Here is a 57671-nt window from a genome sequence, read left to right on the forward strand (position 1 = left end):
AACTTCCGCAAAGACGAAGACGGCGCCGTAACTGTTGACTGGGTTGTTCTGACCGCCGCTGTCGTTGGTCTGGCCGCCGTGGCATACACCCAGATTGGCAACGGCACAAAGAAAATCTCTGACGCCGTAGGCTCGACCCTGAGCTCCTCGGCCTCGAACGTCGCCAGCGAAATTCCGCTGACCCCGAAGGGCAGCACCACCACCACCGGCGGCTAATAACACCGCAGTCTAACCCGAGAATTTCCGAAATGGGGCCTTGCCTGTTCAGGCATGGCCCCATTTCTTTTGCAGCAACTCCAAAACCGGCGCTTTCATGATGAACAGAATCAGAAAACTCATTAAGGACGAAGAAGGGGCGGTAACTGTTGACTGGGTCATATTGACCGCCGCGATCGTAGGCATCGGTGCCAGCGTTTACGCTTACTTTGGCCAGCCCGTCAAAGAACTGGATGCCAGATCCGGCGCAGCCTTGGGCACTGTCGATGTCGCTGACGAGATTAGCGTAAATTTCGATACGCCCGATTCCTGATCAGCGCGACCTTTGATTGTCTGAAAAACTACGGAGGCAAAATAATTCAAATATTGTCCCCTTTTTCGACACAATCTACCTTTATCCAAAACTGATCTTTGTCGTAGTTATTGCGGCGACCAAAACGAAATAGAAAAAAACGAGGGGACGCGAATGCGTTTGGTATTTGGACTTGTCCTGATTGCCGGGGTGGCTTTGGCCGGAGGCGCGGTCTACATGGCCCGCGACTACATTGCTCAGTACCAGGACCAGCTCGCCCGTGAACGCCAGGCCACACAGGATGCGCTGGCAAATGTCAAATCGGTGCCAACCGTCGGAGTCATCGTTTCCAATCGGGCCATGAAATACGGCGAGCCTCTGGCCATAGACGACGTCCGGATCGTGAACTGGCCCGAAGACGCGATTCCTGAAGGCAGCTTTGTGGACATGGCTGTTTTGTTCCCGGAAGACGCCAAAGGGGATCGATTCGTTCTTAGAGCGATGGAAAAGGACGAGGCGCTTATGCAAGTCAAGGTCACCAATCCCGGCCAGACAGCAGGCCTCATTTCCCGTATTGAAAAAGGTAAACGCGCATTTGCCATCCGCGTCGACGTTGCATCAGGCGTTTCCGGCTTTCTTCGCCCAGGCGACAGCGTGGATGTGTATTGGACCGGTTCTGTCAGTCGAGAATTCGAGGGCGGCGGCGGTGAAATCACCCGCCTGATCCAAACCAGCATCGAGCTGATAGCAGTGGACCAGATCGCCGGATCCGACCTGGCAGGCGCAACGATCGCACGTACCGTGACCGTTGCCGCGACCCCGGAACAGATCGCGGCATTGGCGCAAGCGCAAAACACTGGTCGCTTGTCTTTGGCTCTGGTTGGCGTGCAAGATGACACGGTTGCAACTGCGGTTGAAGTGGACCAGCGCAAATTGCTGAACCTCAAGGAAACGGCCCCTGCTCCGGTGCAGGTCGAAGAACGCAAGTGCTACACCAACATCCGGCGCGGCGCCGAAACTGTCCAGAGCGAGATCCCTTGCACAAACTGATGTTAAATCAGAGATTTACGACCTCAAGCCGCGCCATGTGCGCGGCTTGTTTCGTTTTGGATGTTGCCCATTGTCCACATAAGGAAAATTCCGGAAACCATTGATTATTGCAATAAATTCGTAATTCGCGCAGTGTTAATCTGCATAGGGCAATAGACCCAAAAAACGAGGCGTGATCGGAGAGGCAGGTCACATGAAAATACGTTCTTGGATCAGCGCGACCCTGCTGGGGTTGGCGCTAATAGTTGGTCCGGTCGGCCAAACGGCCTGGGCTGAAACATTGCGCGTGGTGAAGAATGGCACAGCGGAAACGCTGAACGTTCCGATGAACCGCGCGATTGTCGTGGAAAGCGAAGAACCGTTCGCCGAGCTCAGCATTGCCAATGCCGGCATCGCTGACATCTCGTCGCTTTCGGATCGCACAATTTATGTGTTGGGCAAGACACCGGGCCTGACCACGCTGACCCTGTTTGACGGCGCGGGCAACCTGCTGGCAAATGTTCGGGTCCGTGTTTCTCCGGATGTGTCCGAGTTCAAAGAGCGGCTGCGGCAGATCCTGCCGGCTGAGCCGATCGAGGTTCGGACCGCCAATGACGGCATCGTGTTGTCGGGTGTGGTTTCCAGCAGTGCGAAACTGGAGCGTGCACTGGAACTGGCCGAACGCTACGCGCCTGATCGGGTTTCGAATCTGATGTCGGTCGGTGGCGTACAGCAGGTGATGCTGAAAGTACGCTTTGCTGAAATGAACCGCTCGGTGGCCAAAAGCCTAACCGCCTCGCTTGGTTTTGGCGGCGGTGACGTGACTGGCGGTTTCAATACCCTGAACACCGCAGCTGCGCTGAACAATGCCTTGAACAACAACATCCCTCTGGTTCAGACCAATACAGGTGCCATCCTTTTCGGGTTTGGGGCCGGATCGACGCAGGTTCGCCTGCTGCTTGAGGCTCTGGAAGCCAAGGGGCTTGCCCGCAGCCTTGCAGAACCCAATCTTTCCGCCCTGTCGGGTCAGGAAGCGACCTTCCTTGCCGGTGGTGAAGTTCCCATTCCGGTGCCGCAGGAATTCGGCGTGATTGCCATTGAATACAAGTCGTTCGGTGTCGAGATCGACTTTATCCCGCGTGTTGTTGATGGCGATTTGATCAATCTTGAACTGGCAACTTCAGTCTCGAGCATAGACAACAACTCGAACTTCACAATTCAGGGCGATACGGTTCCCAGCTTTATCACCCGTCAAACCAGCACCACGATCGAGCTGCGCGACGGTGAGAGCTTTGCGATTGCCGGCCTGATTCAGGATGACTTCACGGACCTGAGCAGCCAGCTTCCATGGATCGGTGATGTTCCGGTTCTGGGTGCATTGTTCCGCAGCGCGGAATACCAGCGCCAGCAAAGTGAGCTGGTCATCATCATCACCGCGCATCTGGTATCCCCGACACGTGGCGAGGCACTGGCTTTGCCGACAGATCGGGTCAAGCCGCCCAGCGAGTTTGATCTGTTCGTGAACGGCCGAGTCGGTCGCACAACGCGCCCGGGTGCCGGCGCAGCCTCGGAAGTGGCCGAACAGGACTTTGGCAGCTCCTACGGCTACGTTCTGGATTGATAGGAGGATAGACCAATGCAGAAGTGGATCATCACACTGGGTCTTTCGGTCGCTGTCGCCGCATGTACGCGTGAGGCCGGTTACGAAGTCGACCAAGGCGCGTTCGGGAATGCGACGCTCAACAACCTCCAGGTCATGAATGGTGAGTTGACCTACGCACAGATTCTCGGTCAGCGATTCGCGGCCGAGGTTCCGACGCAGATCAACTTTGCCTTCGATAGTGCGCAGCTGGATGAAACGGCTCAGCGGATTCTGTTGCGGCAGGCCTCGTGGATCAAACAATTCCCCGAAGCACGGTTCCGCGTGTACGGCCATACCGACGCAGTTGGTTCGACGTCGTATAACAAAGCATTGGGCCAGCGGCGCGCCGATGCAGCCGTTGCGTTCCTGACGCGGCAGGGCATCTCGCGCTCCCGCCTTGAAGCCGTCGTGTCATTTGGCAAATCGCGACCTCTCATCGACACTCCGGACAGGGACCGCCGCAACCGCCGTACTGTGACCGAAGTGTCCGGCTTTGTGGATCGCAATCCGCTCATTTTGGACGGGAAGTACGCGGAAGTCATCTATCGCGAGTACGTTGCAAGCGCGACCTACGCAAGCCAACTGAGTAAAGACACTGCCCTAGGTGACACCAGCGAGTAACAATAAACCGGAACTGGGCGGCATCGTCGCCCAGTTCCCTACAATTGGTTCTTTTGCGCCCAAATCTTGCCTAAGTTCCAAGCCAAATTTTCAACAATTAGGTGACTTGCGGCCGATCCTGGCCGCACTGGGGCAAGAGCGAACCAGACGGGTCTTCAAGCCCACTGTGTTTGCCTGCTCCCGCGACGAGGATTGTGTTAATGACGAGCGCATCGCCACAAGACGATAAAAATGGCATTCTGGCCTGCACCATCAGCCGTGACGTCCAGAACTTCGACCTTTTGATTGAGGACATGGAAGCAGCACTGGGGGAACGCTGGGGCGACTTGGGCTTTGCCGAAGCTCTGGCCTTTTTCAGCCAACCTGACGCTGATTCTCTGGAGTTTGTCGCTCTGGCAATTGATGGCGAAGATGAAGACAACCTGTCGCTGATGGGCGAAATCATCACCCGCGCCAAGGAAAAGAAGATCAAGGTGGTTCTGATCGCCGAAGATGTCACACCGGCATCCCTGCATCAGCTGCTGCGCAAGGGTGCGGATGAGTTCGTCCCCTACCCCCTGCCCGAGGGCGAGCTGCAGGAAGCGATCGCCCGAATGAACCAACCCGATCCGGTTGTCGTTCACGAGACGGCATCGCCGTTGACCCAGGGCGAATCAAAAGAAGGCGCGCTGTTCGTCGTGCACGGTCTGGCCGGAGGCGTCGGTTCCACCACGATGGCGGTCAACCTGGCCTGGGAACTGGCCACTGTTTCCGACAAAGAAGAACCGTCGGTCTGTCTCCTCGATCTGGATCTGCAGTTTGGCACAGTATCCACCTATCTGGACCTGCCCCGCCGCGAAACCGTCTTTGAAATGCTGTCCGACACAGCCTCGATGGATGAGGAAGTGTTCGCTCAGGCGCTGCAAACCTACGAGGAAAAGCTTCAGGTCCTCACCGCGCCGTCAGACATGGTGCCGCTGGACCTGATCACCCCGGAAGATATCCAGCGGGTTATCGACACAGCCCGCCGCCACTTTGATTATGTGATCGTGGATATGCCATCGACGCTTGTTCACTGGTCGGAAACCGTTCTTCAGGCCGCACACGTGTATTTCGCGTTGATTGAACTGGATATGCGCTCTGCCCAGAACGCACTGCGTCTGAAACGCGCCCTTCAGGCTGAGGAATTGCCGTTCGAAAAACTGCGTTTCGCCCTTAACCGGGCTCCGAAATTCACCGATCTGAACGGCAAGAGCCGGGTAAAGCGGATGGGGGAAAGCCTAGGCATCTCTATCGATCTGCAACTGCCCGATGGTGGCAAGCCTGTCATGCAAAGCGGTGACCACGGACAACCGCTGGCTAATGCCGCTGCCAAGAACCCGCTGCGCCGCGAAATCGCGAAACTTGCGAAATCGCTTCACAGCCTGGGCAGCAACAACGCTGAAGCTGCATAACTCAGTTTGAAAGGGAACGAGCCGCCGTGTTTTCAAGATACAAGAAACAGCCCGAAGCGCAGCCGGTTCAAACCCCGGCCGCAACACCGGAACCGGCAGTTCAAAAAGCGCCTTCTGCCAATGCGGTCGCCCGGCGCCCCGTGCAGAAGAAAGCGGCCGAGCCTGTGGCGGCGGATCGTGATCGCAAACGCAAAGAGCGTCTTGGTGAAATCAAGATCGAATTGCACCGAGAATTGCTGGAAAACCTGAACCTCGCCGCGCTAGAAAATGCCGGTGAAGCGGAGTTGCGCGCAGAAATCAGCGCGATTGCCAGCGAAGTTCTGGAATCGCGCAATATCGTCCTGAACCGCGAGGATCGCACGCAGCTGAACAAAGAGCTGTATGACGAGGTAACGGGCCTGGGTCCGCTTGAGACCTTGCTGCAGGACGACACGGTCAACGATATTCTGGTCAACGGTCCACAACAGATCTTTGTGGAACGCGATGGCCGATTGGAAATCAGCGACATTACCTTCAAAGACGAAAAACACCTGATGCGGATCATCGACAAGATCGTGTCCGCTGTGGGTCGCCGCGTCGACGAATCCAACCCCTACGTTGACGCCCGTCTGGCTGATGGTTCACGTTTCAACGCGATGGTTCCGCCGATTGCGGTGGATGGCTCTCTGGTATCGATTCGTAAGTTCAAGAAAGACAAGCTGGGCATCGACGATCTGGTCAATTTCGGTGCGTTTACGGAAGAAATGGCCGCCTATCTTCAGGCGGCTGTGTCGACCCGCCTGAACATCATCGTTTCGGGTGGTACGGGTTCCGGTAAAACAACCACTTTGAACGCCCTGTCCAGCTTCATCGACGACGCCGAGCGCATCCTCACGATTGAGGACACGGCGGAACTTCAGCTGCAACAGACCCATGTGGGCCGGATGGAAAGCCGCCCGCCAAACGTCGAAGGCAAGGGTGAGGTCAGCCCCCGCGACTGTCTGAAAAACGCTCTGCGTATGCGTCCAGACCGCATCATCGTGGGTGAGACGCGTGGCGCCGAGGTGATCGACATGCTGCAGGCCATGAACACCGGCCACGACGGTTCGATGACCACGATCCACGCCAACTCGGCGCGCGATGGTATCTCTCGTCTGGAAAACATGATCGCGATGGCGGGCATTGAAATGCCGATCAAGGCCGTCCGCAGCCAGATATCAAGCGCTGTGAACCTGATCGTACAGGCCAGCCGTCTTCAGGACGGCTCGCGCCGGATGACCTCGATCACCGAGATCACGGGTATGGAAGGTGACGTGATCTCGATGCAGGAAATCTTCAAGTTCCAGCGCGTTGGCCTGACACCGGACAACAAGATCATCGGCCATTTCACGGCAACAGGCGTGCGCAGCCACTATTCCGAGCGCTTCCGCCTGTGGGGCTTTGATCTGCCCACTTCGATCTATGAACCCACGACTGTGTAGGAGACCTGGATATGCAACTGCCTGTTGAGGCTCTCATATATGTCGTGATCTTCATCGCGGTGTTCTTTCTGGTCGAAGGCATCTATCTGGTGGCCTTCGGGAAATCCATCAGTCTGAACAGCAAGGTCAACCGCCGTCTTGACATGCTCGACAAAGGTGTCGGGCGGGAACAGGTTCTGGAACAGCTGCGCAAGGAAATGCAGCAGCATATGAAGACGCAGAGCATCCCGCTCTATTCGCTGCTGGCCGACAAGGCGCAAAAGGCCGCGATCGCCTTCACCCCGCGACAACTAATCATGATCATGATCCTGCTGTCCGGCTTTGCCTTCGTAGGCCTGAGCATCGGCACCGCGACGGATATGGTTCTTCGGGTCGCTCTGTCGGTATTTATCGGGGTTGGAGGCGTTTACACCTGGGTAAACCGCAAGGCGAAAAAACGCATGTCCCTGATGGAAGAGCAACTGCCGGACGCGGTTGAACTGATGGTCCGTTCGCTGCGTGTGGGTAACCCGTTCATTTCATCCGTCCAGATCGTTGCGAGTGAGGTGCAGGATCCGTTGGGCACGGAGTTTGGCATCATTGCTGATGAATGCGCCTATGGCCGTGACGTAGGCGAGGCCCTGAAAGAAATGGCCCAGCGGCTGGGTATGCAGGACCTCAGCTTTTTGTCGGTGGCCGTCGGGATTCAGCAACAGTCGGGTGGCAACCTGGCCGAAATCCTGGCCGGTCTGGCCAAGGTGATCCGCGCCCGTTTCCGCCTGTTCCGCCGCGTCAAGGCGATCACTGCCGAGGCGCAATGGTCCGGCAAGTTTCTGTCCGGCTTCCCGGTCTTCTGCCTGCTGTTCATTCTGGTGAGCGACCCCGGATACTATGACGACGTGATCGATCACCCCCTGTTCATCCCTCTCTGTTTCTTTGTCGGCATCATGCTGACACTGAACCTGATCGTGATGCGCGTTCTTACCAATATTAAGGTCTGAGGGCATAGCAATGGAATTCCTGACCCCAATCAATGACCTGATCAAACAATATCTGGGCGAGTTCGGACCGCTGATCATTATCGGCGTTCTGGGGCTTGTCATGATCGTGATCGCCGTTTCTCTGATGCTGAACCAGCCAGAGGACCCGCTGAAAAAGCTGCAGAAATCAACCGCCGCCCCAAAGGCGGGAAAAAAGTCAAAAAAGGACAGGCTCCGCAACACCAGCCGCAACGAGCAGCTGCAGAAATTCGCCACCTTCCTTGAACCGCAGAACGAGGAAGAACTGTCGGCGATGCAGCTCAAGTTGCGTCAGGCCGGATATCACTCGAAAGATGCGGTGCGGTTCTTCCATTTTGCACAGTTTGCCCTGGGCATTGTTGGTATTTTGGTCGGTGTGATGTTGGTGACAGTACTGTCAGGCGGGCAGGAATTCACCGGAAGCCAGATGGCAATCCGCGTTCTGCTTCCAGCAGCCGCCGGGTATTTCCTGCCGCGCTATTGGATCACCCGGCGCGTCGAGGAACGGAAAGAGGCGATCACAGCAGGGTTCCCCGATACGCTTGACCTTATGCTGGTCTGCGTCGAGGCCGGTCAGTCTCTGGACCAAGCCATCGTGCGCGTCGCCCGCGAGATGAGCACCTCGTACCCGGAAATCGCACAGGAATTCGAGGTGGTCGCCCACGAAATGAAAGCCGGTAAGGACAAGGACACGGTGCTGCGCGATTTTGGAACCCGTTGCGGCGTTCAGGATGTCAGCTCATTTGTGACCGTCATGATCCAATCGGCAACTTTTGGTACGTCCATTGCCGAAGCACTGCGGGTTTATGCCAGCGAGATGCGTGACAAACGCGTGATGCGGGCCGAAGAGGCTGCGAACAAGTTGCCAACCAAGATGACACTTGCCACAATGATGCTGACGGTGCCGCCTTTGCTGGTCATTCTGGTCGGGCCTTCGGCAAAAGGAATCGCAGATTTTGCAAACGGTGGCGGCTGATAACAGCATGACATCCAGCTTCAGGCGTATCCGGTCCGGGATGCGCCACACATTTAGGGCCGCCATGGTGATCGCCATGGTGGCCTCTTGTACGGATATGGGCACGGGAAATGATCTAGATGCCCCGGGTATTGACCCAAATGGCCAGGGCGTGGACGAAATCACAGTTGGAAACCGGTTGATGGCTTCCGGAGAATACGAACTTGCGTTGGATTCCTTTACACGCGCCGCGCTGGATCAGGGGATGACAGCGCAGATATTGACCTCGATGGGAACTGCCAATCTGGGACTCATGCGCCTGGGGCAGGCCGAAGACCTGTTGCGCCGTGCCGTGAAAAAAGCCCCCGACTGGTCTGTTGCGTGGAATAATCTCGGCGTTTTGCTGGTCGAGACGGGTGAATACCCCGAGGCCGCACAAGTCTTCAAACGTGCCTATGCTCTGGACAATGGCGAAAGTGACGCAATCCGCGACAATCTTCGCTTAGCGCTCGCAAAAATGGAAAATCCTGTTAATAATACGGCGGAAGAACAAGAATATACGCTGGAGCGGCAAGGCGACGGGCAATACACGCTGCGCAAGCTCCCATAACACAGGCAAGAGCAGTAAGGGACGCAAAAATGCGCCGACATTTCTTGATTGCGCCAATGGCCATGTGCGGGTTGATTTTGTCTGCCTGTGAAAGGGAAACCGAGGAAGAAAAAGTCGAGCGCACCTATCAGGAAGTCAACGTCATTGACGAAACCAACCTGAGCGAGGTGCTTCTGACCGCGGCGGACCCGAATGAGGCAGTCACCTACTTCCAGGGCGCAGCAGCCAAAAACCCCGACAGGATCGACCTGCAGCGCGGATTGGCGATTTCTCTATCCCGCGCGAAACGCACGACAGAGGCTACCGCCGCCTGGAAAAAAGTGACGACCATGAAGGGCGCCGCGAATGTCGACAGGGTCGAATATGCCGACGCCCTTGTGCGTGCGGGTAACTGGAGCCAGGCCCGGACCGTTCTAGATTCCGTGCCGCCGACATATGAAACCTTCAAACGCTATCGCCTCGAGGCGGTGGTGGCGGACTCCAAGAAGGATTGGAAACGCGCCGATCATTTCTATGAAACCGCAGTCGGCCTGACCACGCGCCCCGGCGGGGTAATGAACAACTGGGGCTATTCCAAACTGACACGCGGCCAATATGCCGAAGCCGAACGCCTGTTCACCGAGGCGATCCAACAGGACAAGAGCCTGTTCACAGCTAAGAACAATCTGGTTCTGGCCCGGGCCGCACAGCGCAACTACAGTTTGCCGGTTGTCCCGATGACTCAGGTTGAGCGCGCCATGCTGTTGAACACAATGGGGATTTCAGCGGTTAAACAAGGGGATGTGGCCACGGCCAAGAACCTCTTCCGCGAAGCCATCGCCACGCACCCTCAGCATTATGACGAGGCCGTTCGCTCGCTCCGCGCGCTCGAGGATGCCTGATTGATGAACATTCCCGCGAATGCGGCGCTGTGGTTTCTGCCCTTCGTTCTACCGATCTGCCTCTACGTGACTTTCACAGACTTGAGCACCATGAAGATCCGGAATCAGGCGGTGTACGTGCTGTTTGCGGTGTTTGTCATTGGCGGCCTGTTCGTTCTGCCACCATGGTCGACCACGTGGTCAACTGCCACCTTGGGTCCATGGTCGATCTCGCTGCCCCCGTATATCTGGCATTTGCTGCATGTCGTACCGGCGCTGGCCATTGGCATCCTGTTCTACGTGTTGCGCCAACTGGGGGCTGGGGACGCCAAGTTTCTGGCCGCAGCCTCGCCCTTTGTCTGGCCCGGCGACTATTTCCTGGTGGTCCTTATTCTGACGACGATGAATGTGGCGGCTTTGGTCACACACCGGCTGGCGCGCTCCACGGCGCTGCGGAGCTTCGCACCGGATTGGAAAAGCTGGAGCAGGACCAAGCATATACCGATGGGCCTTTCTTTGGGCGGCAGCCTTGCCCTCTATCTGATTCTCGGCACTGTTTACGGCTCGTAAACTATCATTAAGCCGCCTTGTCCGTGCCTTGGTACTGACACAAAGCCGCGCCAGATTTTCCCCTAGCGGCCCTTTTCGGGGCCTTTGGCGCGAAAACTGGATAGACGGGCAACGCTCATGAATATGCAGACGACCTCGGTAATGGCCCCCCCTGCCCCCAAGGGTTTGGGCGAAATGAAGCTGCCCATCGTCATGATGCGCGACATCCTGTTGAAAACGATCTTCCGCAAAAATGTGGACACCGTTACCGAGATTTCCCAGGCAGTCTGTCTGCCAGGTTCCGTAACGCAGGAATTGATCGACATGGCCCGTGAGCAAAAGCTGATCGAAGCCACCGGTACCCTGAACGCCAACAGCGGTAACGAAATGGGCTATCAGTTGACCGATGCCGGCAAGGCCCGCGCATTGGACGCGCTAAGCCAGTCGGAATATTTCGGTGCCATGCCCGTGCCGCTGGGTGTCTATCGCGAACAGGTCAAGCGCCAGTCGATCCGCAACATTCAGGTGACCCGAGACCAGTTGACGGGCGCGATGGGCCATCTGGTTTTGCCTGACAGCCTGCTGGACCATCTCGGCCCCGCAGTCAGCGCTGGTCGCTCGATCCTTATGTATGGCCCACCGGGCAACGGGAAATCCTCGATCTCGAACGGGATCAAGGATGCGCTGGGGGATAATGTCTATGTGCCCTATGCCATCGAGTATGCCGGTCAGGTGATCACCGTCTATGACCCGATCGTGCATACCGCAGTCGAGCAGGAACCCGATGATCCCAACAGCCTGCGCCGCCGCAAGAGATTCGACACGCGCTATGTTCAGTGCGAACGCCCGACCGTTGTGACGGGTGGTGAACTGTCGTTGAGCATGCTGGATCTGGTCTACAACCCCACCGCGCGGACCTATCAGGCACCCTTGCAGCTGAAATCGACAGGCGGCATCTTCATCGTGGACGACCTTGGACGTCAGCAGGAACCGCCGCAGGCGCTGATCAACCGTTGGATTGTTCCCTTAGAAGAGAAAAAGGATATCCTCGGCCTGCAATCGGGTGAAAAGTTCGAGGTGCCCTTCGACACGCTGGTCATCTTCTCGACCAACTTCCACCCCAACGAAATCTTCGACCAAGCGGCCCTGCGTCGGATCTTCTTCAAGATCAAGATTGACGGTCCGAACCAAGAAAACTTCCTGAAAATCTTTGCCATGGTGGCCCGCAAACGCGGTATGCCGCTGGATGAGGCGGCTCTGGTGCATTTGCTGAAGGTCAAATACCCGACCATCAACAATATTTACGCGAACTATCAGCCGATCTTCTTGATCGACCAGATGATCTCAATCTGCGAGTTCGAGGGCATCCCTTATCAGATGAGCCCCGACCTGATCGATCGCGCCTGGGCCAACATGTTTGTCCGAGAAGAAAAGATCATTCACTGACCCCCTGCAATTCTGATCCCGGGCAGGTAATCATGCGACCATGACGCAGATTCCCGCCCGGATCACCGATTGGTTTGCCGCCAAGGGCTGGTCGATCCACCCCCATCAGCAAGACATGTTCGACCGGGCTTCGGATCCGGCCACCTTGCTGATTGCTCCGACTGGTGGCGGCAAAACCATGGCGGGGTTCTTGCCAACTTTGGCTGAATTGGCCGAGTCAGACCATGCGGGCCTGCACACCATCTATGTCTCCCCTCTAAAGGCATTGGCCGCTGATATCCGACGCAACCTGCGCGGCCCGGCGGATGAGATCGGCCTGCCCATCCGAATCGAAGATCGTACCGGAGATACCTCTGCCACGCAGAAGAAACGCCAGCGCGTAGACCCGCCGCATATCCTGCTGACCACGCCGGAGAGCCTGGCCCTGCTGACCTCGTATGAGGACGCGCCCCGGATATTTGCGGGCGTCCAGAGGGTGATTGTCGATGAAATCCACGCCTTGGCCGAAAGCAAACGCGGCGATCAGCTGATGCTGGCTTTGGCCCGGTTGCAATCTCTCTGCCCTGACCTGCGCCGTGTCGGGTTGTCGGCCACGGTTGAAGACCCCGACGCCATCGCGCGGTTCCTGGCCCGGCATCCCGACCCCTGCCAGATCGTTCAGGCTGACCCCGGCCCCGACCCCGACATTCAGATGCTGGAAACGCAGGAAATGCCCCCCTGGTCCGGCGGCGGGGCAGCTTATTCGATCCCGGCAGTGCTGGAACAGATCAAACAACACAAGACCACTCTGATCTTTCACAACACCCGCGCGCAGGCCGAGATTTTCTTTCACAACCTCTGGCTCGCCAACGAAGACGGCCTGCCCATCGGCATCCATCACGGCAGTCTGGATCGGCAACAGCGTGAACGGGTCGAAGCCGCCATGGTCCGCGGCGACTTGCGCGCCATCGTCTGCACCGGCTCTCTGGATCTGGGCATCGACTGGGGAGATGTCGATCTAGTGATCCAGATCGGGGCGCCGAAGAACGTCAAACGTTTGGTACAGCGGATCGGGCGGGCGAACCACCGCTACAACGCGCCCTCCAAGGCCTTGTTGGTGCCTGCAAACCGGTTCGAGGTGGTGGAATGCGTCGCCGCGCTCGAGGCCGCCAAGGCGCATGATCTGGACGGAGAGCCGCGCGGCCCAGGCCCCCGCGACGTGTTGTGTCAGCACATCCTGATCGCGGCGGCGACCGGGCCGTTTGATGCAGACGCCCTGTTCACTGAAATGACCGCTGCTGGTCCTTATGCGAACCTCACCCGCGCCGAGTTCGACGCCTGTCTGGAGTTCTGCGCCACCGGAGGCTACGCCCTGCGCGCTTATGACCGCTGGCAACGGTTGCAACAGCGCGCCGACGGCCGCTGGCAGCTACGCGATCCCCGCGCGGCGCAGCGCATTCGCATGAACCTTGGCACCATTCAGGACACGGACACGCTAAAGGTACGCCTAAAGCGCAATCGCGGGGGCAAACCTTTGGGCGAGGTGGAAGAAGCCTTTGCGGCCTCGCTCACCCAAGGTGACACGTTTCTGATCGGGGGGCAGATCGTTCGCTATGAAGGTCTGCGCGAAATGGTGGTCGAGGTCAGCCGCCGCGCGGACCGAAAGCCAAAGGTGGCTGTCTTCTCGGGCACGAAATTCGCCACCTCAACGCAGCTGAGCGACCGCATCCTGCGCATGTTCGCGCAACCCGACTGGCCGCAACTGCCCGCACACACAGCTGACTGGCTAGCCCTACAAAGGGAAATCTCCCGCCTGCCCCAACGCGATCGTCTGTTGATCGAGAGCTTTCCCAATGACGGTCGCGAAAACCTGTGCGTCTATGGCTTTGCCGGGCGCAACGCACAACAAACGCTGGGCCTGTTGCTGACCAAACGCATGGAGGAAACCGGGCTTGCTCCGCTGGGCTTTGTGGCCACCGACTATGCTACCCTGATTTGGGGGCTGGATGCGGTGACCGATCCGCGCCCGCTGTTTCAACTGGACGCCCTGCGCGATGGGCTTGAGACCTGGCTGGCCGGCAACGCAGTGATGAAACGGACCTTTCGAGCCTCGGCCACGATTGCCGGGCTGATCGAACGCAATACCGGCGGACAACGCAAAAGCGGGCGTCAGGCGACGTTTTCCTCAGATATCCTCTATGACACGTTGCTGAAATACGACCCCGACCATCTGCTGATGCAAATCACCCGAGAAGAGGCCATGCGTGGTCTGGTGGATTTCGGACGGATCGAAGCGATGGTAGACCGCATCGGCGACCGGATCGATCTGCTGCGGCTGGATCGTGTCTCACCGCTTGCAGCGCCGCTTTTTCTTGAAGTCGGCAAGGTTCCGGTCAAAGGCTCCGCCGAGGAACGCCTTTTGGCCGAAGAGAGCGCGCGGCTGTTGCAGGCCGCAGGGTTGGAGCCCGGCTGATACCACTTGCGCCTTGGATCGAAACACGCAAAGAACGTATCATGAACAGCATTACGTTTTCTTTTGCGGGGCAGGCCCTCAGCGCGCTGGGGTCCGGGGCGCTCTGGTGGCCCGAGCAGAACCTGCTCTGTGTCTCTGACCTACATCTGGGCAAGTCCGAGCGTATCGCCCGGCGCGGAGGCCCCACCCTACCTCCATATGACAGTCAGGACACGCTGACCCGTCTGACTGCCGACGTCACGCAAACAAACCCGGACACCGTGATCTGCCTAGGCGACAGCTTCGACGATCTGGATGCCTCGATGGCGATGGGGGCGGATGAGAAACGGGATATCACCGCCTTACAAGCAGGCCGCCGCTGGATCTGGATCGAAGGCAACCACGACCCCGGCCCGATTGATCTGGGCGGGACACACTTGTCTGAATGCAATATTGGCCCACTGATCTTTCGACATATCGCCCAGGCAGAGGCCCAAGCCGAAGTGTCCGGTCACTATCACCCGAAGGCCCGATTGCGGGTACGCGGACGCGCGATCACACGCCCTGCCTTTCTGGTCGATCAGACGCGGCTGATCCTGCCTGCCTACGGCACCTATACCGGAGGGCTGCACAGTTCGGATCACGCGTTGAACGCATTATTGGACGACCAGGCTATGGCCATCCTGATCGGACCTCAGCCGCAAATCATCCCCATGCCGAGGTGAACTGGCTCAGATGACGCCGTCCTTCTCAAGCATTGGTTTGTATTTTCGACTAACCGGAACCAAGTCACCGTTCTTCAGCCGCAAAAAGGTCTTACCACTCTGCCGCTCAACCCCAGCGATGGCCTCATCCACCACCCAGTGCGAGCGGTGCGTACAATGGCCCGGCACCGGCTCCATCTCGTCAATTGCATCACTAAAGCGGGACCGAATAGTGAAGGTTCCCTCAGATGTCACAACGTCAACAGCGTGATCCCGAACTGCCAGGCGGTAAATCTGGCCATGGAATGTAGCCGACAAGCGCTTTGCCAACCGCGGCGGCATGGGTTCCATCTCTTCCGGTGTCACTTCTGTCCGCCTGTGCCCGCGTACCAGTACCAACCCGGTGACAAACAGCGCCCCATAAGGGGTTACTGACAGGAACCCGGGGGCCTGTTGACCATTGAAGGTGATCAACAGGTAGGACAGCACCCAGAGGGCCGGGACAAAAAGCGCCAGATTGACCAGAACCAGCGCGGTATCGCGCCAGGAAAAATGAATTCCTGACAAACAGGTCCGCGTCACTTGCCTGGCGGTCCAGGTCACACAAAGAGCCAGCACCACGACCCCAACCCAAAACACCAGACGTTGAAAATAGGTCAAGTCAATGGCTGAGAAAGGCTGAAAAGCAGAGGCCAGCAAAGGCGGAAAGACAAGGACGGCGATCACTTTGCGCAACGTGGCCTCGGCCAGAATTGGGCTCAGTATTTTGTTCATACCTACTCAACAATAAGCCTACGGGTCCAGCGCAATCCCCAGAGACTCGCAATAACACAACGTAACCGGCTGGATTCACTTGTTTATCATTGAACCCGACACATTCAAACCCCGAGATTTAAAAACTTAACGCGAGGGTATTGAAACAATTGGGCCGAGGGGTGTTTCCACCCCTCGGCCCCAAATTGCTGGCAATGCGCAGAGGATCAGGCCGTCAGGCCCTCGGGCTCTGGCAGGCTGTTTGCGCGGCAGCAAGCCGTCAGCGTGTTGGCCAGCAGGCATGCAATGGTCATCGGACCAACGCCACCCGGAACCGGGGTGATCGCGCCTGCACGCTCGGCCGCGCTGGCGTAGTCAACGTCACCGACCAGTTTGTTCTTGCCGTCACGCTCGATACGGTTGATGCCCACGTCGATCACGGTGGCGCCTTCCTTGATCCAGTCACCCGGAACCATCTCCGGGCGGCCAACAGCGGCGACAACGATGTCAGCGCGGCGCACAACGTCCGGCAGGTCCTTGGTGCGCGAATGCGCGATGGTGACGGTGCAGCTGTCACCCAGCAGCAATTGCGCCATCGGCTTGCCCACGATGTTCGAACGGCCGATCACAACCGCGTCCATGCCCGATAGCGAGCCGTGGTGGTCGCGCAGCATCATCAGGCAGCCCAGCGGGGTGCAGGGCACCATCGATTTCTGACCGGTGCCCAGCAGGCCCACGTTCGAGATGTGGAAACCGTCGACATCCTTGGCCGGATCGATCGAGTTGATCACCAGATCTTCGTTCAGGTGCTTGGGCAGCGGCAACTGCACCAGGATACCATGCACAGCCGGATCATTGTTCAGCTTGTCAATCAGGGCCAACAGGTCTTCTTCAGACGTATCTGCATCCAGCTTGTGCTCGTACGAGTTCATGCCGACTTCGACGGTCATCTTACCCTTTGAACGGACATAGACTTGGCTGGCCGGGTCTTCACCCACCAAAACCACGGCCAGACCGGGCGTGATGCCGTTTTCCTCTTTCAGCTTTGCAACCTGATCGGCCACTTGCGCGCGCACCTTCGCCGCAAAGGCCTTACCGTCGATAACCTGGGCTACCATCCTATGATCCCTTCCTTCCAAAAACAAATCGGGCGCTGGGCGCCCGGGTGTTCAATCAGGGCCGAGCACACGTTCCTCACGTGCAATCGACCAGTCAATCAGAATGCGCCAAAGCTGCTCGGCAAGATCGGGGTCCATCCCTAGTTCACCGGAACTTGTGCGCACGCGCTGCACCACGTCTTCGACGCGCTCCGGGATGCGGGCCGGCAGGCCCTCGCCGGGTTTCAGCTGAGAGGCGCGGTCAATATAACCTGCGCGCGTCACCAACATCTCAATCAGTTGGCGATCCAGCTTGTCGATCTGAGCCCGCAATTCCTGCATCGATTTACAGTCTTGCGGTGGTGTCAGAGTGGGCATTGCGATCTCCTCATGGCCCGGGGATATCCCCGGACCACGAGATGTCCTATTCGGCGGCTTAGAACAAGCCCTCGATCTGGCCTTCTTCGTTGAGACGGATTGTCTCAGCCGCGGGTTTGCGGGGCAGACCGGGCATTGTCATGATCTCACCACAGACAACCACGATGAAACCAGCACCCGCGGACAGGCGAACTTCACGCACCGGAACCGAGTGGCCGGTGGGCGCGCCGCGCAGCGACGGATCGGTCGAGAACGAGTACTGGGTTTTCGCCATACAGACCGGCAGGTTGCCGTAGCCCGCTTCTTCCCACTCGCGCAGTTGGTTGCGGATTTTGTTGTCGGCCAAAACCTCGTCCGCGCGGTAGATGCGCTTGGCGATGGTTTCGATTTTCTCGAACAGCGGCATGTCGTCGGGGTAGATCGGCGAGAAATTCGCAGCACCGTTTTCGACGATTTCCACAACTTTCTCAGCCAGAGGCGCAGAGCCATCCGAACCCAATTCCCAGTGACGGGACAGGATCGCTTCGACACCGTGCTCGGCACAGTAGTCTTTGACCGCCTGAACTTCGTCATCGGTATCGGTTACGAAGTGGTTGATGGCGACAACAACCGGAACACCGAAGGACTTCACGTTCTCGATGTGACGGCCCAGGTTGGCGCAACCGTTGACAACGGCGTCGACGTTCTCGGCACCCAGATCGGCCTTGGCAACGCCGCCGTTCATTTTCATCGCGCGCACGGTGGCAACCAGAACAACTGCCGACGGTGCGATGCCTGCTTTGCGGCACTTGATGTTCATGAACTTCTCGGCACCAAGGTCGGCACCAAAACCGGCTTCGGTCACGACATAATCAGCGACTTTCAGAGCGGTCTTGGTCGCGATAACCGAGTTACAGCCATGCGCGATGTTCGCGAAGGGGCCGCCGTGGACGAAGGCTGGGTTGTTTTCCAGCGTCTGCACCAGGTTCGGCTGCATTGCGTCCTTCAGCAGAACGGTCATTGCGCCTTCGGCTTTGATGTCGCGGCAGTAAACCGGGGTTTTGTCGCGGCGGTAAGCAACGATGATGTCGCCCAGACGCTTTTCCAGGTCTTTCAGGTCGTTCGCCAGGCAGAGGATCGCCATAACTTCGGACGCAACAGTGATGTCAAAGCCTGCTTCACGCGGGAAGCCGTTCGACACGCCGCCCAGCGAGGCGGTGATGGTGCGCAGTGCGCGGTCGTTCATATCGACCACACGACGCCATGCAACGCGGCGCACGTCGATTTCGGCTTCGTTGCCCCAGTAGATGTGGTTGTCGATCATAGCCGACAGCAGCGAGTGGGCCGACGTGATGGCGTGGAAGTCGCCGGTGAAGTGCAGGTTCATTTCTTCCATCGGAACAACCTGCGCGTAACCGCCACCTGCAGCGCCGCCCTTCATGCCGAAGTTCGGGCCAAGCGAGGCTTCGCGGATACAGATCATCGCGTTCTTGCCGATGCGGTTCAGGCCATCGCCCAGACCAACGGTGGTGGTGGTTTTACCTTCACCCGCTGGGGTCGGGTTGATCGCGGTGACCAGGATCAGCTTGCCGTCTTCACGGTCCTGAACCGAGTTGATGAAGTTCTGGCTGACTTTTGCTTTGTCGTGGCCATAGGGCAGCAGATCGGCGGAATCGATGCCGATCTTGGCACCGATTTCCTGAATCGGCTTCTTGTTCGCTTCGCGGGCGATTTCGATGTCGGATTTATAGCTCATTGGGCAGGGTCCCTGATTGAATGCCGTGCAAAACCGACGCGATGCGTCGGCGCTGCGCAACCCATACCGTTGTGTACCAATCGGATGGTTGTGGATTCCGACATAATTGTGCTGCGAAACGGCGTAGCGTCATTTCATCAGTTTCAGATCGGAAACAATCACCGTTTATGGTGCCCACGCCCTCTGATCCGGCACAAAAAGGGTCATCCGGTCGCCCAGTTTCAACTCACCCGGCCGTTCAACCCATGCTGTGACACCGCGCCGCCCCTGTGCCGCCGGTTTGAATGCGGCACCATGCCCGGGCAGATCCGCTTCGATTTCACGACCGGGGATCACGCAGGGGCGGTTTTCCATATCAACGGTGATGGTGACGCCGTTCGCGACCTGCAGCCGCGAAGAGGGTGGGATGTGGGTAAAGTCGGGAATACCCCGCAACACGATGCTGGCACCCAGAAAGGACGGGTCCAGTCGCTGCAGCTCCATCTCTTTCGCCGTCGCCTCGATCTCTTCCGCGGACAGCACCGACAGTTGACGGACATTGCGGATTTCCGTGCCCTGCGGGTACAGGTTCTTCATCCGTACGCACGAAGCCCGGTTCACCCCTTCATGCCGCGCGCCCCGATCCCCGGCAAAGCCAAGCTCCAGCGCATTGGCCGCGTTGGCCCTGATCGAGCCGCCCGCAGGCACATGGCCCAACCAGACCACTTCGCCCTGATATTCAGTCTCGCGCATCACCGGCATTGGTGCCCCTTTCCCTGACGTTCCTTCGCCCGGCAATAGAGGGCAGTCGATCCGGATTGGAAAGAAAAAAGACCCGGGACAATGCCCGGGTCTGATGTCGTTATGCCGAAGGTTCCGGCTCCATCCCGCCATCGGGCGGAGATTTCTTGACTTTGGTCTTCGGAATCGCGGTCACGCTGGGCGCGTTGCCTTCATCCGGCTTGTCGCCCTCGTCATCACCCTCGCTGGGCGATTCCCCGTTCATGACGCGCTTGATCTCGTCTCCGGTCAGGGTCTCATATTCCAGCAGGCCTTGGGCCAGACGTTCCCATTCTTCGTTCTTTTCGGTCAGAATTTCGTGGGCACGTTCGTAGCCTTGTTGGATCAGGCGCTTCACCTCTTCCTCAATCAGCTCTTTGGTATGAGCTGAGACCGAGAAACCGGCGGTGTTGCCCTGATAGCCTTCGTGGGCTTCGGCATAGTCGATGTTGCCGACCTTGTCCGACATACCCCAGCGCATAACCATAGCCCGCGCCAACTGGCTAGCCTGCATGATGTCGCCAGCGGGGCCGTTCGAGACATGATCTTCGCCGTACTTGATGACCTCAGCAGCCTTGCCCGCCATGGTCATGGCCAGCTTCTGCTCACACTCATCACGGTGATAGTTCAGGCGGTCCATTTCCGGCAGCGACACAACCATACCCAGCGCACCACCGCGCGGAATGATCGTCGCCTTATAGACCGGATCGCACAGCGGCAGTTCCAGACCAACCACAGCGTGACCGGCCTCGTGATACGCAGTCTTTTCCTTCTGGTCCTGGGTCAGCACCATCGAGCGGCGCTCGGCCCCCATCATCACTTTGTCCTTGGCGTTCTCGAAGTCTTCCATGGTGACAAAGCGACGGCCCACACGAGCAGCCATCAGCGCAGCCTCGTTCACGAGGTTGGCCAGATCCGCGCCCGAGAAGCCCGGCGTACCGCGCGCAATGATGCGCAGATCGACATCGGGGCCCAGAGGCGTCTTGCGCGCATGCACACCCAGAATCTTCTCACGGCCTTTGATATCGGGGTTGCCGACAGTGACTTGACGGTCAAACCGGCCCGGACGCAGCAGCGCGGGGTCCAGAACGTCCTTACGGTTGGTCGCGGCCAGAATGATCACACCTTCGTTGGCCTCAAACCCGTCCATCTCGACCAGCAACTGGTTGAGAGTCTGTTCGCGCTCGTCGTTACCACCGCCGTAACCGGCACCACGATGGCGACCCACGGCGTCGATCTCGTCGATGAAGACGATACAAGGCGCGTTCTTCTTGGCTTGTTCGAACATGTCGCGCACACGGGACGCACCCACGCCCACGAACATCTCAACGAAGTCCGAACCCGAGATGGTGAAGAACGGCACGCCCGCCTCACCCGCAATCGCACGGGCCAGCAGCGTTTTACCGGTACCCGGAGGGCCAACCAGCAGCGCACCTTTGGGGATTTTGCCACCCAAGCGCGAGAATTTCTGCGGGTTGCGCAGGAATTCGACGATCTCTTCCAGCTCTTCCTTGGCCTCGTCGATGCCCGCGACGTCGTCAAAGGTCACGCGGCCATGCTTTTCGGTCAGCATCTTGGCCTTGGACTTGCCAAAGCCCATCGCGCCGCCTTTTCCGCCGCCCTGCATCCGGTTCATGAAATAAATCCACACACCGATCAGCAGCAGGAAGGGCAGCAACGTGATCAGGAAGGACTGGAACCCGGATTGCTGCTGTTTCACCGCCTGAACGGGGATATTTTCCCTGATCAGCAACTGGGTGACCTCGGCATCGCCGGGCTTGATGGTGACATAGTTTGCGCCGCTTTGGGTGGTATAGCGAATCTGCTCACCATCCAGCGTCACATTCTTGACTTCGCCGCCTTCAACTGCGGTGACAAAGTCGGAATAGGTTTTTTCATTGCTCTGAAGTGTTCCGCCCTGACCGCTGAAGAAATTGAACAGTGCAAGGATCAGCAGAAACAGAACGACCCAGAAGGCGATGTTACGAGCGTTGCCCAAGGAAAATCTCCCAAAAGATTTCGGCAGATGGGGACCTGCCGGGTTGCTCTATAAAATAGAGATGATTCAAGCATGTTCAATGCGATAAAAGAGAAGAGTAAAACTCGGGTCTGTGCGAGGCGAATTCAGCCGTCCAACCGTTTGAATAGTCGACCAGAGGTGCTGCCAGCAGGTTTTCCCCGCTCCAAACCGCGGGCGAGGACAACAGCGCCCGACGGGGTTTGCCTGCCGCTCGCCACTCGGGCACCTGCGGCAAACCGGCCTCTCCCAGTGCGCGGACCTCGGCGTCTGCAGTCAGCGGCCCGGTCAAAACCCAGCGGTCATCCCAGACCTCCTGCGGGGCGGCGGTTTCCGTTGCCACCGCGTTTAGCTCTCTGCAAAACCACGTTTTATCCTGATGCGGGATCAGAAGACAGCCTGCCAGGGTCAGCGTCTGCCCTGCGCCAACAGCAGTAACGGCCTGATCAACAGCCGCCCCGCGCGGCGGATAGCCCTGCCCCGCAATCCAGGCAATGATGCCGACGACCAGCCGCCTTTGGATTTCCACTGGAAGCAGTCCAAAACCGTTACGGTCGATACAGACATCCCCGCCTTCGATTGTGGCAAACTTGCGCGCGGTTTCCTGCGTATAGCGCGCCAGCGCCTCACGCGCTTGTGCAAGATTTTCAGCAACCCGAGTTAAAGATTGTGCAGAAATCCCAAGCGTCCCAAGCCCTGTCAGCGCTTCGCGCGCCTTGATCCGGTCGAATTTCTGATCGTGATTCGAAGGGTCTTCGATCCATCTCGCACCAAGCCCCGACAAGTAGTCTCGCAAGTCTTGCCGGGTGATCCTCAGCATCGGGCGCAGTAGCGTGACGCCGTTTTGATCACGCGCGTAGGGCATACCCGATAGGCCACTGACCCCTGCCGCCCGGCCCAGTCGCATCAGTACTGTTTCGGCCTGATCATCCGCAGTATGGCCAAGTGCAATCGCCGGAATGTCATTGCGTCGCGCCCAGTCGGTCAACAGCCGGTATCGCGCCTGACGGGCCTGATCCTGCAGGTTGCCCGCACCATCCCAACCCTGCCACAGCAGCGTTTCGTGGGGGACGCCTAGGCACGCGGCCAGTTCGGCCACTTGATCGGCCTCGGCGGCAGCTTCCGGGCGCAAGCCGTGATTCACCGTCGCGGCATACAATTGAGTTTGTTCATCCTGCGTAATTTCGTGCAGCAGGTGCAGCAAAGCGGCCGAATCTCCACCGCCTGAGACGGCGACTCCCAAACGCGGCGGCAACCGGTCAGGCAGCCGCGCGCGGAGTTCGGATCGAAGAGTTTCGGCCTGCTCGGTCAAGAACAGCCCAGCGACGCCATTTCTTGCGTGGCGGCGGATACGGTGGCCGAGGACGGAAAGCGCACGCCAACCTCGGACAGGGTGATGCAGGCCTGATCGGTCTGACCCAAGCGCCCCAATGCGGCCCCCAGTTCAAACAGTGCTTCAGGCGCGAATGCGCCTTCGGAATCACCGGTGAAACTGGCCAGGAACGCCCGAGCAGCCTCACGCGTGTCGCCCAGTCCTTCCAGCGCCTGGCCGCGTTTCAAATTGGCTTCGGGCGCAAGCGGGCTGCCGGGATACAGTGTGTCGAACTGCGCGAACTGATCCGCGGCGGCCTGAAAATTGCCCGCGGCCAAGGCCTGCGCGGCGGTATCGAAATCTGCCTGTTCTCCAACAGCCAACTCTCCCTGTTCGGTGACAGCCGGGGCGACCGGGGCAGCAGGTGTCGCTGCGGTAATCTGGGTATCTCCTCCAAGGGTCGAGGTCTCGCCCAGCGTGCTCAGATCGCCGCCTTCGAGTTCAACCAAACGGAACTCCAGATCACCAATCCGGTTGGTGCCATCGGTCACGATGTTCTGCACCCGCTGGTTCAACTGTTCGGTCTGGCGGGTCAAGCGCTGCAACTCGGCCTCAATGGCGTCCACCCGTTCCAAAACGGAACTGCCGGACAGGTTCGGGGCCGGAGAGCCAGTGGTCGAAAACTCGCGCTTCAGGCGCTGAACTTCCACGTGCAAAACTGTCAGCTCCTGCCGGATATCCGCCAAGGTCTGCTGATCCTGTGCTTGTGCCATGCCAGCGGTCGCGACAACCGCGGCCAGAACCCATCCTGCAACTTTCATCGTCTTACCCCAAGGTTGAACCGGTCAGCACCGTCACCGCGCGGCGGTTTTTGGAATAGCAATCCTCGGTGCTGCAAATCTCGATCGGGCGTTCCTTGCCATAGCTGACGGTGGTCAGACGGTTGCCCGCCACCCCACGCGAGATCAGAAACTCGCGCGCCGCATTGGCCCGGCGTGCGCCCAGAGCGAGGTTGTATTCGCGTGTGCCCTGCTCATCCGCATGGCCTTCGATGGTGGCCACATAATCCGGGTTCGCCATCAACCAATCAGCCTGCCCTTGCAGGATCTGTTGCGCCTGCGGTGTCAGAGTCGACTGGTCCACCGAGAACAACACCCGGTCGCCGATGGTTTGCTGGAAATAGGCCGGCGAGCGCGGATCGCTGGGCGAACCCGGTGCGATTGCGCCATTCGCGCCACTGCCAAAACCACCGCCCAATGCGGACGGATCGTTGTTTGTACATGCGGCCATCACGCTCAGCGTGCCCAAGGCCAGAATTTTGCCCAATACGTTCATTTCAAGTGCCTCGTTGTTTTATCGTTTTATTGCCGTCTCTGTAGCATAGTGCAGGATTTTTGTGAACTTTTCCAAGCCCCTGCCCCGATCAATTCTGCAATGGCCCCCATGACGGATCGCTGCCGCCATCCGGGGTGCGCACCGGACGCAGGTTCCGACCCGAGATATCCACCGAATACAAGCTGGCCCGGCCGCTGGCCCCCTGCGTTTCGCGCGTGAACATGATGACCCGGCCGTTTGGTGACCATGTGGGACCTTCGTCCAGGAAAGACGAGGTCAGCAGACGTTCCTCACTGCCATCGATGCGCATGACGCCGATATGGAACCGGCCCTTGTTCTGCTTGGTGAACGCGATCAGGTCGCCACGCGGTGACCAGACCGGTGTGCCATAACGGCCAGCGCCGAAGCTGATCCGGGTCGCCTCACCACCGTTCGCGGGCATGATATACAGCTGTGGCGTACCGGAGCGGTCGCTTTCGAACACGATCCTAGACCCATCGGGCGAATAGCTGGGGGCGGTCTCAATCGCGGGTGTGTTGGTCAGGCGCACACTTTGCCCCGAGGCGATGTCCATCTTCCACAGATCGGTATTGCCGCCCTGAATCAGCGAATAGACGATCGAGCGCCCATCCGGAGAGAACCGGGGCGAAAAGCTCATCGTGCCGTCCTGCGTTTTCAACTCGGTCCGGCGGACACGGTCCACGTCCAGAACATAGATACGCGGCTGGCCGGTTTCATAGCTGGTATAGAGCAACCGGTCCCCCGTCGGAGAAAAGCGCGGGGCAAGAACGATGGCGGCGCTGTCGGTCAGGTACTGCACATTCGCGCCGTCGTAATCCATGATCGCCAGACGCTTAAGGCGCTGATCCTTGGGTCCGCTTTCCGACACAAATGCGACGCGGCTGTCGAAATAGCCGCCCTCACCGGTGATCCGGCTATAGACCTGATCGGCCACCTTATGTGCCATGCGCCGCCAGCCATCGGTTGTGCCTGCAAATTGCAGGCCATTGCCCAGTTCCTGACCCGAGAACACATCCCACACCCGGAACCGCACCGTCAGGCGGTTGCCCGAGACATTCACGGCGCCCGTCACCAGCGCCTCGGCATTTATGGCTTTCCAGTCGGCGAACTGAACCGGGGCCTCGAAACTGCTGACCCGGCTGATGAACGCCTCGGGAGAGATTTCGCGGAACAGCCCGGTGCCGGTCAGATCCGCCGCAACGACCCGAGAGATGTCGTTGGCATATTGCGTCGCAGCCGGTCCATCGGGCACGAAATTCGGTACTGCATAGGGCAAGGGTTCGATGATGCCCTGATCCAGTTCCAGACGCAGCGGTCCGCTCTGGGCATGTACCGGTGCCGCCAAAATCGTCAGGCCAAGCAACAGGCTGGTCAGAAATCTCATCATTTGATCCGCATCCTCTCGGGATTGAATGTAATCTCAATATCCCGCCATTGCTCATATTTGTCAGCAGGCAGGGTGTATCCTTTGGCGCCACAGCGCAAAATTGCTCGTCTGGCGGCTTCATAAGCTTGTTTCGCCGCTCCGGCGGACCCGCCAGAGCTGTCGATCATGCGCAGGCTGCCCCCAACGATCTTGCCGTCCGGGGTCAGTGAAAAGCCAACTACCACAACGGTTTGCAACGCGTCCGTGGACAAGGACCCCACGTTCCAGCACTTGGACACGGCCAAGCGCATGGCGTCTTTCTCTCCGCTGGTCAGCGGCGGACCCGAGGGCTCGCTGCCCTGTCCCAATGCCTCGGCCAGCGCGTCGTTGATAGCGGCGTCGCTTTGCGCAGGCTCGGGCGGGGTCGGGTCCTGTTCTTCGGCCACTTCGGGCTGCGCCGGAGGTGTAGGCCGGTTCGGCCGTACTCGGGGCCGCGGAGAGGTACGCGGGGCATTGTCTTTGGTCTCTTCTGCCTCGGTCACGATCTCATCGGTCGCCTCTTCCGGGGCGGTCTGATCCTGTTGTTCCTGCTGGGTTTCGGCACCTTCATCCAACGACACGGCGGGCGTTTCCACCTCATCCGGCTGCGCCTCGGGCGGCGGTGGAGCGATGGGTTCCGGCGCCACCTTGTCGGCGGGGCGCGGCTGCGCCTCGGGGCCCGGGGGCACGGGCAGCACTTCGGTCACGGACTCGGGCTGTTCCAGCGTCGGGGGTTCCTCGACGATTTCGGGTTCAGGCGGTGCCTCCACCGGATCGGGTATTGGGTCGGGCTCTGGTTCCGGGGGTGCAACGACCTCAGGAGGAGTCAGTTCTTCTTCCACCGGCGCGGGCGGGATCACCTCTTCCTTGGGTGCTTCGGGTGGTTGCAAGGCGGTGGGGGTCGACACCTCGGGGGCGTCGCGCTGTGCGGTCATCGCGGCGAATTGTTCACCCGTGACCACCGACACCTCCTGCACAGCCATTGGCAGGGGTTCGGACCGGAACGTACCGCCGAAGAAGGCCCATCCAATCAAAACGACGTGGGCAATTGCCGAGATCTTGGTGCCGGTGTCCACCGTGCGGCCTCACTCTCCACCTTCTTCCAGCGTCGGGCCACCGGTGTCTGTCACCAGGCCCACATTGGAAAACCCACCTGCGTTCAGCGCGCCCATGATCTGCATCACCTGTGCGTAGGGGATCGCCCCATCAGCCCGCAGGAACACGCGGTCACTGCTGCGTTCTGACGCAATCGCGCGCAATTTGCCAATCAACTCTTCACGCACGACATCCGTGGTCTGAATCTGTACCCGGCCATCCGCGGTCAGCGTTACGGTCAGGGGTTCTTCGTTGTCGCCGGGCAGGGCACTGGCCGCCGTTTTCGGCAGATCGACCGGCACACCCACGGTCAGCAATGGGGCCGCCACCATGAAGATGATCAGCAGCACCAGCATCACGTCCACAAAGGGCGTCACGTTGATCTCGGCCATCGGCTGCGCGCGGCCACGACGCCTCCCGCGTCTGCGCCCATTGCCACCGCCGTTTTGCTGAACCGCCGCGCCCATGTCAGCTGTCCAGTTGGCGCGACAGGATGGTGGAAAACTCGTCCGCAAACGCCTCGTAGCCGTTTACGATCCGATCACTATCCGCGCTGAGCTTGTTATAGAAGATCACCGCCGGGATCGCCGCCAGCAGGCCCAGGCCGGTGGCCAGCAGCGCCTCGGCAATGCCGGGGGCCACAACGGCGAGGTTGGTATTCTGCTGCTCGGCAATCTCGATGAAGGCATTCATGATTCCCCAAACGGTGCCAAACAAGCCGATAAACGGCGCGGTCGAACCAACCGTCGCCAGAATGGGTAGACCCTTTTGCAGCGTCTCGGCCTCTTTCGCGATGGCTACATCCATCGACCGGTCAATCCGCGCCGTAGCCCCGGCGATCAGCCCGCCATCGGTGCGATGCGACCGTCGCCATTCGATCATCCCGGCCGCAAAAATCTTTTCCGAACTGCCATCGGGCTGGGTGCCAATCTGTTCGAACAACTCATCCAGAGGGTTTCCGGACCAGAAGCTTTCATCAAAACCCTGCGCCTCACGCCGAGCCGCGCGGTAGTTGATCAGTTTCTGAATGATGATCGCCCAAGACCAGATCGATGCGCCAACCAGCATCAGCATCACCAGTTTGACGATAAATGTCGCGCGAGCATATAGCCCCCACATGGAGAAATCGATCTCCTGCGCCAGCGCCAGCGTTTCAGCTTCCATGAACCTGCTCTTTTTTGCCTGATGGCCGTTGGTTTGGCCTTGTTTTGTCAAACGCTAACCCAGATGGTCCTGAAAAGCCAACAGAACCACCCCCGCGCCGCAATTTGTTACAACAATGCGCGAATCTCTGCCGGAAGCCGCACCGGTTTGCCCTGCGCGTTCATGCAAACTGCGGTGACGGTGGCGCGAAAAATCTCGGTCTCGCCCCGCTTTATCAACTGCCCCATGGTCAGCCGCACGCCCGAGCGGGACAGGAATTGGGTTTCGATGGTCAGTTCATCGTCGAACTTGGCAGTAGCCAGATAATCCGCCTCGATCCGCCGAATGACCCAGACGACCCCGTCGTCGCGCATGGCGTTCTGGTCATTGCCCAGACGACGCACATAGTCCGACCGGGCACGTTCGATGTATTTCAGATAATTCGCGTGATAGACCACACCGCCCATGTCGGTGTCTTCATAATAAACCCGGACCCGGTAGATATGCGTGTCTTGCGCTGCAGTGCTTTCGGCCATGGCTACAAATCCGGTCAGTCAATCAAACATAATCATTGGGCACGGTGGCGAGCCCCCTCCAACAGATGCACCCGCGTCAGCAGTCGTGCAATCCCTGCGAGACTACAAATTTCGGGTTACACGGTCCTCGGTATCGAAATCCCATCCTTTGCCGACTAACCTGCCAAAATTGAGATATGAAAGTAACAGGTGATTGAATGGCAGGATCGCACGGAAAAAAGGGCAGATTTCCGCTTCCCATCCTGCAGGGTATCCTGCCGATCCACCGTTCGGCCCTGCCGGCCGAGGTTCTGGCCGGGCTGACCTTCGCCTGCCTCGCGATCCCCGAGGTCATGGGCTACACCAAGATCGCCGGCACCCCGGTGGTGACGGGGCTGTACACGATCCTGATCCCGATGGCGCTGTTTGCGCTGTTCGGATCGTCGCGGCACCTTGTGGTGGGGGCGGATTCAGCTACCGCTGCAATCACGGCATCGGCGCTTGCGGGCATGGCGGTGTCCGGATCGTCCGAGTATCTGGCGCTGGCCTCGCTGTTGGCACTGATGGCAGCCGTGCTGTTGATCGCTGCGCGCCTAATTGGCCTGGGGTTTCTGGCAGATTTCCTGTCGCGCACGGTATTGGTCGGGTTCCTGACGGGCGTCGGCATACAGGTGGCCACCGGTGAAATTCCCGGAATGCTGGGGATCGAAGGCGCAGGCCACGGCACAATTACCAAGCTCATGGACGTCGCGCAGCATTTCGGCCAGACCCAATGGCCGACAGTGGCGGTGTCTGCGGCAGTATTGGCGGTTGTCATCGGGTGCAAACGGCTGTCGCCCAAACTGCCCGGCCCCCTCTTCGCTATACTGGGCGTCATTCTGTGCAGTTGGGCATTTCAATTCAGCGCATCCGGCATTGGCGTATTGGGGACGGTTCCCGGCGGCCTGCCTGCCCTGTCGATCCCCGATGTGAACTGGAGCTGGTCGCTGTTCAAACAGCTTCTGCCGACAGCGCTGTCCATCTTTGTCGTGATCCTGGCGCAAAGCGCGGCGACCTCGCGCGCCTACGCTGCACGCTACGATGACAAGTTCAGCGAAAACACCGATCTTGTCGGCCTCGGACTGGCCAATTTGGGCGCAGCATTTACCGGGACATTTGTGGTCAACGGCAGCCCCACCAAGACCGAGATGGTGGCCAGCGCCGGAGGCCGCAGCCAGATCGCTCAACTCACGACGGTTGCGATTGTCCTTGTGGTGATCCTGTTTCTGACCGGCCCGCTTGCGTTTCTGCCCAATGCAGCGCTGTCAGCTGTGGTATTCCTGATCGGCGTCAAGCTGATCGACCTCAAGGGTCTTGCCGCCATATACCGACAGGCCCGATCCGAGTTCTGGATCGCGCTTGCGACTGCTGCTGTTGTGGTTTTCGTTGGCGTCGAGCAAGGGATTATCTTTGCAATGGTCCTGTCACTGATCGACCACACGCGCCACGGCTACCGCCCCAAGAATGCAGTTATCGTCAAAAGCGGCGATGGCGGCTGGCGGTCCAAACCCATCACCGCGCCCAACCAGTTTGAACCCGGTCTTGTGATCTATCGCTTTTCGCACAGCCTGTACTACGCCAACACCCAGCGCCTGTCGGACGAGGTGGCAGCGATCGTGGACCAATCCGACCCGCCACTGCGCTGGTTCTGCATCGAAGCCTCTGCCGTGGATGATATCGACTTTACCGCAGGCTATACGCTGCGCGGCGTCCACGATCAGCTGAAGTCCAGAAACATCAAACTGGTCTTTCTGCTGGTCGAGCCCAATGTTCGAAAAGAGCTCGACCGCTACGGGATCACCGATCTGGTCGGGGCGGATGCTTATTTCGAGACAGGCAACGCCCTGGTCGAGGCGTTTCATCCGACAAACAAACCGCCCGCCTGAGGCCTATTGCGGCGGTTTCATCCGTGCGAACAACCGCAACGCATGGGATGCGTCCTGCGCCGCCCCGGGCAGAACCGGGTCATAAGCGGCCCTGATCAGCTCGGCGATGTCAGGCCGCAGGACGGTTGTGCCCCCGGCCACAGCCAGAGGGGACTGAGACCGGAACGCGGTATCAGACCACAGCAAAATCGTCTGCACCACCTGGCTCAGCGCCAAAGTCTCGGCCGGCACCTTCGACAATTCCTTGTCCATTCGCAGGAAAACAAAAGCTGCGCGGATTGCGCCATCTTCCTCGAACCGAAAGATGCGGTACTGGTTGGCATCCGCCGCGACCAAGCGATCCACCAAAGGCGCCAGATCGGGGATCAGCCGGTCCAGATCAGGGACTTCCAGCAACTCCTGCCAGTCGCGGAAGAAAAAAACCATACAATTGGCGCCAAGTTCCGGATCGGTCTCGGCCATCTTGTGCCCGGCCAGCGTCACCACAGCCTCGAACGCACCTTTGACGGTGGCCAGAGTTTCATCCTCAACGCCAAATACGATTGGCACAATGGGGCGCCCCCAGCGAGCGAACAGAAACTCACCACTTTCGCGGGTGAAATACGTCTGGATGTCTTCCGGGGTCACGCCCAATCCTTCATCTTTTCGAAATTACTCTCGCCGAAGGCATAAAATCTCTGACGTCCGGCTTCAACCAAACAGATCGCTCTGCCCCCTCGGGGCCGCCATACCCAGATGTGTCCACGCCTTTTGCGCCAGCATCCGGCCGCGCGGCGTGCGCTGGATCAGACCCTGCTGCAACAGATAGGGCTCGATCACCTCTTCCAGCGAATCCCGGCTTTCCGACAAGGCCGCCGACAGAGTTTCAATTCCGACCGGTCCACCCGCATAATTCTCGGCAATCAGTTTCAGATACCGCCGATCCGCACCATCCAGGCCCAGATTGTCTACCCCCAGCCGGGTCAGCGCCCCGTCTGCCAGTTCCCGAGTGATCCGCCCATCGCCTTCGACGATGGCGAAATCCACCACACGCCGCAACAGCCGCCCGGCAATCCGCGGCGTTCCACGAGACCGGCGCGCAATCTCGCGTGCGCCCTCATCATCGGCAGGCGCACCCAGCTTGCGGGCATTGCGGGTGACGATCTCGTGCAACTCATCGACCGTGTAGAATTGTAGCCGCGTCGGAATACCGAACCGGTCACGCAGCGGCGTAGTCAGCAGGCCCATCCGCGTGGTTGCCCCGACCAGCGTAAAGGGCTGCAACTCGATCCGAACCGTGCGCGCGGCGGGGCCTTCACCGATCACTAGGTCCAGCTCAAAATCCTCCATCGCCGGGTACAGCACCTCTTCGACCGCCGGGTTCAGGCGGTGAATCTCGTCGATGAACAGAACATCGCGCGATTCCAGGTTGGTCAGGATCGCCGCCAGATCACCCGCCTTGGCCAGAACCGGCCCCGAAGTCATGCGGAAATTCACTCCCAGCTCGCGCGCCATGATCTGCGCCAGCGTGGTCTTCCCCAATCCCGGAGGACCATGGAACAGGGTATGGTCCATCGCCTCGCCCCGTTGCCGAGCGGATTGAATGAACACGCGCAGGTTTGCACGCGCCTCAGCCTGACCAATGAACTCATCCAGCCCCTGAGGGCGTAACGCGCGGTCATTATCCTCGGGCAGAGGGTCCGGGCGCAGGGTGGGATCGGCATCTACCATTCAATCACCCTTTCGGTGCAAGCAACTTGAGCGCGGCTCGGATCAGGTCGGCCTCACCGGCATCTGGCAGACTGGCCGCCGCTTCGGCCACGGCGGACGCGGCGTCGGAAGGCCCATAACCCAGATTGGACAGGGCCGACAATGCACCCGCCGAGGCTGCAGCCGACCCCGAGGCCGGTTTCGCCGCCCGCTTCGGGGCCGGTGCGGGTTCGGCCGACTCAACGACTTCCAAGGCGGGGCCATCCATCGCCTCGGTCACAGTTCCGCCCATAGCCATGACACCCGGTGCCTTGTCCTTGAGGTCCAGCACGATCCGCTGCGCCGTCTTAGGCCCGACCCCTTTGGCCGCCTTGACCGCCCCCCAATCGCCCAAGGCAATCGCCCGGCTGACCCCGTCCGGTCCCAGCGCCGACAGGATGGCCAACGAGACCTTGGCCCCGACCCCCTGAACCGAGCACAGCAGGCGATGCCATTCCTTCTCGATCAACGAAAGGAACCCATACAACTGCATCAGATCTTCGCGCACCACCATGTCGGTGTAGATCGAGACCGCCTCGCCCACACCCGGCAAAGCCGCCATGGTCCGGTCCGAGCAATAAACGATGTAGCCAACCCCGCGCACGTCGATCAGCACGTGATCCGCCGCACGGTAATCCAGCCGCCCTGTCAGTTTTCCAATCATGCCCGCACCTCTTTCATTCGCGCCTGTGGCGCTGCGCCGTAATAGGAATGACAGATTGCAATCGCCAGCGCATCTGCCGCATCGGCCCCTTTGGGCTGGCAGCCCGGCAATTGCAGTTTGACCATGTGCAGAACCTGCTCTTTCTCGGCGTGACCGACACCCACGACGGTTTTCTTGACCCGGTTGGGTGCGTATTCTCCCACCGGCAGCCCGGCCTGCGCCAGCGTCAACAGCGCCACGCCGCGGGCCTGGCCCAGCTTCAGCGTACCAGCGCCGTCCTTGTTGACGAAGGTCTGTTCGATGGCCGCCTGATCGGGCTGATGTTCGGCAATGACCTCGACGATCTGGTTATGCAGCGACAGCAACCGTTCGCCCAGATCATCCCCGTCAGATTTACACAAGCCATTCGCAACGTGGCTCAGGCGGCTGCCATGCGATTCGATGACGCCCCATCCCAGGGTCCTGAGCCCCGGATCAATGCCCAGAATTCGCATATTTTGCCTCAGCCTGCTCGGGTTTTTGTGATCTTTCTTTCGGATTAGCACGAAGCGTGAACATTTTCCAAGCGAATTGACCCTGCGCCTGAAAACGACACGCCTGTCCCGGGGACGACAGAACGGCCTGTTTGCGACTGCGGAAAGTCTGAAATCGACACGTTTTCTGAACGCTTAATGGCCTATAAATTAAGGGTTTTTAATGATCCCCTACCCTTGCAAAAAACGCATAGGACACATGCAATTTCCGCACTTGTGCGGCCAGATCGACAGGACTAGATGCCGCTCAGATCGGATGATCAAAAATTAAACTCTAACCAGAAGGAAACAGGATATGGCTGCACTGGATACCACCCGCACCACCACTGGCTCGTTCGGCCTCGTTGGCCGTATCGGCGAAACTTTCGCATCGGTCGTGAACGCCGTTGTTGAATGGAATGACGCCCGCGTGACACGCAACGTGCTGAACGGTCTGTCGGATCGCGAACTGGAAGATATCGGTATGTGCCGCGGTGATATTGACCTCGTGGCAGAAGGTCGTCGCTAAGAGACAACCATCACTCACTCGCCCCACTCTCCCCTGGGGCACATAAAGAACGCCGCGCATTTCACGATGCGCGGCGTTTCTTTATTCGTCAAAGCTGATCTGGTTAGTGAAGGTAGCCGCTGATCTGAGTCGCAAGATACTCGGACACCGGGTCGATCTGCATCACCCAGGCCCCCGCTTTCTCAACAGATGTCCCCTCCGCCAGACTGTCGACGCGATATTGGTAAGCCGAAGCGCCCAAGCTTATCAGCAAAAAGATCTTGAACGCGAACAAGCCCAGCAGGCACCCCATAAGCGCCTTTACCGGAACCGCAGATTTGACCCTCTGCGGTTTCATGACCACAAGGCCATCCTTGCGCATAGTAGCGCGATAGCCCCGACTAAGCTTAGCGTGCTTCTTGTTCAGGCGTTGAACGCGCTGATCGAATTCCAGATGTTTCACCGTCATGGCAGCCTCCACAAAACCGCCCCCGTAACCACGTTATGACGGTAGTTACAGATTGCGACAAAAAAGAGGCAAGAATCCACGAAACTCCTGCAAATGGTCTAATTTAGGCCTTTTTTGCTCAAAATTAGCGTTGTCCACTCACCAATCTCATCTCTTCTGACCAGATTGAACCCGTTTTGGGAATAAACTGAAATCACATCATCGGCTTGTTCATTGAGGATTCCCGACAGGATCGCAAATCCTCCGTCTCGCAGATTCGCGGCGATTTCAGGGGACAATGCCACCAGTGGGCCTTTGAGAATATTGGCAAAAATCAGGTCATACGGGGCGTGCGAATGTAGGTCGGGGTGATCGAATCCGGCGGCCTCAACGCAATGCACCTGACCGGACATACCGTTGGCCTTCAGGTTGGCCTCGGCCACATCCACCGCAACCTGATCGATATCACTGGCGATGATGTCGCCATCCCAGACCCGCGCGGCGGCCATCGCCAGAACCGCTGTACCGCAGCCAATATCGGCCACTTTGGTCGCCGCAAACCCGTCATCCAGCAGATGATCCAGCGCCTTGAGGCAGCCCAGCGTGGTGCCGTGGTGACCGGTGCCAAAGGCCATCGCGGCCTCGATCAGCAGCGGGATGCGCCCTTCGGGCAGTTTGTCAGCATCGTGGCTGCCGTAGACAAAGAACCGACCAGCCTCGACTGGGGCCAGTTCGCGGCGCACATGGGCAACCCAGTCAGTTTCCGGCAGTTCCGAGACCACAAACGGCTTGGACTCGAAGGCAACGGCCAGAACGGCCAGCGCCGTTTCATCCGGTGCCTCGGTGAAATAGCCACCAACTTCCCACAGGCCTGATCCATCCTCGACCTCGAACACACCGACGCCGGTGGGTTCCGGGTCCAGGCGCTCCATCGCTTCGCCCAGACCTTCGGCGGCTTTCTTGCCGGTCAGAGTGGTTAGCGCGGTGAATGTGGGCATGAGGGCCTCCTGTCTCAGTTGAGACAGCGCCTAGGGCGTGGGCCCGCCAAGGTCAAGCATTTGCGCCTATTCCGCAGGGGCCGGGGCGTATTTCGACAGAATGGTCTCATTACCCGGTTCGGGGTGGCGGGGGATCAGCAGCGACAAGGCCAACGACACCAGCGCCATTGCAGCGGCCAACCCAAAGACCGCACCGGGCGATACCACCCAGAGCAAACCCAGCAGCGCAGGCAGGAATACGGCCGCGATATGGTTGATGGTGAAAGCCACCGCTGCCGTCGGCGCGATATCCGCCGGGTCGGCGATCTTCTGGAAATAGGTTTTCAGCGCCAGCGCCAGAGCAAACAACACGTGGTCGATCACATAAAGGATCGCCGCCAGCAAAACGCCCCAGCCGAACCAATAGATGCCACCATACGCTGCGAAGACGATGGCCAGACCCGTGTATTCGAAAATCAGCGTGCGGCGTTCCCCAAACATCGACACCGCTTTGCCCAGCATCGGGGCGGCGGCCATGTTGATCACGAGGTTGATCAGATAGAGGCTGGTCAGCTCGTGGACTTCGAACCCGAACTTTTCGACCATCATGAAGCCTGCGAAGACGACAAAAATCTGCCGCCGTGCGCCAGCCATGAATTGCAGCGCGTAATACAGCCAATACCGTTTGCGCAGGATCAGCTTTTTGGTCTGCGGCGTGGGCGCGTTGAATTGGGGATAGGCCACCAGACAGAACAGCGCCAGCAACGCCGTCACTCCTCCTGCAGCCATGAACACAAAGTTATAGGACAGATCGAACCGATCCCAGGTCAGCACGATCAAGCCATAGACAACCGCCGTGGCCGCCGAGCCCATGGCCACCAGCCAGCCCAACACCTGAGGCGCTCGGTCTTTGGGCAGCCACTGCAGCTGCAGCGACTGGTTCACCGTTTCGTAGTAGTGAAAGCCGATCGAGCTGAACAAAGTCACGAAAAGCAATCCGCCGAGGCTGGGAAACCACGCCGTCACCGCCGTCGCCACGCCCAACATCATCAGCGAGATCATCGCCAGCACCTGCTCGCGGACGAAGATGATCACCGCGATCACTCCAACGGCTAGAAAGCCCGGGATCTCGCGCACCGTGTGCAGCAGGCCGATATCTGCACCGTCAAAGCTGGCCACCTCGATTACGAAGTTGTTCAACAGCGCGCTCCACGCGTTGAAGGCGATGGGCATCGTCAGCGCCATCACGAACAAGAGCGTGATGGGACGGCGCCAGAACGGCAGGCTCTGCGCCTCGGAAAGCGGCATGGGTTTCAGCATGGGACTCCCTCTACGCCTATTTTCGCTGTTTGGCGAGAGCCAAGGACGCCGTGCACATTAACCCTGCGCTGACGCAGGGTTAGTAAAAGTTTTGCGGGTCGATATCGACGGTCAGGCGGATATCCCCTTTCAGTCGCAGGGGGGCGATCCAGCGGGCGATAGCGTCCTGAATGGGTGCGCCCTTGGGGGCCTTGACCAACAGGCGCACACGATGACGCCCCCGGATGCGCGCAATCGGCGCAGGGGCCGGACCGAAAACCTGTGCGCCGATATCGCGCAGCGGTACATCGTTGCGGGCCATAGCGTTGCCGATATCGAAAACCGGCCCGACCTCTGGCCCCGACAACACGATCCCCGCCATACGCCCATAGGGCGGGACCCCGGCGGCCTGCCGTCCGGCGGCCTCGGCCTTCCAGAACCCCTCTTCATCGCCCGACAGGATCGCCCGGATCACCGGGTGCTCCGGCTGAAAGGTCTGCAACAACGCCTGCCCCGGCTTGTCCGCCCGGCCGGCGCGCCCTGCGACCTGCCGCATCAATTGAAACGTCCGTTCGGCAGCCCGCAGATCGGCGCCGTGCAAGCTGAGGTCAGCGTCAATCACCCCGACCAATGTCAGCTTGGGAAAGTTGTGTCCCTTGGCAACCAGCTGCGTTCCGATGACAATATCCGCGTCACCTTCGGCAATCTCTTCGATCTTGGCCTTCAATGCCCGGGCCGAGCCAAACAGATCGGAACTGAGCATGGCGATCTTCGCCTCGGGGAAAGTCGCTTCGGCCTCTTCCGCCAGCCGTTCAATACCCGGCCCGACCGGAGCCAGCTTGCCCTCGACCCCGCAGGACGGGCAGGTGTCAGGCATCGGCTTGGTCTCACCGCATTGGTGGCACATCAGGCGTTTCAGGAACCGGTGCTCGACCATCCGTGCATCGCAATGGTCACAGGCGATCTGCTCGCCACAGGCCCGGCACAGAGTCACCGGCGCATAGCCGCGGCGGTTGATGAACAGCAGCGACTGCTCGCCCCGTTCAATCCGCTGCCGCACAGCCTGCCGCAGAGAGGGAGAAATCCACGTCCCCGGCTGCATTTGCTCGGCCCGCATGTCGATAGGCTTCATTTCCGGCAGCACCGCCGCGCCAAAGCGTGAGGTCAGGTCCAGCCGTTCATACTTGCCCGCTTCGGCATTGGCCCAACTTTCAAGCGAGGGCGTGGCACTGGCCAGAACCACCCGCGCGCCGCAAATCGCCGACCGCAGAACCGCCATGTCGCGGGCGCTGTAATGCACACCGTCTTCCTGTTTGTACGAGGTGTCGTGTTCCTCATCGACCACCACCAGCCCCAGATCACGGAACGGCAAGAACAGCGCCGATCGCGCGCCTACGACCAATTGCGCATCGCCTTGCCCAACCATCCGCCAGACTCGGCGGCGTTCGGTCATAGTCGCACCCGAATGCCACTCGGCCGGGCGCGCACCGAACCGCGCCTCGACCCGGGTCAGGAATTCAGCCGTCAGGGCAATCTCGGGCAACAAAACCAGAGCCTGCCGTCCCATCCGCAACGCTTCGGCCACGGCCTCCAGATAAACCTCTGTCTTGCCCGAGCCGGTCACGCCCTTCAGCAATGTGGTGCCATAGTCGCCGGTCCGCTGACCGGCCTGCAACCGCGCGACCGCCGCCGCCTGATCCGCAATAAGCTCTTTGCCCGACAGGTCCGGGTCCAGATGCGGATAAGGCAGATCGCGCGGACTGTCCTCTTCCCGCACCGCACCCTGTTTCACCAGCCCTTTCACGACCGACGAGGTCACGCCCGCCTGCTCGGCCAGTTCCTTCAACGTAAAGGCCAGCCCGCCATAGTCCCGCAGCACCTCAAGCACACGGGTCCGCGCGTCGGTCATCCGATCCGGCTCACCATCGCCAAGGCGGTAAATCTTGCGCATCGACGGCGGATCACCCAGCCCCGGTGCGCGCGTTGCCAGCCGCAACATCGCAGGCATCGGCGTCAGCGTGTAATCGGCCACCCGGCCCAAAAACGCCCGCATCTCCTCGCGCATCGGCGCGACCTCAAGCACCCGGATCACGGATCGAGCCTTGCTGATGTCAAAGCCGCCTTGCCCCGGGCCCCAGACCACGCCCAATACCTTACGCGGCCCCAAAGGCACCTCGACAAACGCGCCCAGAAAACACCCGCCTTCGGGCGCCTTGTAATCCAGCGTCCGGTCCAGCGGCTGCGTGGTCAGCACCGCCACCAGCTCACCGTGGTCGAAATACTCCTGAGTGCTCACCGCATATCCTTGTCAGGGGTTTCAGCATGGGTCTCTTTGAGGTAAAGGCATCCGCGACCAAGGCCAACCCATCAAAGGACTGCCCTCATGAAATTCTTCGTAGACACTGCCGAGATCGACGCCATCGCCGAACTGAACGATCTGGGCATGGTGGACGGCGTAACCACCAACCCCTCGCTGATCCTGAAATCGGGCCGCGACATTCTGGAAGTGACCAAAGAGATCTGTGATCTGGTCGACGGCCCTGTATCCGCCGAAGTGGTCGCCACCGAGGCCGACGACATGATCGCCGAAGGCCGCAAACTGGCCAAGATCGCGCCCAACATCGCGGTAAAAGTGCCGCTGACCTGGGCCGGCCTGAAAACCTGCAAAACGCTCAGCGACGAAGGCCAGATGGTCAACGTGACCCTGTGCTTCTCGGCCAACCAGGCGCTTTTGGCCGCCAAAGCGGGCGCAACCTTCATCTCGCCCTTTATCGGCCGTCTGGACGATATCAACCTCGACGGTATGGACCTGATCGCTGACATCCGCCAGGTCTACGACAACTACGGGTTCGAAACCGAAATCCTCGCCGCCTCGATCCGCACCGTGAACCACGTGACCGACAGCGCCCGCATCGGCGCCGACGTGATCACCGCCCCTCCGGGCGTGATCAAGAAACTGGCCGATCACCCGCTGACCGACAAAGGCCTGGAAACCTTCCTGGCAGACTGGGCCAAGACCGGTCAGAAAATCCTCTGATACTCAGAGCACCCGCGCGGCGCCGTCAGGCGCCGCGCCCGGCCCAACTGCAAAACCTGATCTTCTGATCAGGGGTTTGCAGGCGGGAGCCTTTCCGACACATGCCCACATGAAATCCACTTTTACCTGCATTTTTCCCAAGGCAAATGTCGCATTCCGTGTTATAAGCCCGCCAACAAAAAAAGACCGGACGGGACATGAGCAGCAACACCACACTCAAGGACAATCTCCGCGCCGCGATTCTGGCTGAACCGGACGCCGTGCTGGACGACAAGGATCTGATGCAGGCGCTGGTGGCCGCCAATGAACAGGCGCGCGGCGACAATGTCATCGACCTGCGCGGCATCGCCATGCAGCGGCTTGAGGCGCGGCTGGACAGGCTTGAGGACACGCATCGCTCGGTTATTGCCGCGGCGTACGAAAACCTCGCCGGCACCAATCAGGTGCACCGTGCCATTCTGCGGTTGCTGGAACCCGTCGATTTCGAGGATTTCCTGCGCACACTCGGCAGTGAAATTGCCGATATCCTGCGCGTGGACCACATCACGCTGGTTCTGGAAACCACAGTCCGGCAGGAAGACCCCGCGATCGAAAAGCTGGGCGGTGTGCTGACTGTCGTCGAACCGGGTGCCGTCGATGCCTATCTCAGCCAGGACCGTGGCGGTCCCGCACGGCAAGTTGTCCTGCGCCCGATTGCCCATGCCAACCCCCGTGTGTTCGGCACCATGGCCGGTCAACTTCGGTCCGAGGCCTGCCTGAGGCTGAATCTGGGCGAAGGCCGCCTGCCCGGCATGATCGTTATGGGGGCCAAGGACGCCAACCACTTCACCCCGCAACTGGGCACCGATCTGCTGTCCTTCTTTGCTGGCGTGTTCGAACGCTCGATGCGCCACTGGCTGTCGTGAGCCTGATCTCCCCAGCCTGCCGCGATGCGCTACAGCATTGGCTGGACAGTCTGGGGGCGCTGGCCGGGCGGTCCGAGAACACACAGACCGCCTATCGCGGGGATGTCACCGATTTCCTGTCCTTCATGACCCTGCATCACAGCGAGCGTCAGGGACTGGCGGCGTTGGCCCGGATCACCGTGTCCGACATGCGCGCGTGGATGGCAGATCAGCGCGCCTCGGGCGTAGGAGCGCGGTCATTGGCGCGCAAACTCTCGGCCGTCAAAAGCTTCTACCGCTGGCTGTCCGAGCGGGAGGGGTTCGAGCCCACGGCTGTCCTGTCAACCCGCGCGCCCAAGTTCACCAAGAAACTGCCCCGCCCGCTGACCGAAGACGCCGCCCGCGCCATGATCGAAACGGTCGAACTGCAATCGACCAACGACTGGGTTTCGGCCCGCGATGTGGCCGTGGTCACGCTGCTTTACGGCTGCGGGTTGCGTATCTCCGAGGCACTGTCTCTGACCGGTGCAGACGCCCCCCTGCCCGAGACCCTGCGAATCGTCGGCAAAGGCAACAAAGAGCGGATCATGCCCGTCCTGCCTGCCGCCCGCGCGGCGGTGGATCACTATCTTAAGCTGTGCCCACACCCGCAAGACAAGGACAAGGCCTTGTTCCGCGGTGTGCGTGGCGGCCCGCTGAACCCAAGGGCCATTCAGGGTGTAATGGCCAAGGCACGAATGCAACTCGGCCTGCCAGCAACGGCCACGCCACACGCTCTGCGGCACAGCTTTGCCACCCATCTTCTGTCCGCCGGGGGAGACCTGCGCGCCATTCAGGAACTGCTGGGGCACGCGTCGCTCTCGACCACGCAAACCTACACGGCCGTCGACACGGCTCGACTGATGGAGGTCTATAACCGCGCCCACCCCAAAGCGTGACGTCTTCGCATCGCGACGTCAGGCATTCCCCCTAACCCGGCTTTTGGTTTGCATCTGGCGAACGCATCGGTCATGACACCCGCATGACACTCAGATTAAAAGCGCTTCTCGTCCATCTGTTCACCGCTACCGGTGCCGTCTTCGCAATGCTGGCCATGCTGGCCGCTGTCGAAGAAAAATGGAGCTTGATGTATCTATGGTTGGTGGTCTCGTTCATCGTGGACGGCATCGACGGCCCTCTGGCCCGCCATTACCACGTCAAGAAGAACGCGCCCGAGTTTGATGGCGTGCTATTGGATCTGATCATCGACTACCTGACCTACGTGTTCATTCCGGCCTATGCACTGTTCAAATCCGGTCTGATGGACGGCTGGACCGGCTGGTTTGCGATCATCGTCATCACCTTTGCCAGCGCGATGTATTTTGCCGATACGCGCATGAAAACAAAGGACAACTCCTTTTCCGGCTTCCCCGGTTGCTGGAACATGTTCGTGATTGTGATCTTCGCGTTGGAGCCCAACTTCTGGATCATCCTGCTGCTGGTATCGCTGTTGTCTCTGGCGATGTTCCTGCCGCTGAAATTCATCCACCCGGTCCGTACCGAACGCTGGCGCGCCGTGTCGCTGCCCATGGCCTTTGCCTGGACTTTCTTTGCCGGATGGGCTGCATGGGTCGATTTCCATCCCGAAAGCTGGGCGCATTGGGGTTTGGTGATCACCAGCCTCTATCTGGTGTCCGCAGGGATTGCGCAGCAGATCATACCGCAGCGCAAAAGCGCAGATTACAGGACTTCCTGAACCTCGAACTCGGTGCCGTTATGGGTGAAAACATCGCCCTCCTGCAGGCCCACCATCGACAGGTAGATCGGGCTTTGGGTTGAGATCCCCATATAGGTCTTGCCGTCCACATCAAACCGTGTGGTCGAAACGCAGACCACAAAGCGGCGGTTGTTGAACTTGACCACCGCACCGGGCTGCACCGTGTTGGTCAGGCTGAAATCGGTGTTTTCGATCACGTCGATCTTGGCGTGATGAGCGTGCACCGGAGCATCAAAGGCCGCCGCCAGATCCGCATTCTCGCGCGAGGCTGCGATATCGTCCTTGTCATGCCCTTCCCGGTCATCCAGTTGAGAATCCTTCAAAAACGCGTCGTAATGGGCTTGCGCGGTGGCAAGCTCCTGCTCTTCCAGCGACATCAGGCGGTCAATAATGACCTTTTTACGGGCGGCCAGGTCTGATTGGGCGGTCATTCAATGCGGTCCTTTGAATTCTCTATCTGATACAAATTGGGCCTCAAGCAACCGGATTGCAATAGAATTCCGCTTGTCAGATCAGTAGGCCTGCCGCCCGTTCATGGCGCAACAGGGCAACCTTGGTCTCGACCCCGCCATCGCCGGAAAACCCGCCCAGACCGTTGGCCGCCAATATCCGATGACAGGGAATGATGACCGGGATCGGATTGGCACCGCAGGCCTGCCCCACGGGCTGCGGGGGCTGCCCCAGCTCTTTGGCGATATCGCCATAGGTGCGGGTTTCGCCCAGCGGGATGGCATACATCAGATCACAGACCTGCTGCTGAAACTTTGACCCGATGACATGATAGGGCAGATCAAACCGCTCCAACCGCCCTCGGTCATAGGCCGTCAACTGCGCGGCAGCTTCCTGCAACAAAGGCGTCACAGGCCCTTCGTTCCAGCCATCCCAAACAAGGCGCGTGATGGCACCATCCGTCTCTTCGACTCCAAGGCAACCAAACTGAGTTTCAACGGCAATCATCGGCATGGGCGCAGGGTTTCAGATCGCCGCGCCCTACGCAACGAAAAACCCCCGGCGTTTAAGCCGGGGGTCTGATCTTAGCTCAGCGCCTCGTCGCAGCGTCCGCAGACGCCTTTGTGGGCGTGGCGGCCCACATCGGGAAGGATTTTCCAGCAACGCTGGCACTTTTCGCCCTCAGCCTTTTCGAACACCACCGCGACGCCTTCGATCTCCGGCACGCGGAACGCCTCGGCCGGAGCCGGGTCGCCGGTGACGGTCAGACCGGATGTGATGCACATGTCATCCACGTCGAAAGTGGCCAGCAGGTCGCGGGTTTCCTGATCCTCGACATGCACGATCGGCGCTGCCTCGAGGCTGGAACCGATTACCTTGTCCTGACGCTGGATCTCCAGCGCGGCGGTCACGGCGCGGCGCACGCGGCGCACCTTGGCCATGTAGGTTTCCATCACCTCGTTGCGCCAGTCGGCGGGCGTGTCCGGGAAGTCCACCAGATGGACCGAGCTGTCATCGCCCGGGAACCGCTCCAGCCAGACCTCTTCCATGGTGAACACCAGAACCGGGGCCAGCCATGTGGTCAGGCGGTGGAACAGGATATCCAGCACGGTGCGGGCCGCGCGGCGCCGCAGGCTGTCGCCGTCGCAATACAGCGCGTCTTTGCGGACGTCGAAGTAGAAGGACGACAGATCAACCGTGGCAAAGGTGAAGACCGCGCTGAACACGCCCTGGAAATCGAACGCGGCATAGCCCTTGCGCACCTGTTCATCCAGATCGGCCAGACGGCTGAGGACCCAGCGTTCCAGACGCGGCATATCCTCGGGCGCCACGCGGTCGGCTTCGGTGAAATCAGCCAGCGAACCCAGCATAAACCGCATGGTGTTGCGCAGACGGCGATAGCTGTCGGCGGTGCCTTTCAGAATCTCCGGCCCGATCCGCTGATCGGCGGTGTAGTCGGTCTGGGCCACCCACAGGCGCAGGATGTCAGCGCCGTATTGCTTGACGACCTCTTCCGGCACGATGGTGTTGCCCAGCGATTTGGACATCTTGTTGCCTTTGGCGTCCAGCGTAAAGCCGTGGGTCACAACGTTCCGGTACGGCGCACGGCCCTTGGTGCCGCAGGCTTGCAGCATGGACGAGTGGAACCACCCGCGGTGCTGGTCGGTGCCTTCCATGTAAACGTCAGCGATACCATCCTCGGTGCCGTCCTCACGGTCGCGCAGCACGAAGGCATGGGTCGAACCCGAATCGAACCAAACGTCTAGCACGTCGAAGACCTGATCGTAGTCGTCCGGGTTGGCGATGCCGTCCAGCACCTGAGCCTTGAAGCCATCGGTGTACCAGATATCCGCACCGTCCTTCTCGAATGCAGCCTTAATGCGTGCGTTCAGGTCTGCATTGCGCAGCAGGTAATCAGCGTCGGTGGGCAAAGCCCCTTTCTTGGTGAAGCAGGTCAGCGGCACGCCCCAGGCGCGCTGGCGGGACAGAACCCAATCCGGGCGCGCTTCGATCATCGAATACAGGCGGTTGCGACCGGTCTGCGGTGTCCATTTCACCAACTCATCGATGGACCGCAGAGCGCGTTCGCGGATAGTATCCCCCATCTCGCCCATGCCATCGTTCAGCTTGCGGTCGACGGATGCAAACCACTGCGGCGTGTTACGGTAGATGATCGGAGCCTTCGAGCGCCACGAATGCGGATAGCTGTGCTTGATCTTGCCGCGCGCCAACAGGCCGCCGACCTCGACCAGCTTGTCGATGACGGCTTTGTTGGCATCGCCCTCTCCGCCCTTGCGAGACAGAATGAACTTGCCGCCAAAGAACGGCAGATCGGCGCGGAACGAACCATCGTCCATCACGTTATAGGTGATGACCTGCTCCAACATGCCCAGATCGCGGTACAGCTCGAATTCTTCCATACCGTGAGACGGCGCACAGTGGACGAAACCCGTACCTTCGGTATCGGTAACGAAATCAGCGGCGCGGAAGTCGCGATCCTGACTCCATTCTTCGCCGCTACCTTTGGCACCAGCAAGCGGGTGTTTCAGTTTCATTTTGGCGAGTTCAGATTGAGGAACGTCGCAAACACGCACCCATTGGTCATCGTTCAGACGCGCTCGGCCCAAAACGTCAGCAGCTAGATTGTCGGCAAGAATGTACTTCTCACCAACTTTAGCCCAACACTCCTCAGGAGCACCAACGACCTCATAAAGACCGTAGTTGATATCCTCACCGTAGACGACCGCCTTGTTCGATGGGATCGTCCATGGTGTCGTGGTCCAGATAACTACGTAGGCACCGCCGAATTTAGATTTTTGTTCTTCGAGAACAGCCTCTTTAGTTTGACGGTCGCGTTCCGCATCAGAAAACGACAAACCGACTCCGACAGCCATTTCCTTTTTGACCTTGAACTTCACCCAGATGGTGAAGCTTTCCTTGTCATGATACTCGACCTCGGCCTCGGCCAGTGCGGTCTTCTCGATGGGCGACCACATCACGGGTTTCGAACCCTGATAGAGCGTGCCGTTCATCAGGAACTTCATGAATTCGTCGGCGATCACGGCCTCGGCGTGATAATCCATGGTGATGTAGGGGTCAGCCCAATTGCCGGTGATGCCTAGACGCTTGAACTCTTCGCGTTGGATGTCGATCCAGCCCTCGGCGAACTTGCGGCATTCCTGACGGAAGTCGACAACGTTCACCTCGTCCTTGTTCTTGCCCTTCTTGCGGTACTGCTCTTCGATCTTCCATTCGATCGGCAGACCGTGGCAATCCCAGCCCGGCACGTAACGCGCGTCGAAGCCCATCATCTGATGGGAGCGTACGATCATGTCCTTGATGGTCTTGTTCAGCGCGTGGCCGATATGCAGGTGGCCGTTGGCGTAGGGGGGACCATCGTGCAGGGTAAAGGGCGCGCGGCCCTCTTTTTCACGCAGGCGGTCATAGACGCCGATGGTTTCCCACCGTTCCAGCCATGCGGGCTCGCGCTTGGGCAGGCCAGCGCGCATGGGGAATTCAGTTTTGGGCAAGTTCAGCGTGTCTTTGTAATCAGGTGTCTGGATCGTGTCGGCGCACATTGGGGGCGTCCTTTGGATGATCTGGTCGTACTAGGATCGAAGCGGTCGGTGCGAAGTCTCAAACACCTTTGCCCGGCGTCTCAGAGGGTCAGAGCGCCGGGGATATAATTCGAATAATGATGGCCGTCCGGTCATACATGGCCGCGCTTATAGGACGACCGCGCCTAATGGTCCAGAGGTTCCGCCCGTTGCGGCGAATGGCGCAGCTTGGCCCATCGATTGAGCCACGCCAGACCCGCCAGTGCAAGACCCAATGCCAGTAGCGAGAACACCCGGATCAGGCCGCCCAGCCCGGCAATGTCGATCAGAAACACTTTGGCCACGGCCAGGCCGATCACCCCCAGACCTGCCTTGCGCATCAGTTCGGACCGACGCGCCAGCGATTGGTAGAAAAGTGCCGCCCCGATCACCAGCAGGGCCATGGTATAGGTGTAAAGCTCGGGCTGTGTGAAACCGTTGCCCTCATACATGCCGACTGCGCCCTGCCAGACATGACGGATTGTCAGGCCCAGCCAGACAGCGGCCAACAGACCGCTCAGCCCCCAACTGGCGCGCTTCAGCCAGAGCGGTGTCGCGCGGATACGCCAGACCGAGAACCCAATGGCCAGTGCAGGCAGTAAATAGGCCACAGCCAGTGTGTTCAACACCGGCGGCCCCAGAACTGGCGGGGCCACTGTGCTGAGCAGCGGGTTCGCCTCAGCCAGCGCCTGTGCCAGCCGGAAAAGGCCATGCCCGGCAAAGAACGCGGCCAAAAGATAGCGGGCATAGTTCAGCTGTCCGCCCAGTTCAAACCGCTGCACCTGAGCAAAGGCCAGCAGAAGCCAGATGATCGCCAGCAGGCCCAAACCCCAGTGGCTGTTGGTGGCGCCGCCTTCGCCAAAGCTCTGCAGCCAGCGTTCCAGCAGCAGCGACAGCAAGATGCCCCCCGTCGCCCAAGCCGCACTCTCCAGCAACAGCGTCGCCACAGGGCGGTCCAATGGCCGGATCAGCAGCCAGCCAATCAGGAAACCAACGGTGGCCGTACTGTAAACCAATGCCATCTCAACCAACGGAGCCGTGCTGGCCCAGTCGAGACCCGGGTTCAGCACCAGCCGCACCGTGACCGTAAACACTCCGGCCCATATGAACCAGCTCAACGGAGGCAGGGTGAATTTGCGATCCAGCGCGGCGGCCACGACGACCATCGCGACCAAAGCAATGGTCAGCGCCGCTGAACTAAGGACGATGACGCAGGCGAAGGTCAAACAGGACAGCGCCGAAAGTGTCGCCAGAGACGCGCGCATCCGCTTGTCGCCATCAACGCGCTCAAAGCGCTCGGCAAAGATGACCATCAGCACGCCCAAGGCAATGCCATGCAGCGCCCACGGATAGGCTCCGATGACCGTCGCGGGGTGCCAACCGACCTCAAGCGCGATGGCCAAGGCGGGTGCAAAGACAGCAGCCGCACCGGCCCAGACCGCCGGGAATGTGCGCGCCTGCATCGAGCGCCACGCTGCGGTGACGGACATCACCGCGCCCAGCATGATCAGGATCGTGACTACCCACGGGTAGTCTGCTTCGGCGGTTTCGGCGTAGGTTTCGGCGAACTGGCGCAGCACGATGCCGTTATCCCAGCCATGCACCAGAACGAACCAGACTAGGCCAAGCGCAGGCAGCGCAGTTGCGTCCTTCAGGGCCTCTGCCCGCCTGCCCCACAGCATCAGTCCAAGTGTCAGCCCTGCCAGCAAGGTCACGCCCAGCCAGAACTCCGCCGGGCTGTCGGCCCAGTGCACCGACAGAATGGCGGAACTCACAGCAATTGCGCCAAAACCCAGCCGTGTCGGGAATTCAGGCCATGCATCTCCCTTTTTGCGGCGGATGATCTGGCTGATCATCGCACCGCCATGATCCGGCCAGACCCGCCGGACCGGAATGGCAATGGCTATCACTGCCAGCGCCGTGACGCAGATCAGGTAATCCGGTTCAGTCAAGGGCGAGGACAGGACCAGCAACAGGCAAGCGGTGTATGTGCCAAACAGGGTCAGAACCGAGATCCACGCCCAGCGCCGCACCGTGTCGATCCCAAGCCCCAAAACAGCGATCACGAAGAAATAGGCGTACAGCCAGCTTGGGTCCTCGGAGGTTCCGCCAACAACGAAGGGGGCTGAAAAGGCTCCGATCAAACCAACGGCGGCCAGCAAGGGGCCGTGAAACCACCCCAAAACTAACCCCAACAGTGCGACAACAACCATCGCAGCCAGCGCGACCTCGGGTCCGATCAGGTCATAAAGCTGTCTTGCGGCCAGAATACCCCCGAACAAGGTAACCAGACCGGCGCCGGAGAAGACCGAGGGCAAATAGGCGGTGGCCGAGGATTCGTCATCGCCGAACCTGCGGCGGATCACTTCGCCAGCCACAATCAGCGCCGCGCCGAAAAGCAACGCGGCGATCACGCGGGCGGACGGTGGCAGCAGGCCATTTTCAACGCCGTATTGAACCAGAAATATCCCCGCCAGCGCCAGCGACAGGGCCGACACCGCGTAAAACCAGTTCTCCTTCAACCAGGTCGAGAAGGCTGCAAACCGATCCTCGCGAAACACAACGGCGGCAGGCGGGGATTGCTCAGTTGCGGGCTGAGGTGCTTGAGCCTTGGACCACGGCGCGGTCTTCGGTGGCTTGTCCGGTTTCTCGGTCGGCTTGCGCGGCTCGGGCCGGGCTGGCGCAACACGTGTCTCGGGCACCTCCCCACCCAGCGCGCGGAGTTGCTGTTCAAGCTGTTCGACCCGGCGGCGCAGGCGCGTGTGACCGACAAGCAGAACAATGATGGCCACCGGTATGGCCAGCACGATCAATCCGACAAGAACAAGCAGGGATTCCAATGGGCTCTCCGGTTGGTTTCGACGTCAGGCTACCCGAGGCACGCAGCGGGCAACAGTCAGAAATCCCGGCAATTTACTCGCAAGCCTGCGGGCTAAATCACCCGATCGTCGGGCGCGCAATCATCAGCCAAAGGATGGTCAACACCGCCGCAAAAGCCGGAAATCCGCAAACAAACCAGATGCGGAACAGCCGGTGATAGGCCCGCGGCAAGGGCACGGCGCTGTCAGCCGCTGCCTGCGCCAGCCCGCGCATACGCACCTGTATCCACACGACCGGCAGCCAGAACACCCCAGCCACCGCATAAAGCACCAGCGAGGCCAGTATCCACCCCTCGGTCAGGGGCCAACCCAGCCGCCATGCCAGCAGCCCGCCGGTTATGGGCTGGGCAATAACGGCCGTTGTTGTGAACACAAGATCGGCCAAAACCACGATTCCGGCGGTTTGCGCGATAAACCGGGCATCGCCTGAGCGATGCGCGATCAGCATGAAAAACGCGATCCCGGCACCGGTGCCCAGCAGAACGCAGGCTCCGATGATGTGCAGCCAAGGCAGGATCAGGTCCGGGTCCATTAGCGGCTCTGCAACAGGGGCCAGGCGACAAGCGAGAGCATCATCGCCGGCAGGATCTTGATCAACGGGCCGAGCGGGTCGAGCCATAAGCCCGGCACTGTGAAACTGGCGGCCAGCAGGTAAAACAGGGCAACGGCCACCTGCGCCAGACAGGCGCGCGCTGCCCAGGGCCGCCAGAGGATCGCAAGGCCCAACGCGATATCGACAAAGGACCAGAACAGGACGCTGGCCACGGCCAAGGCCATACCCCACCCGGCATTGGTCAGAACAGACGCGGCATCGGAGATGCTGATCAATCCGATCAGGCCGGATATCAGCCAGAACAGGCTGAGCACCGCGACAACCGCAGGCATCAGCAGCGACATCCGCGCCGTCAGCCGATGCTCGCGCGAACAGGTCAGACCGGCATAGACCTGTGGTAAGCTGGCCAGTGACTGTCCCGTAGCCGCACGGTAGGGCTTTGGGTCACCCACCACTCCGTCTGCCATCACCGTCATCGCATTGCTGCGCAGGGGCGAGCGCCACCCCAAATGACCCAACCCGTCGGCACAGGCCGAGATCAGGGTGGTCACCACGCCCGGAACCGCAATTGTGGTACGCGCAGCCGGGAACCCCATCCATTTGCGGGACTCCGCCAAAACGTCAAACAACGAGGCCGGAGAGTCTTCGACCAGATCATAGGTTCCTTGCGGTAGGTCCTGCGCCACGGCCTGCCCAACGGCGCGGCATAGGTCCTGCATCCCGACGCATTGAACGGGGGTGTCGGGATATGCGATAGGCTGCACCAAGGGCACTGCCGCCAGCAATCGTAACAGCGCCGTGCCGCCATAATCCGATTGCCCGATCACCAGCCCTGGTTTGAGTATCCATAACAAAGCACCGCTTACCCGCAGCGCCGCATCCCCAGCGGCCTTAGTGCGCATGAAATCGGTGTTCGCATCGGGTTCGGCCCCGATGGCCGATATTTGGACCACCGCGATATTCTGCTGCGCGCAGGCCCTGCCCAAAGATGCAATGGCGGTGTGGTGGACCGCCTCAAGATCATCTGCCGGGCCGTCCTGCAATGCGCCTGCGCAGTTCACGACGCAATCAACGCCGTGCAGGTAATCATCCCAATCCTCGGGTCGTAAACAGGCCCGCAAATCGCCCTGTATCTGCGGAATATCCCCAAAAACCTGCGCCCCCGCTTTCCCGCTACGCACAAAGGCCGAAACACGCGCACCCTCAGCCCGCAGCGACCGCGTGACAGCAGTGCCGATAAAGCCATAAGCCCCTAAAACCAAAATGTTTTTACTTGCAAGCTGCAACGGGCACTCAATCACTAGAACCTGTTTGCAGCAGCCTAACTGCTAGCCCGGGTTTGACCAGCCATTTGCGCCACCCTGCGACAATCTTGGCCGTCAGGGGTGAAACAGCGACCCGACAAGATAGGCGATCAACGCCGCAGCCCCGCCGATCACAAAAGTCTCAATCCCAGACCGCCACCATGGGGACAACGACCACCGGCTCTTGAACGCTCCGATGGCAAAGAAAACGCCCATGGTCATGCAGGCCGAGATGGTAAAGGCCTGATCAAGTCCCAGCAGGAATGGCAGCAGCGGCACCATACCGGCAACGAGGAACGCTATGAAGGTCGCCATCGCGGCCTTGAACGGATGCGGATCGACGCTTCCCAGTCCGTATTCGCCCTCGACCATCAGGTTGATCCAGTTTTCGTGGTTGGCGGTGATCGCATCGGTCGCCTCGTCCAACACGCGGCCCGACAGGCCCTTCTGCGCCAGAATCTCGCGCACCTCGCGGCGCTCGCCATCGGGGTACATCCTGATGTGACGCTCTTCGATGGCGCGGATGCGGCGGATATTATCCAATTCGGCCTTGGTGCCCGAGTAATTCCCCGCAGCCATGGAGAACCCATCCGCTAGCACGTTGGCCAGTCCCAACGCGACGATAATGAATGGAGACAACCCCGCCCCGGCGACCCCGGCCACGATGGCAAATGTGGTCACAGACCCGTCAATGCCGCCATAGACCACATCGCGCAGCACACCCCGACCGGGCGGCGCATTGATCCGCGCGGTGACTTCCTGCTGGCTGTGTCCGTGGTCGGTCATGGCTGGCTCCGGCTTTGTTATGCACGCCAGCAGGCCAGTGGACTTTGCGTCAGGTCAAGTTTTGGAAAACAACCCGCTAAGCGCCCGTTTGATCATCCCGCGCGTCGAGGGTTGATACCGGTCGGAAAACGGTAACGGACGGCAGACCTCCATCGCGGCCACGCCAACCCGCGCGCTGAGCGCGCCGTTCACCAGCCCCTCACCAAACCTGCGTGACAGTTTGCTGAGAACCGATCCACCCAAAACCGGCTCCAGCAGATCGTCGCCTACAGCCACAGCCCCCGTCGCAACAAGGTGCACAAACACCGCGCGGGTTAATCGCCAACTGCCCAGAAACCCTGCGCGGCCGCCATAGATCTCAGCCACACGGCGGATCATTCGCAATGAGGCCGCCAACGCCGTCACCACATCCGCCAGCGCCAACGGCACCAGCGCGGTCACGGTCGCCACCTGCCGGGCGGCAGCTTCAACCTCGCGGCTGGCGGCGGCGTCCAGAGGGGCCAGCAATTCGTCTTCGGCCAGGGTCAGCAGGGTCGAGGCGTCGAACTGCTCGCCCATCCGCTCGGCCAGACGATCGCGGCCCCATTTAGTTTCATCACGCCCTTTGTAGAACGCGATCAGGCGGTTGGTGACCGCGCGGGCCTGCGCCAGATCGCCCTCGGCCAATGCGACATCCGCAGCGTGGCGCATCCCATCCACACGGGACAGCCGCCCGATGGCGGCCAACTCCCGCACCGCGATGATCAGCCCAACCAGTACAAGCGCGCCAATCAGACCGGTCACGACCCAACCCAAAATCGGCGCGCGCAGCAGTAGTGAATTGACGAAATCCCAGGCAGCGACCGAGACTACAGCGCCGATCACCGCCAGCGCCAGCCCCCAGAACCACCGAAACAGGGCCGAAGGCTTTCGCGCCGCCAGCCGTGCCGCCGTCTGCATCGCCTGCCCTTGCGGCGGGGCAATGTCGGGCACCGGCGGGGCCTGTGCCACGTCGGCTGCAGGTTCTTCCGCGTCCAGATCGATCAGTACCGGTCCTTTAGCCATCAGCCGCCCCTTCCCTGTGCCAGACATACTTGATGTCCGGCAGGTTTTCATCATTGCCCGACCCGTCGCTGCGGGCGACCTCGGCGAAACCATTGCGTTCGTAGAACCGACAAGCTCCCCGATTGGCCTGAAACGCAAACAGGGACAGCTCGGCCCGACCAGACTTTGCCTGTCCCAGCAGGCATTGACCAATCCCCCGGCCGCATACTGCAGGTGTCAGGTACAGAGAGTGAATTTCCGTCCCGTTGAGCGCCAGAAATCCCACAACGCCCGCATCGGTTTCGGCCACAGTGACCCAGCCCTGATCGATCATCCAGCCGCAAAAGGCGATGGTTTCGGCGCGCGAATGCAGCTCGGGCATCCAGTCATTTTCACGGGAAAAGCCGTGCAGGATCTCTCCGATACTACCGGCGTCCGTGCTGCGGGCGGGGCGGAGGGTGACGGTCACAGGCGGTCTCCGATCAGGAATTGCGCGGCGCGGTCCAGCCGGATATGCGGCGGACCATCACCGGGGCGCAGGGTCAGATGCGCGGGCGCGAAGGCCATGAAGCCATATTCTTCACCCAGCCAGCTCTCTGCCCCATTGCGGGCCGGTCCCAGCAGGTGCGCCGGGTCGTCGGGGAGTTCGCCGGGATAAAATGCCGCCTGTTTGCCATCCAACAATGTACCGCGCACGCAGGGCAGCTCGCTTCCGTTATGAGTGCGAATTTCCTCGGTCGTCGCCCGCAACGCCGCCAGTGACAGTGCCGCCGTCTCCGCCCCGGCAAAGCTGGCGCGGTCGCGGGCGTCGCGGGTCAAGGCCTCCATGATATGGGTCAGGCGAGGATGCTGCGTGTGATGCAAGTGATCGGCCTTGGTGGCGGCGAACAGGATACGCTCGACCCGTTTGCCCAACAGCAACTGGCTGAGCCACGCGTTGCGACCGGGGCGGAAGGCCGCAAGGATGTCGGCCATCGCCCGGCGCATATCCTCGACCGCCTGAGGGCCTTTGTGGATCGCGCCCAGCGCATCGACCAGAACCACTTGCCGGTCGATGCGCGAGAAGTGATCGCGAAAGAACGGTTTCACCACCTGCGCCTTGTACGCCTCATACCGACGCGCCATTTCCCGGTGCAGGCTGCGGCGCGGCGCATGGCCGCCCACCGGCAGCGGCGCAAAGGTCAGCACCGGAGACCCCGCCAGATCGCCCGGCAACAGGAATCGGCCCGGTGTGCAGTCATAGAACCCAGCCTCCCGCGCGGCGCTCAGATACGCGGCGAAGGTCTTCGCCAGCGCCTGCGCTGTGGGTTCGTCATGTTTCTCCGCGGGATCGGCTGCCTTGGCCTGCGCGAGATACGGCGCGGCCTCAGTCCGGCCAGCGATGCGGTCCAGCGTCTCGGCCGACCAGACCTCATAGGACTTGTCCAACAGCGCCAGATCCAGCAGCCATTCGCCGGGATAGTCGACGATGTCCAGATGGATGGTCCGCGGCCCCTGCAGGCCGGACAGCAAACCCGCAGGGCGCGCCTTGAAGGACAGGCGCAGCTCGGACACGGCGCGGGTGCTGTCGGGCCAGTGCGGTTGCGGCCCGGTCAGTGCGGCCAGATGGTTTTCATAGTCGAACCGGGGCACGGTATCGTCGGGCTGCGGCTGCAGATAGGCGGTGTTAATCCGACCCTCCTGCTGGGCCACCAGTCCGGGCATCCGCCCCCGATCCAGCAGGTTCGCAACCAGAGAGGTGATGAATACCGTCTTGCCCGACCGCGCCAGACCGGTGACGCCCAGACGTATGACCGGCTCGAACAATGTCTCGGATACGCGATCACCCACGCTTTCGACGCCGCGCAAAAGACTGTCTGCCAAGGATGAGATGACCAAACTGTCGCCCCGCTTTTATCATTTCGCTCAAGATAGGTAGAGGTCACTGCACTTGCCAGAGCTTTCCCGCTCTTGCCCCTTTTCGCGCGGCACGTTACCAGCGGCCCATGCCCAGATACGCGCTGAAAGTCGAATACCAGGGGGAACCGTTTGCCGGGTGGCAGCGGCAAAAGGAATTGCCGTCCGTTCAGGGGGCAATCGAAAAGGCGTTGTCGCGCATTCAACCCGGCGAGCACACCATTGCCGCCGCCGGTCGCACCGATGCAGGCGTGCACGCGCTGGGTCAGGTGGCCCATTGCGATCTGGTCAAGGACTGGGATCCGTTTCGCCTTTCCGAGGCGCTGAACTATCACCTCAAGCCGCAACCGGTGGCCATCGTCAAGGCCGCGCGGGTGGATGACGACTGGCACGCGCGGTTTTCGGCGCTGGAGCGTCAGTACCTGTTCCGCATCCTGATGCGCCGTGCGCCAGCGACCCATGACGCTGGGCAGGTCTGGCGGATCAACCACCGGCTGGACGTCGATGCGATGCAGGCCGGGGCGGATATGCTGATCGGGCGGCATGATTTTACCACCTTCCGCTCGTCCATTTGTCAGGCCGCCAGCCCGGTCAAAACGCTGGACGAGCTGCGGGTCGAACAGGTTGAAGGCTTCTCAGGTCCCGAGGTGCATTTCCACGTCCGTGCCCGGTCCTTCCTGCACAATCAGGTGCGCAGTTTTGTTGGAACGCTGGAGCGTGTCGGCGCGGGTGCATGGTCACCCGAGGATGTGCGCGAAGCATTGGAAGCTGCAGATCGTGCTGCCTGCGGGCCGGTATGCCCACCGCAGGGCCTGTATCTGGCGCGGGTCGGGTATCCGGAACCGGTTTTCGACTAGATAGCGCGCATCAGCAGACCACTGGCAATCACAACGATAATCAGCCCCGCCACCAGTTCGATCGTCGGCGCCAGTACCGAGGCAAACCGCGTGGCCGAGGCAGAGGCCAGCAACCCTCCGCGCAGCCCGAACGAGGTCCACCCAACCAGAGTTGTTACCGTCGCCGTGCCCAAAGCCATCGCAAAGGCGCCCGCGATGCCGACCAATGCGATGCCCATCTGCCAAGTCAGGATCAGCACGAACAGGGCGCCCGTACAGGGCCGCGCCGCAATGCCCGCGATCAGCAGCATGGCCTCGCGCAGGCTGCCTACCTGAGCGACTTCCTCGGCCGTCGGGCCATGGCGGTGGCCGCAATCGGAACAGACGCCGTCATCGTGATCGTGATGTTGGTGGGCGTGGTCATGATGGTGGTGATCATGGTCGTGATGATCATGGTGGTGATGTGCGGTTTCGGTCCGATGACGCCGTGCAAAACTGCGAACAGACCGGACCACCAGCCAAAGACCAATCGCCGCGATGGCCGCATAGCTGATCGGGGCCATGACCTGCTCGGTCGTACCCACCAGACTTTCACGCGACATCTGAAAGACCAGAACCCCGGCGTAGACCAGCACAACGGCCGTCACAGCCTGACCCAGACTGGACAGCACACTGATCGCAGCCAGGCGCCAGAACGCGACGCGGCGACCCAGCCCGTAGCCTCCGATCAGCACTTTGCCGTGGCCCGGGCCAATCGCATGGAAGAAGCCATAGGCGAAACAAACCGTCAGCAGGGTCGCAACCGCCTCGGGCTGTTCGGCGCGGGCGGCACGCAGGGCGCGGGCGATCTGGTTCTGAAACTCGCGCTGCTCACCTGCGGCCCAGGCGGCAAGACTGTCAAAGCCGCCGCTGCCCCAAAACCACAGCAGCAAGGCAATGGCGATGGCAACCGGAACAATCAGGTATTTGGACATGAAACGAAAATCTCGGTCGCAAAGCTTTCCCCGACCAGCGGGATATCGTTTTCCTCAAGATCGTAATCGGCATCCAGCGTCAACAGGAAGGCCTGCATTTGCGCCAGCTGGCCGTCGATGTCGGGATCAACCCGGCTGACCTGACAAGACGCGGGGCCTGTCACCGTCACCGGGCGGGTCACCTCGTAGGCGGTGTAGTAGGTCTCGTCATAAGCTTTTGCTGTCAAGGCAGCAGCAGACACCGCGCCACCTTCAACTGCTCGCAGATGGGACGAAACAATGCGCCCGTCCTCGGTGGTGGCCTGCGGCTCCAGCGGGCCGGACAAGGTGACCGGAACACCGTCCGCAAACACGACCAGATCTCCGTTGTAGCCTTCCACCCATTGCGCATCGAAACCGGCCAGGAAACCCTGTTCGCTGTCCGTCAGAACACCGTCCGCATCCTGATCCAGCTTCATGTCTTCCAGGACCAGCAACGAATAGAACTCATCATAAGCCCAGGTCACGCGCACATGCGTTAACTGGCCGGAGTCGTCCACGATGAACTCCAACCCGGTGTCGATGAAGACATGCGGGTGCGTCATCGCCGGGATCGGCAGACAGCAGGTCAAAAGGGTCACAATCCAGCGCATGGGCGAAAGATAGGGGCTCGGCCCCTGCCCGGCAATGCGATTCACCGGTGACGTGCAGAAACCGGCCAAAAGATCAGGTGGGTGGGAACAGAATAATCGTTTGCAGGGCCGTGCCCACCGGCCCTTCGGTGTCATAAAGCACCGATTGAGACATCCCAATCCCTGAGGATTGCCAATGGCTGACCGACTCCGA

57 protein-coding genes (2 of these 57 only partly in view) are annotated in these 57671 nt (G+C 60.1%); 22 read left to right on the plus strand and 35 right to left on the minus strand.

Annotated elements, in window-relative coordinates; all coding sequences use genetic code 11:
- From ACR0KW_RS07205 to pdeM, 15 genes are all read left to right on the plus strand, one after another.
- Nucleotides 1–216, plus strand: partial view of a Flp family type IVb pilin gene (locus ACR0KW_RS07205; protein WP_480804383.1) — the 3' portion only. Its footprint begins 18 nt before the window's first position; the window shows 216 of its 234 coding nt (coding positions 19–234); its start codon lies beyond the left edge, outside the window; its stop codon occupies nt 214–216.
- 100 nt (nt 217–316) lie between these two features.
- Nucleotides 317–529, plus strand: a complete 213-nt coding sequence (locus ACR0KW_RS07210; protein ID WP_480804384.1) for a Flp family type IVb pilin — start codon at nt 317–319, stop codon at nt 527–529.
- Nucleotides 530–682: 153 nt separating this feature from the next.
- A complete protein-coding gene (gene cpaB, locus ACR0KW_RS07215) occupies nt 683–1558 on the plus strand; it encodes a Flp pilus assembly protein CpaB (protein ID WP_480804385.1) in 876 nt (291 codons plus the stop codon).
- Between the two features lie 193 nt (nt 1559–1751).
- Complete coding sequence (locus tag ACR0KW_RS07220; RefSeq protein WP_480804386.1) at nt 1752–3158, plus strand: type II and III secretion system protein family protein; 1407 nt, start codon at nt 1752–1754, stop codon at nt 3156–3158.
- A 15-nt stretch (nt 3159–3173) separates the two neighbouring features.
- Nucleotides 3174–3800, plus strand: coding sequence for an OmpA family protein (locus ACR0KW_RS07225; protein WP_480804387.1), 627 nt, complete (start codon nt 3174–3176; stop codon nt 3798–3800).
- Between the two features lie 200 nt (nt 3801–4000).
- Nucleotides 4001–5233: a CpaE/TadZ family protein gene (locus ACR0KW_RS07230; protein WP_480804388.1), complete on the plus strand. Its 1233-nt coding sequence runs from the start codon at nt 4001–4003 to the stop codon at nt 5231–5233.
- Nucleotides 5234–5259: 26 nt separating this feature from the next.
- Nucleotides 5260–6693 carry a TadA family conjugal transfer-associated ATPase gene (locus tag ACR0KW_RS07235; protein ID WP_480804389.1) on the plus strand — a complete coding sequence of 478 codons (1434 nt, stop codon included), beginning with the start codon at nt 5260–5262 and terminating at the stop codon, nt 6691–6693.
- Nucleotides 6694–6704: 11 nt separating this feature from the next.
- Complete coding sequence (locus tag ACR0KW_RS07240; protein WP_480804390.1) at nt 6705–7673, plus strand: type II secretion system F family protein; 969 nt, start codon at nt 6705–6707, stop codon at nt 7671–7673.
- A 10-nt stretch (nt 7674–7683) separates the two neighbouring features.
- A complete protein-coding gene (locus ACR0KW_RS07245; protein ID WP_480804391.1) occupies nt 7684–8667 on the plus strand; it encodes a type II secretion system F family protein in 984 nt (327 codons plus the stop codon).
- Nucleotides 8668–8731: 64 nt separating this feature from the next.
- Nucleotides 8732–9256 carry a tetratricopeptide repeat protein gene (locus ACR0KW_RS07250; RefSeq protein ID WP_480804392.1) on the plus strand — a complete coding sequence of 175 codons (525 nt, stop codon included), beginning with the start codon at nt 8732–8734 and terminating at the stop codon, nt 9254–9256.
- 29 nt (nt 9257–9285) lie between these two features.
- Nucleotides 9286–10137: a tetratricopeptide repeat protein gene (locus ACR0KW_RS07255; RefSeq protein WP_480804393.1), complete on the plus strand. Its 852-nt coding sequence runs from the start codon at nt 9286–9288 to the stop codon at nt 10135–10137.
- Between the two features lie 3 nt (nt 10138–10140).
- Nucleotides 10141–10686 carry a prepilin peptidase gene (locus ACR0KW_RS07260; RefSeq protein ID WP_480804721.1) on the plus strand — a complete coding sequence of 182 codons (546 nt, stop codon included), beginning with the start codon at nt 10141–10143 and terminating at the stop codon, nt 10684–10686.
- A gap of 117 nt (nt 10687–10803) precedes the next feature.
- The gene (locus tag ACR0KW_RS07265) at nt 10804–12111 is read left to right on the plus strand and encodes an ATPase (RefSeq protein ID WP_480804394.1); all 1308 of its coding nucleotides are present in this window, start codon (nt 10804–10806) and stop codon (nt 12109–12111) included.
- A gap of 40 nt (nt 12112–12151) precedes the next feature.
- Nucleotides 12152–14563 carry a ligase-associated DNA damage response DEXH box helicase gene (locus tag ACR0KW_RS07270; RefSeq protein ID WP_480804395.1) on the plus strand — a complete coding sequence of 804 codons (2412 nt, stop codon included), beginning with the start codon at nt 12152–12154 and terminating at the stop codon, nt 14561–14563.
- Between the two features lie 41 nt (nt 14564–14604).
- On the plus strand, nt 14605–15267 hold the full coding sequence (gene pdeM, locus ACR0KW_RS07275) for a ligase-associated DNA damage response endonuclease PdeM (RefSeq protein WP_480804396.1): 663 nt from the start codon (nt 14605–14607) through the stop codon (nt 15265–15267).
- Between the two features lie 6 nt (nt 15268–15273).
- Here the strand turns inward: pdeM and ACR0KW_RS07280 are convergent, their stop codons facing one another.
- From ACR0KW_RS07280 to ybgC, 14 genes are all read right to left on the minus strand, one after another.
- Nucleotides 15274–16020: a LytTR family DNA-binding domain-containing protein gene (locus tag ACR0KW_RS07280; RefSeq protein ID WP_480804397.1), complete on the minus strand. Its 747-nt coding sequence runs from the start codon at nt 16018–16020 to the stop codon at nt 15274–15276.
- A gap of 206 nt (nt 16021–16226) precedes the next feature.
- Nucleotides 16227–17117, minus strand: coding sequence for a bifunctional methylenetetrahydrofolate dehydrogenase/methenyltetrahydrofolate cyclohydrolase FolD (gene folD / locus ACR0KW_RS07285; protein ID WP_480804398.1), 891 nt, complete (start codon nt 17115–17117; stop codon nt 16227–16229).
- A gap of 51 nt (nt 17118–17168) precedes the next feature.
- Nucleotides 17169–17474: a chorismate mutase gene (locus ACR0KW_RS07290; RefSeq protein WP_170326905.1), complete on the minus strand. Its 306-nt coding sequence runs from the start codon at nt 17472–17474 to the stop codon at nt 17169–17171.
- Nucleotides 17475–17532: 58 nt separating this feature from the next.
- A complete protein-coding gene (locus tag ACR0KW_RS07295; RefSeq protein ID WP_480804399.1) occupies nt 17533–19209 on the minus strand; it encodes a formate--tetrahydrofolate ligase in 1677 nt (558 codons plus the stop codon).
- Nucleotides 19210–19374: 165 nt separating this feature from the next.
- Nucleotides 19375–19950, minus strand: coding sequence for an MOSC domain-containing protein (locus ACR0KW_RS07300; RefSeq protein WP_480804400.1), 576 nt, complete (start codon nt 19948–19950; stop codon nt 19375–19377).
- A 100-nt stretch (nt 19951–20050) separates the two neighbouring features.
- Entirely contained in the window at nt 20051–21967 is a 1917-nt protein-coding gene (ftsH, locus tag ACR0KW_RS07305; RefSeq protein WP_170326908.1) for an ATP-dependent zinc metalloprotease FtsH, read from the minus strand.
- 76 nt (nt 21968–22043) lie between these two features.
- Nucleotides 22044–23297: a tRNA lysidine(34) synthetase TilS gene (gene tilS / locus ACR0KW_RS07310; protein ID WP_480804401.1), complete on the minus strand. Its 1254-nt coding sequence runs from the start codon at nt 23295–23297 to the stop codon at nt 22044–22046.
- Nucleotides 23294–24118, minus strand: coding sequence for a tol-pal system protein YbgF (gene ybgF, locus ACR0KW_RS07315; protein ID WP_480804402.1), 825 nt, complete (start codon nt 24116–24118; stop codon nt 23294–23296). Before ybgF ends, tilS begins: the two co-directional genes overlap by 4 nt.
- A 4-nt stretch (nt 24119–24122) precedes the next feature.
- Complete coding sequence (gene pal, locus ACR0KW_RS07320; RefSeq protein WP_421596552.1) at nt 24123–24632, minus strand: peptidoglycan-associated lipoprotein Pal; 510 nt, start codon at nt 24630–24632, stop codon at nt 24123–24125.
- Between the two features lie 88 nt (nt 24633–24720).
- Nucleotides 24721–26040, minus strand: a complete 1320-nt coding sequence (gene tolB, locus ACR0KW_RS07325) for a Tol-Pal system beta propeller repeat protein TolB (protein ID WP_480804403.1) — start codon at nt 26038–26040, stop codon at nt 24721–24723.
- Entirely contained in the window at nt 26037–27134 is a 1098-nt protein-coding gene (locus tag ACR0KW_RS07330; protein ID WP_480804404.1) for an energy transducer TonB, read from the minus strand. Before ACR0KW_RS07330 ends, tolB begins: the two co-directional genes overlap by 4 nt.
- A gap of 9 nt (nt 27135–27143) precedes the next feature.
- Nucleotides 27144–27620 carry a protein TolR gene (gene tolR, locus ACR0KW_RS07335; RefSeq protein WP_170445416.1) on the minus strand — a complete coding sequence of 159 codons (477 nt, stop codon included), beginning with the start codon at nt 27618–27620 and terminating at the stop codon, nt 27144–27146.
- Between the two features lies 1 nt (nt 27621).
- Nucleotides 27622–28317 (minus strand): protein TolQ, encoded by a 696-nt coding sequence (gene tolQ / locus ACR0KW_RS07340; protein WP_480804405.1) that lies wholly within the window; start codon nt 28315–28317, stop codon nt 27622–27624.
- A 107-nt stretch (nt 28318–28424) separates the two neighbouring features.
- Nucleotides 28425–28832, minus strand: coding sequence for a tol-pal system-associated acyl-CoA thioesterase (gene ybgC / locus ACR0KW_RS07345; RefSeq protein ID WP_480804406.1), 408 nt, complete (start codon nt 28830–28832; stop codon nt 28425–28427).
- Between the two features lie 197 nt (nt 28833–29029).
- Here ybgC and ACR0KW_RS07350 point away from each other — a divergent pair, with 197 nt between their 5' ends.
- Nucleotides 29030–30736 (plus strand): SulP family inorganic anion transporter, encoded by a 1707-nt coding sequence (locus ACR0KW_RS07350; protein ID WP_480804407.1) that lies wholly within the window; start codon nt 29030–29032, stop codon nt 30734–30736.
- Between the two features lie 3 nt (nt 30737–30739).
- On the opposite strand, the gene ACR0KW_RS07355 is transcribed toward ACR0KW_RS07350, so the two are convergent.
- From ACR0KW_RS07355 to ruvC, 4 genes are all read right to left on the minus strand, one after another.
- A complete protein-coding gene (locus ACR0KW_RS07355; protein ID WP_480804408.1) occupies nt 30740–31363 on the minus strand; it encodes a hypothetical protein in 624 nt (207 codons plus the stop codon).
- A gap of 63 nt (nt 31364–31426) precedes the next feature.
- Entirely contained in the window at nt 31427–32446 is a 1020-nt protein-coding gene (ruvB, locus tag ACR0KW_RS07360) for a Holliday junction branch migration DNA helicase RuvB (RefSeq protein WP_170326918.1), read from the minus strand.
- A 4-nt stretch (nt 32447–32450) separates the two neighbouring features.
- Complete coding sequence (gene ruvA / locus ACR0KW_RS07365) at nt 32451–33128, minus strand: Holliday junction branch migration protein RuvA (RefSeq protein WP_480804409.1); 678 nt, start codon at nt 33126–33128, stop codon at nt 32451–32453.
- Nucleotides 33125–33622: a crossover junction endodeoxyribonuclease RuvC gene (gene ruvC, locus ACR0KW_RS07370; protein WP_170326920.1), complete on the minus strand. Its 498-nt coding sequence runs from the start codon at nt 33620–33622 to the stop codon at nt 33125–33127. The genes ruvA and ruvC overlap by 4 nt, the downstream gene beginning before the upstream one ends.
- Nucleotides 33623–33956: 334 nt before the next feature.
- On the opposite strand from ruvC, the gene ACR0KW_RS07375 reads away from it, so the two are divergent.
- Nucleotides 33957–34169: a DUF1127 domain-containing protein gene (locus ACR0KW_RS07375; RefSeq protein ID WP_480804410.1), complete on the plus strand. Its 213-nt coding sequence runs from the start codon at nt 33957–33959 to the stop codon at nt 34167–34169.
- A 103-nt stretch (nt 34170–34272) separates the two neighbouring features.
- Here the strand turns inward: ACR0KW_RS07375 and ACR0KW_RS07380 are convergent, their stop codons facing one another.
- From ACR0KW_RS07380 to ACR0KW_RS07395, 4 genes are all read right to left on the minus strand, one after another.
- Nucleotides 34273–34617, minus strand: a complete 345-nt coding sequence (locus ACR0KW_RS07380; protein ID WP_480804411.1) for a hypothetical protein — start codon at nt 34615–34617, stop codon at nt 34273–34275.
- Between the two features lie 98 nt (nt 34618–34715).
- Entirely contained in the window at nt 34716–35594 is an 879-nt protein-coding gene (locus ACR0KW_RS07385; protein ID WP_480804412.1) for a 50S ribosomal protein L11 methyltransferase, read from the minus strand.
- Between the two features lie 66 nt (nt 35595–35660).
- Complete coding sequence (locus tag ACR0KW_RS07390) at nt 35661–36893, minus strand: MFS transporter (RefSeq protein WP_480804413.1); 1233 nt, start codon at nt 36891–36893, stop codon at nt 35661–35663.
- A gap of 79 nt (nt 36894–36972) precedes the next feature.
- A complete protein-coding gene (locus tag ACR0KW_RS07395; RefSeq protein WP_480804414.1) occupies nt 36973–39168 on the minus strand; it encodes a primosomal protein N' in 2196 nt (731 codons plus the stop codon).
- An 87-nt stretch (nt 39169–39255) separates the two neighbouring features.
- Here ACR0KW_RS07395 and fsa point away from each other — a divergent pair, with 87 nt between their 5' ends.
- The 4 genes from fsa (at nt 39256) to ACR0KW_RS07415 (ending at nt 42528) form a co-directional block, all read left to right on the plus strand.
- Nucleotides 39256–39909, plus strand: coding sequence for a fructose-6-phosphate aldolase (fsa, locus tag ACR0KW_RS07400; RefSeq protein ID WP_480804415.1), 654 nt, complete (start codon nt 39256–39258; stop codon nt 39907–39909).
- A gap of 197 nt (nt 39910–40106) precedes the next feature.
- A complete protein-coding gene (locus ACR0KW_RS07405) occupies nt 40107–40814 on the plus strand; it encodes a DUF484 family protein (RefSeq protein WP_480804416.1) in 708 nt (235 codons plus the stop codon).
- Nucleotides 40811–41731, plus strand: a complete 921-nt coding sequence (locus ACR0KW_RS07410) for a tyrosine recombinase XerC (RefSeq protein WP_480804417.1) — start codon at nt 40811–40813, stop codon at nt 41729–41731. The genes ACR0KW_RS07405 and ACR0KW_RS07410 overlap by 4 nt, the downstream gene beginning before the upstream one ends.
- Before the next feature lie 83 nt (nt 41732–41814).
- Nucleotides 41815–42528 (plus strand): CDP-alcohol phosphatidyltransferase family protein, encoded by a 714-nt coding sequence (locus ACR0KW_RS07415; RefSeq protein ID WP_480804418.1) that lies wholly within the window; start codon nt 41815–41817, stop codon nt 42526–42528.
- Here the strand turns inward: ACR0KW_RS07415 and ACR0KW_RS07420 are convergent.
- The 10 genes from ACR0KW_RS07420 to ACR0KW_RS07465 form a co-directional block, all read right to left on the minus strand.
- The gene (locus ACR0KW_RS07420; protein ID WP_170326930.1) at nt 42513–42980 is read right to left on the minus strand and encodes a hypothetical protein; all 468 of its coding nucleotides are present in this window, start codon (nt 42978–42980) and stop codon (nt 42513–42515) included. The genes ACR0KW_RS07415 and ACR0KW_RS07420 overlap by 16 nt on opposite strands.
- A 76-nt stretch (nt 42981–43056) precedes the next feature.
- Nucleotides 43057–43512 (minus strand): methylated-DNA--[protein]-cysteine S-methyltransferase, encoded by a 456-nt coding sequence (locus ACR0KW_RS07425; RefSeq protein ID WP_480804419.1) that lies wholly within the window; start codon nt 43510–43512, stop codon nt 43057–43059.
- Nucleotides 43513–43583: 71 nt separating this feature from the next.
- Nucleotides 43584–46577 (minus strand): isoleucine--tRNA ligase, encoded by a 2994-nt coding sequence (ileS, locus tag ACR0KW_RS07430; protein ID WP_480804420.1) that lies wholly within the window; start codon nt 46575–46577, stop codon nt 43584–43586.
- Nucleotides 46578–46741: 164 nt separating this feature from the next.
- Nucleotides 46742–49435 carry a DUF2339 domain-containing protein gene (locus ACR0KW_RS07435; RefSeq protein ID WP_480804421.1) on the minus strand — a complete coding sequence of 898 codons (2694 nt, stop codon included), beginning with the start codon at nt 49433–49435 and terminating at the stop codon, nt 46742–46744.
- A 97-nt stretch (nt 49436–49532) separates the two neighbouring features.
- Nucleotides 49533–50006 (minus strand): DUF2269 family protein, encoded by a 474-nt coding sequence (locus tag ACR0KW_RS07440; RefSeq protein WP_480804422.1) that lies wholly within the window; start codon nt 50004–50006, stop codon nt 49533–49535.
- Nucleotides 50006–51313, minus strand: a complete 1308-nt coding sequence (locus tag ACR0KW_RS07445; RefSeq protein WP_480804423.1) for an SDR family oxidoreductase — start codon at nt 51311–51313, stop codon at nt 50006–50008. Before ACR0KW_RS07445 ends, ACR0KW_RS07440 begins: the two co-directional genes overlap by 1 nt.
- A gap of 93 nt (nt 51314–51406) precedes the next feature.
- The gene (locus tag ACR0KW_RS07450) at nt 51407–52117 is read right to left on the minus strand and encodes a VIT1/CCC1 transporter family protein (protein WP_480804424.1); all 711 of its coding nucleotides are present in this window, start codon (nt 52115–52117) and stop codon (nt 51407–51409) included.
- 54 nt (nt 52118–52171) lie between these two features.
- Nucleotides 52172–53161, minus strand: a complete 990-nt coding sequence (locus ACR0KW_RS07455; protein ID WP_480804425.1) for a YcjF family protein — start codon at nt 53159–53161, stop codon at nt 52172–52174.
- A complete protein-coding gene (locus ACR0KW_RS07460) occupies nt 53154–53609 on the minus strand; it encodes an N-acetyltransferase family protein (RefSeq protein WP_480804426.1) in 456 nt (151 codons plus the stop codon). Before ACR0KW_RS07460 ends, ACR0KW_RS07455 begins: the two co-directional genes overlap by 8 nt.
- Complete coding sequence (locus tag ACR0KW_RS07465; protein ID WP_480804427.1) at nt 53606–55018, minus strand: YcjX family GTP-binding protein; 1413 nt, start codon at nt 55016–55018, stop codon at nt 53606–53608. Before ACR0KW_RS07465 ends, ACR0KW_RS07460 begins: the two co-directional genes overlap by 4 nt.
- Nucleotides 55019–55125: 107 nt before the next feature.
- On the opposite strand from ACR0KW_RS07465, the gene truA reads away from it, so the two are divergent.
- Entirely contained in the window at nt 55126–55893 is a 768-nt protein-coding gene (gene truA / locus ACR0KW_RS07470) for a tRNA pseudouridine(38-40) synthase TruA (RefSeq protein ID WP_480804428.1), read from the plus strand.
- On the opposite strand, the gene ACR0KW_RS07475 is transcribed toward truA, so the two are convergent.
- The 3 genes in view from ACR0KW_RS07475 to ACR0KW_RS07485 are tightly spaced (at most 28 nt apart) and all read right to left on the minus strand, a layout consistent with a single transcriptional unit that may run on beyond the window.
- Nucleotides 55890–56846: a nickel/cobalt transporter gene (locus tag ACR0KW_RS07475; protein ID WP_480804429.1), complete on the minus strand. Its 957-nt coding sequence runs from the start codon at nt 56844–56846 to the stop codon at nt 55890–55892. The genes truA and ACR0KW_RS07475 overlap by 4 nt on opposite strands.
- The gene (locus tag ACR0KW_RS07480; protein ID WP_480804430.1) at nt 56831–57523 is read right to left on the minus strand and encodes a DUF1007 family protein; all 693 of its coding nucleotides are present in this window, start codon (nt 57521–57523) and stop codon (nt 56831–56833) included. Before ACR0KW_RS07480 ends, ACR0KW_RS07475 begins: the two co-directional genes overlap by 16 nt.
- 28 nt (nt 57524–57551) lie before the next feature.
- Nucleotides 57552–57671 carry the end of a thioesterase family protein gene (locus tag ACR0KW_RS07485; protein WP_480804431.1) on the minus strand. Its footprint extends 687 nt past the window's final position, so the window shows 120 of its 807 coding nt (coding positions 688–807); the start codon falls outside the window, past its right edge; it ends in the stop codon at nt 57552–57554.

It is taken from the genome of Ruegeria sp. CG11 (assembly GCF_056537245.1).

What these genes read in the sequence shown, in the direction of transcription:
- ACR0KW_RS07210 (WP_480804384.1), top strand. Translation starts at nt 317, where the DNA reads ATGAACAGAATCAGAAAACTCATTAAGGACGAAGAAGGGGCGGTAACT.
- cpaB (WP_480804385.1), top strand. Translation starts at nt 683, where the DNA reads ATGCGTTTGGTATTTGGACTTGTCCTGATTGCCGGGGTGGCTTTGGCC.
- ACR0KW_RS07220 (WP_480804386.1), top strand. Translation starts at nt 1,752, where the DNA reads ATGAAAATACGTTCTTGGATCAGCGCGACCCTGCTGGGGTTGGCGCTA.
- ACR0KW_RS07225 (WP_480804387.1), top strand. Translation starts at nt 3,174, where the DNA reads ATGCAGAAGTGGATCATCACACTGGGTCTTTCGGTCGCTGTCGCCGCA.
- ACR0KW_RS07230 (WP_480804388.1), top strand. Translation starts at nt 4,001, where the DNA reads ATGACGAGCGCATCGCCACAAGACGATAAAAATGGCATTCTGGCCTGC.
- ACR0KW_RS07240 (WP_480804390.1), top strand. Translation starts at nt 6,705, where the DNA reads ATGCAACTGCCTGTTGAGGCTCTCATATATGTCGTGATCTTCATCGCG.
- ACR0KW_RS07245 (WP_480804391.1), top strand. Translation starts at nt 7,684, where the DNA reads ATGGAATTCCTGACCCCAATCAATGACCTGATCAAACAATATCTGGGC.
- ACR0KW_RS07250 (WP_480804392.1), top strand. Translation starts at nt 8,732, where the DNA reads ATGGTGATCGCCATGGTGGCCTCTTGTACGGATATGGGCACGGGAAAT.
- ACR0KW_RS07255 (WP_480804393.1), top strand. Translation starts at nt 9,286, where the DNA reads ATGCGCCGACATTTCTTGATTGCGCCAATGGCCATGTGCGGGTTGATT.
- ACR0KW_RS07260 (WP_480804721.1), top strand. Translation starts at nt 10,141, where the DNA reads ATGAACATTCCCGCGAATGCGGCGCTGTGGTTTCTGCCCTTCGTTCTA.
- ACR0KW_RS07265 (WP_480804394.1), top strand. Translation starts at nt 10,804, where the DNA reads ATGAATATGCAGACGACCTCGGTAATGGCCCCCCCTGCCCCCAAGGGT.
- ACR0KW_RS07270 (WP_480804395.1), top strand. Translation starts at nt 12,152, where the DNA reads ATGACGCAGATTCCCGCCCGGATCACCGATTGGTTTGCCGCCAAGGGC.
- pdeM (WP_480804396.1), top strand. Translation starts at nt 14,605, where the DNA reads ATGAACAGCATTACGTTTTCTTTTGCGGGGCAGGCCCTCAGCGCGCTG.
- ACR0KW_RS07280 (WP_480804397.1), bottom strand. Translation starts at nt 16,020, where the DNA reads ATGAACAAAATACTGAGCCCAATTCTGGCCGAGGCCACGTTGCGCAAA.
- folD (WP_480804398.1), bottom strand. Translation starts at nt 17,117, where the DNA reads ATGGTAGCCCAGGTTATCGACGGTAAGGCCTTTGCGGCGAAGGTGCGC.
- ACR0KW_RS07290 (WP_170326905.1), bottom strand. Translation starts at nt 17,474, where the DNA reads ATGCCCACTCTGACACCACCGCAAGACTGTAAATCGATGCAGGAATTG.
- ACR0KW_RS07295 (WP_480804399.1), bottom strand. Translation starts at nt 19,209, where the DNA reads ATGAGCTATAAATCCGACATCGAAATCGCCCGCGAAGCGAACAAGAAG.
- ACR0KW_RS07300 (WP_480804400.1), bottom strand. Translation starts at nt 19,950, where the DNA reads ATGCCGGTGATGCGCGAGACTGAATATCAGGGCGAAGTGGTCTGGTTG.
- ybgF (WP_480804402.1), bottom strand. Translation starts at nt 24,118, where the DNA reads ATGAAAGTTGCAGGATGGGTTCTGGCCGCGGTTGTCGCGACCGCTGGC.
- pal (WP_421596552.1), bottom strand. Translation starts at nt 24,632, where the DNA reads ATGAACGTATTGGGCAAAATTCTGGCCTTGGGCACGCTGAGCGTGATG.
- tolB (WP_480804403.1), bottom strand. Translation starts at nt 26,040, where the DNA reads ATGATGAGATTTCTGACCAGCCTGTTGCTTGGCCTGACGATTTTGGCG.
- tolR (WP_170445416.1), bottom strand. Translation starts at nt 27,620, where the DNA reads ATGGGCGCGGCGGTTCAGCAAAACGGCGGTGGCAATGGGCGCAGACGC.
- tolQ (WP_480804405.1), bottom strand. Translation starts at nt 28,317, where the DNA reads ATGGAAGCTGAAACGCTGGCGCTGGCGCAGGAGATCGATTTCTCCATG.
- ybgC (WP_480804406.1), bottom strand. Translation starts at nt 28,832, where the DNA reads ATGGCCGAAAGCACTGCAGCGCAAGACACGCATATCTACCGGGTCCGG.
- ACR0KW_RS07350 (WP_480804407.1), top strand. Translation starts at nt 29,030, where the DNA reads ATGGCAGGATCGCACGGAAAAAAGGGCAGATTTCCGCTTCCCATCCTG.
- ruvB (WP_170326918.1), bottom strand. Translation starts at nt 32,446, where the DNA reads ATGGTAGATGCCGATCCCACCCTGCGCCCGGACCCTCTGCCCGAGGAT.
- ruvA (WP_480804409.1), bottom strand. Translation starts at nt 33,128, where the DNA reads ATGATTGGAAAACTGACAGGGCGGCTGGATTACCGTGCGGCGGATCAC.
- ruvC (WP_170326920.1), bottom strand. Translation starts at nt 33,622, where the DNA reads ATGCGAATTCTGGGCATTGATCCGGGGCTCAGGACCCTGGGATGGGGC.
- ACR0KW_RS07375 (WP_480804410.1), top strand. Translation starts at nt 33,957, where the DNA reads ATGGCTGCACTGGATACCACCCGCACCACCACTGGCTCGTTCGGCCTC.
- ACR0KW_RS07380 (WP_480804411.1), bottom strand. Translation starts at nt 34,617, where the DNA reads ATGACGGTGAAACATCTGGAATTCGATCAGCGCGTTCAACGCCTGAAC.
- ACR0KW_RS07385 (WP_480804412.1), bottom strand. Translation starts at nt 35,594, where the DNA reads ATGCCCACATTCACCGCGCTAACCACTCTGACCGGCAAGAAAGCCGCC.
- ACR0KW_RS07390 (WP_480804413.1), bottom strand. Translation starts at nt 36,893, where the DNA reads ATGCTGAAACCCATGCCGCTTTCCGAGGCGCAGAGCCTGCCGTTCTGG.
- fsa (WP_480804415.1), top strand. Translation starts at nt 39,256, where the DNA reads ATGAAATTCTTCGTAGACACTGCCGAGATCGACGCCATCGCCGAACTG.
- ACR0KW_RS07405 (WP_480804416.1), top strand. Translation starts at nt 40,107, where the DNA reads ATGAGCAGCAACACCACACTCAAGGACAATCTCCGCGCCGCGATTCTG.
- ACR0KW_RS07415 (WP_480804418.1), top strand. Translation starts at nt 41,815, where the DNA reads ATGACACTCAGATTAAAAGCGCTTCTCGTCCATCTGTTCACCGCTACC.
- ACR0KW_RS07420 (WP_170326930.1), bottom strand. Translation starts at nt 42,980, where the DNA reads ATGACCGCCCAATCAGACCTGGCCGCCCGTAAAAAGGTCATTATTGAC.
- ACR0KW_RS07425 (WP_480804419.1), bottom strand. Translation starts at nt 43,512, where the DNA reads ATGCCGATGATTGCCGTTGAAACTCAGTTTGGTTGCCTTGGAGTCGAA.
- ileS (WP_480804420.1), bottom strand. Translation starts at nt 46,577, where the DNA reads ATGTGCGCCGACACGATCCAGACACCTGATTACAAAGACACGCTGAAC.
- ACR0KW_RS07440 (WP_480804422.1), bottom strand. Translation starts at nt 50,006, where the DNA reads ATGGACCCGGACCTGATCCTGCCTTGGCTGCACATCATCGGAGCCTGC.
- ACR0KW_RS07450 (WP_480804424.1), bottom strand. Translation starts at nt 52,117, where the DNA reads ATGACCGACCACGGACACAGCCAGCAGGAAGTCACCGCGCGGATCAAT.
- ACR0KW_RS07455 (WP_480804425.1), bottom strand. Translation starts at nt 53,161, where the DNA reads ATGGCTAAAGGACCGGTACTGATCGATCTGGACGCGGAAGAACCTGCA.
- truA (WP_480804428.1), top strand. Translation starts at nt 55,126, where the DNA reads ATGCCCAGATACGCGCTGAAAGTCGAATACCAGGGGGAACCGTTTGCC.
- ACR0KW_RS07475 (WP_480804429.1), bottom strand. Translation starts at nt 56,846, where the DNA reads ATGTCCAAATACCTGATTGTTCCGGTTGCCATCGCCATTGCCTTGCTG.